53 protein-coding genes, 7 tRNA genes and 1 pseudogene (1 of these 61 cut by a window edge) are annotated in these 56188 nt (G+C 71.6%); 44 read left to right on the top strand and 17 right to left on the bottom strand.

Features of this window, described 5'->3' with window-relative positions; translation table 11 throughout:
* From argH to AB0958_RS16985, 4 genes are all read left to right on the top strand, one after another.
* Nucleotides 1-635: the end of an argininosuccinate lyase gene (argH, locus tag AB0958_RS17000; RefSeq protein WP_366891208.1), read on the top strand. 799 nt of this gene lie to the left of the window's left edge; 635 of the gene's 1434 nt are visible here — the last part of the coding sequence; the start codon falls outside the window, past its left edge; its stop codon occupies nucleotides 633-635.
* Nucleotides 636-822: 187 nt separating this feature from the next.
* Nucleotides 823-1794: an aldo/keto reductase gene (locus AB0958_RS16995; protein WP_366891207.1), complete on the top strand. Its 972-nt coding sequence runs from the start codon at nucleotides 823-825 to the stop codon at nucleotides 1792-1794.
* Between the two features lie 107 nt (nucleotides 1795-1901).
* Nucleotides 1902-2453, top strand: coding sequence for a helix-turn-helix domain-containing protein (locus AB0958_RS16990; protein ID WP_366891206.1), 552 nt, complete (start codon nucleotides 1902-1904; stop codon nucleotides 2451-2453).
* Nucleotides 2450-3973 (top strand): MFS transporter, encoded by a 1524-nt coding sequence (locus tag AB0958_RS16985; RefSeq protein ID WP_366891205.1) that lies wholly within the window; start codon nucleotides 2450-2452, stop codon nucleotides 3971-3973. The genes AB0958_RS16990 and AB0958_RS16985 overlap by 4 nt, the downstream gene beginning before the upstream one ends.
* A 15-nt stretch (nucleotides 3974-3988) precedes the next feature.
* On the opposite strand, the gene AB0958_RS16980 is transcribed toward AB0958_RS16985, so the two are convergent.
* Nucleotides 3989-5647: a multicopper oxidase family protein gene (locus AB0958_RS16980; protein WP_366891204.1), complete on the bottom strand. Its 1659-nt coding sequence runs from the start codon at nucleotides 5645-5647 to the stop codon at nucleotides 3989-3991.
* Between the two features lie 191 nt (nucleotides 5648-5838).
* On the bottom strand, nucleotides 5839-6510 hold the full coding sequence (locus tag AB0958_RS16975) for a lysophospholipid acyltransferase family protein (RefSeq protein WP_366891203.1): 672 nt from the start codon (nucleotides 6508-6510) through the stop codon (nucleotides 5839-5841).
* 321 nt (nucleotides 6511-6831) lie between these two features.
* On the opposite strand from AB0958_RS16975, the gene AB0958_RS16970 reads away from it, so the two are divergent.
* The 3 genes from AB0958_RS16970 to AB0958_RS16960 all read left to right on the top strand — a co-directional run bounded on the left by AB0958_RS16970 (nucleotide 6832) and on the right by AB0958_RS16960 (nucleotide 9137).
* Nucleotides 6832-8013, top strand: a complete 1182-nt coding sequence (locus tag AB0958_RS16970) for a glycerophosphodiester phosphodiesterase (protein ID WP_366891202.1) — start codon at nucleotides 6832-6834, stop codon at nucleotides 8011-8013.
* Between the two features lie 75 nt (nucleotides 8014-8088).
* On the top strand, nucleotides 8089-8595 hold the full coding sequence (locus AB0958_RS16965; RefSeq protein WP_366891201.1) for a sigma-70 family RNA polymerase sigma factor: 507 nt from the start codon (nucleotides 8089-8091) through the stop codon (nucleotides 8593-8595).
* Between the two features lie 44 nt (nucleotides 8596-8639).
* A complete protein-coding gene (locus AB0958_RS16960) occupies nucleotides 8640-9137 on the top strand; it encodes a GNAT family N-acetyltransferase (RefSeq protein WP_366891248.1) in 498 nt (165 codons plus the stop codon).
* A 116-nt stretch (nucleotides 9138-9253) separates the two neighbouring features.
* On the opposite strand, the gene AB0958_RS16955 is transcribed toward AB0958_RS16960, so the two are convergent.
* Nucleotides 9254-9673: a hypothetical protein gene (locus AB0958_RS16955; protein ID WP_366891200.1), complete on the bottom strand. Its 420-nt coding sequence runs from the start codon at nucleotides 9671-9673 to the stop codon at nucleotides 9254-9256.
* Nucleotide 9674: 1 nt separating this feature from the next.
* Complete coding sequence (locus AB0958_RS16950; RefSeq protein WP_132889216.1) at nucleotides 9675-10034, bottom strand: hypothetical protein; 360 nt, start codon at nucleotides 10032-10034, stop codon at nucleotides 9675-9677.
* A 69-nt stretch (nucleotides 10035-10103) separates the two neighbouring features.
* On the opposite strand from AB0958_RS16950, the gene AB0958_RS16945 reads away from it, so the two are divergent.
* From AB0958_RS16945 to AB0958_RS16905, 9 genes are all read left to right on the top strand, one after another.
* Complete coding sequence (locus AB0958_RS16945; protein WP_366891199.1) at nucleotides 10104-10751, top strand: HAD family hydrolase; 648 nt, start codon at nucleotides 10104-10106, stop codon at nucleotides 10749-10751.
* 377 nt (nucleotides 10752-11128) lie between these two features.
* Nucleotides 11129-12163: an ATP-binding cassette domain-containing protein gene (locus tag AB0958_RS16940; protein WP_358978181.1), complete on the top strand. Its 1035-nt coding sequence runs from the start codon at nucleotides 11129-11131 to the stop codon at nucleotides 12161-12163.
* A complete protein-coding gene (locus AB0958_RS16935; protein WP_366891198.1) occupies nucleotides 12160-12885 on the top strand; it encodes a methionine ABC transporter permease in 726 nt (241 codons plus the stop codon). The genes AB0958_RS16940 and AB0958_RS16935 overlap by 4 nt, the downstream gene beginning before the upstream one ends.
* A 68-nt stretch (nucleotides 12886-12953) precedes the next feature.
* Entirely contained in the window at nucleotides 12954-13784 is an 831-nt protein-coding gene (locus AB0958_RS16930) for a MetQ/NlpA family ABC transporter substrate-binding protein (RefSeq protein WP_366891197.1), read from the top strand.
* 178 nt (nucleotides 13785-13962) lie between these two features.
* Nucleotides 13963-14592 carry a GNAT family N-acetyltransferase gene (locus AB0958_RS16925; RefSeq protein WP_366891196.1) on the top strand — a complete coding sequence of 210 codons (630 nt, stop codon included), beginning with the start codon at nucleotides 13963-13965 and terminating at the stop codon, nucleotides 14590-14592.
* Between the two features lie 113 nt (nucleotides 14593-14705).
* Nucleotides 14706-15932: a precorrin-6y C5,15-methyltransferase (decarboxylating) subunit CbiE gene (gene cbiE, locus AB0958_RS16920; RefSeq protein WP_366891195.1), complete on the top strand. Its 1227-nt coding sequence runs from the start codon at nucleotides 14706-14708 to the stop codon at nucleotides 15930-15932.
* A 345-nt stretch (nucleotides 15933-16277) separates the two neighbouring features.
* Nucleotides 16278-20234 (top strand): nicotinate-nucleotide--dimethylbenzimidazole phosphoribosyltransferase, encoded by a 3957-nt coding sequence (cobT, locus tag AB0958_RS16915; RefSeq protein WP_366891194.1) that lies wholly within the window; start codon nucleotides 16278-16280, stop codon nucleotides 20232-20234.
* A 213-nt stretch (nucleotides 20235-20447) separates the two neighbouring features.
* A complete protein-coding gene (gene cobA / locus AB0958_RS16910) occupies nucleotides 20448-21680 on the top strand; it encodes a uroporphyrinogen-III C-methyltransferase (protein WP_366891193.1) in 1233 nt (410 codons plus the stop codon).
* Nucleotides 21681-21760: 80 nt separating this feature from the next.
* Nucleotides 21761-22579, top strand: coding sequence for an RNA methyltransferase (locus AB0958_RS16905; RefSeq protein WP_132889225.1), 819 nt, complete (start codon nucleotides 21761-21763; stop codon nucleotides 22577-22579).
* A 10-nt stretch (nucleotides 22580-22589) separates the two neighbouring features.
* Here AB0958_RS16905 and AB0958_RS16900 read toward each other — a convergent pair whose 3' ends face one another.
* Complete coding sequence (locus tag AB0958_RS16900; protein ID WP_366891247.1) at nucleotides 22590-23903, bottom strand: protein kinase; 1314 nt, start codon at nucleotides 23901-23903, stop codon at nucleotides 22590-22592.
* A 196-nt stretch (nucleotides 23904-24099) separates the two neighbouring features.
* On the opposite strand from AB0958_RS16900, the gene AB0958_RS16895 reads away from it, so the two are divergent.
* The 4 genes from AB0958_RS16895 to AB0958_RS16880 all read left to right on the top strand — a co-directional run bounded on the left by AB0958_RS16895 (nucleotide 24100) and on the right by AB0958_RS16880 (nucleotide 26579).
* Nucleotides 24100-24375 (top strand): hypothetical protein, encoded by a 276-nt coding sequence (locus tag AB0958_RS16895; RefSeq protein WP_366891192.1) that lies wholly within the window; start codon nucleotides 24100-24102, stop codon nucleotides 24373-24375.
* A 208-nt stretch (nucleotides 24376-24583) separates the two neighbouring features.
* Nucleotides 24584-24760, top strand: coding sequence for a hypothetical protein (locus AB0958_RS16890; protein WP_046726640.1), 177 nt, complete (start codon nucleotides 24584-24586; stop codon nucleotides 24758-24760).
* Between the two features lie 452 nt (nucleotides 24761-25212).
* The gene (locus tag AB0958_RS16885; RefSeq protein WP_366891191.1) at nucleotides 25213-26133 is read left to right on the top strand and encodes an aminoglycoside phosphotransferase family protein; all 921 of its coding nucleotides are present in this window, start codon (nucleotides 25213-25215) and stop codon (nucleotides 26131-26133) included.
* A gap of 143 nt (nucleotides 26134-26276) precedes the next feature.
* Nucleotides 26277-26579, top strand: coding sequence for a zf-TFIIB domain-containing protein (locus AB0958_RS16880; protein WP_366891190.1), 303 nt, complete (start codon nucleotides 26277-26279; stop codon nucleotides 26577-26579).
* Nucleotides 26580-26628: 49 nt separating this feature from the next.
* Here the strand turns inward: AB0958_RS16880 and AB0958_RS16875 are convergent.
* The 5 genes from AB0958_RS16875 to AB0958_RS16855 form a co-directional block, all read right to left on the bottom strand.
* Nucleotides 26629-26700 (bottom strand) — tRNA-Val (locus AB0958_RS16875).
* 34 nt (nucleotides 26701-26734) lie between these two features.
* Nucleotides 26735-26806 (bottom strand) — tRNA-Val (locus AB0958_RS16870).
* A 24-nt stretch (nucleotides 26807-26830) separates the two neighbouring features.
* A tRNA-Val gene (locus tag AB0958_RS16865) sits at nucleotides 26831-26902 on the bottom strand.
* A 1-nt stretch (nucleotide 26903) separates the two neighbouring features.
* A tRNA-Cys gene (locus AB0958_RS16860) sits at nucleotides 26904-26977 on the bottom strand.
* Nucleotides 26978-27015: 38 nt separating this feature from the next.
* Nucleotides 27016-27088: transfer RNA gene (locus AB0958_RS16855), tRNA-Gly, on the bottom strand.
* 178 nt (nucleotides 27089-27266) lie between these two features.
* Between AB0958_RS16855 and AB0958_RS16850 the strand changes: the two genes are divergently transcribed.
* Genes AB0958_RS16850 through AB0958_RS16840 form a run of 3 tightly spaced genes read left to right on the top strand, consistent with a single transcriptional unit; the run spans nucleotide 27267 to nucleotide 30006 of the window.
* A complete protein-coding gene (locus tag AB0958_RS16850) occupies nucleotides 27267-28310 on the top strand; it encodes a chorismate-binding protein (RefSeq protein WP_366891189.1) in 1044 nt (347 codons plus the stop codon).
* On the top strand, nucleotides 28307-29128 hold the full coding sequence (locus tag AB0958_RS16845; protein WP_366891188.1) for an aminodeoxychorismate lyase: 822 nt from the start codon (nucleotides 28307-28309) through the stop codon (nucleotides 29126-29128). The genes AB0958_RS16850 and AB0958_RS16845 overlap by 4 nt, the downstream gene beginning before the upstream one ends.
* Nucleotides 29129-29181: 53 nt before the next feature.
* Entirely contained in the window at nucleotides 29182-30006 is an 825-nt protein-coding gene (locus AB0958_RS16840; RefSeq protein ID WP_366891187.1) for a GNAT family N-acetyltransferase, read from the top strand.
* A 6-nt stretch (nucleotides 30007-30012) separates the two neighbouring features.
* Here AB0958_RS16840 and AB0958_RS16835 read toward each other — a convergent pair whose 3' ends face one another.
* Nucleotides 30013-30531, bottom strand: a complete 519-nt coding sequence (locus tag AB0958_RS16835) for a DsbA family protein (RefSeq protein ID WP_366891186.1) — start codon at nucleotides 30529-30531, stop codon at nucleotides 30013-30015.
* A gap of 283 nt (nucleotides 30532-30814) precedes the next feature.
* Here AB0958_RS16835 and AB0958_RS16830 point away from each other — a divergent pair, with 283 nt between their 5' ends.
* Both AB0958_RS16830 and AB0958_RS16825 read left to right on the top strand, forming a co-directional pair.
* A complete protein-coding gene (locus AB0958_RS16830; protein WP_366891185.1) occupies nucleotides 30815-31261 on the top strand; it encodes a hypothetical protein in 447 nt (148 codons plus the stop codon).
* 223 nt (nucleotides 31262-31484) lie between these two features.
* Nucleotides 31485-31637, top strand: coding sequence for a hypothetical protein (locus AB0958_RS16825; protein ID WP_165939380.1), 153 nt, complete (start codon nucleotides 31485-31487; stop codon nucleotides 31635-31637).
* Nucleotides 31638-31705: 68 nt separating this feature from the next.
* On the opposite strand, the gene AB0958_RS16820 is transcribed toward AB0958_RS16825, so the two are convergent.
* A complete protein-coding gene (locus AB0958_RS16820) occupies nucleotides 31706-32266 on the bottom strand; it encodes a CGNR zinc finger domain-containing protein (RefSeq protein ID WP_366891184.1) in 561 nt (186 codons plus the stop codon).
* Nucleotides 32267-32549: 283 nt separating this feature from the next.
* Nucleotides 32550-32963: an SsgA family sporulation/cell division regulator gene (locus AB0958_RS16815; RefSeq protein WP_366891183.1), complete on the bottom strand. Its 414-nt coding sequence runs from the start codon at nucleotides 32961-32963 to the stop codon at nucleotides 32550-32552.
* Nucleotides 32964-33154: 191 nt separating this feature from the next.
* On the opposite strand from AB0958_RS16815, the gene AB0958_RS16810 reads away from it, so the two are divergent.
* From AB0958_RS16810 to AB0958_RS16765, 10 genes are all read left to right on the top strand, one after another.
* The gene (locus AB0958_RS16810; protein ID WP_366891182.1) at nucleotides 33155-33616 is read left to right on the top strand and encodes a TIGR02611 family protein; all 462 of its coding nucleotides are present in this window, start codon (nucleotides 33155-33157) and stop codon (nucleotides 33614-33616) included.
* A 76-nt stretch (nucleotides 33617-33692) separates the two neighbouring features.
* Nucleotides 33693-33764, top strand: a tRNA-Val gene (locus AB0958_RS16805).
* 510 nt (nucleotides 33765-34274) lie between these two features.
* Entirely contained in the window at nucleotides 34275-34454 is a 180-nt protein-coding gene (locus AB0958_RS16800; RefSeq protein WP_366891181.1) for a hypothetical protein, read from the top strand.
* A gap of 418 nt (nucleotides 34455-34872) precedes the next feature.
* Nucleotides 34873-36159, top strand: a complete 1287-nt coding sequence (locus tag AB0958_RS16795) for an extracellular solute-binding protein (protein ID WP_366891180.1) — start codon at nucleotides 34873-34875, stop codon at nucleotides 36157-36159.
* Between the two features lie 11 nt (nucleotides 36160-36170).
* Complete coding sequence (locus AB0958_RS16790) at nucleotides 36171-37133, top strand: sugar ABC transporter permease (RefSeq protein ID WP_366891179.1); 963 nt, start codon at nucleotides 36171-36173, stop codon at nucleotides 37131-37133.
* The gene (locus AB0958_RS16785) at nucleotides 37130-38005 is read left to right on the top strand and encodes a carbohydrate ABC transporter permease (RefSeq protein ID WP_366891178.1); all 876 of its coding nucleotides are present in this window, start codon (nucleotides 37130-37132) and stop codon (nucleotides 38003-38005) included. Before AB0958_RS16790 ends, AB0958_RS16785 begins: the two co-directional genes overlap by 4 nt.
* A gap of 4 nt (nucleotides 38006-38009) precedes the next feature.
* On the top strand, nucleotides 38010-38597 hold the full coding sequence (locus AB0958_RS16780; RefSeq protein ID WP_366891177.1) for a hypothetical protein: 588 nt from the start codon (nucleotides 38010-38012) through the stop codon (nucleotides 38595-38597).
* Nucleotides 38598-38691: 94 nt separating this feature from the next.
* Nucleotides 38692-41430 carry a Tat pathway signal sequence domain protein gene (locus AB0958_RS16775; protein ID WP_366891176.1) on the top strand — a complete coding sequence of 913 codons (2739 nt, stop codon included), beginning with the start codon at nucleotides 38692-38694 and terminating at the stop codon, nucleotides 41428-41430.
* A 121-nt stretch (nucleotides 41431-41551) separates the two neighbouring features.
* Nucleotides 41552-42007, top strand: a complete 456-nt coding sequence (locus AB0958_RS16770) for an SRPBCC family protein (RefSeq protein WP_366891175.1) — start codon at nucleotides 41552-41554, stop codon at nucleotides 42005-42007.
* A 39-nt stretch (nucleotides 42008-42046) separates the two neighbouring features.
* Nucleotides 42047-42121, top strand: a tRNA-Val gene (locus AB0958_RS16765).
* A 49-nt stretch (nucleotides 42122-42170) separates the two neighbouring features.
* Here AB0958_RS16765 and AB0958_RS16760 read toward each other — a convergent pair.
* Nucleotides 42171-42896, bottom strand: a complete 726-nt coding sequence (locus AB0958_RS16760) for a 3'-5' exonuclease (RefSeq protein ID WP_366891174.1) — start codon at nucleotides 42894-42896, stop codon at nucleotides 42171-42173.
* 168 nt (nucleotides 42897-43064) lie between these two features.
* Here AB0958_RS16760 and AB0958_RS16755 point away from each other — a divergent pair, with 168 nt between their 5' ends.
* The 3 genes from AB0958_RS16755 to thrS all read left to right on the top strand — a co-directional run bounded on the left by AB0958_RS16755 (nucleotide 43065) and on the right by thrS (nucleotide 46986).
* Nucleotides 43065-43631 (top strand): DUF4365 domain-containing protein, encoded by a 567-nt coding sequence (locus tag AB0958_RS16755; RefSeq protein ID WP_366891173.1) that lies wholly within the window; start codon nucleotides 43065-43067, stop codon nucleotides 43629-43631.
* On the top strand, nucleotides 43628-44863 hold the full coding sequence (locus tag AB0958_RS16750) for a hypothetical protein (RefSeq protein ID WP_366891172.1): 1236 nt from the start codon (nucleotides 43628-43630) through the stop codon (nucleotides 44861-44863). The genes AB0958_RS16755 and AB0958_RS16750 overlap by 4 nt, the downstream gene beginning before the upstream one ends.
* A 146-nt stretch (nucleotides 44864-45009) precedes the next feature.
* Nucleotides 45010-46986 (top strand): threonine--tRNA ligase, encoded by a 1977-nt coding sequence (gene thrS / locus AB0958_RS16745; protein ID WP_366891171.1) that lies wholly within the window; start codon nucleotides 45010-45012, stop codon nucleotides 46984-46986.
* 29 nt (nucleotides 46987-47015) lie between these two features.
* Here thrS and AB0958_RS16740 read toward each other — a convergent pair whose 3' ends face one another.
* A complete protein-coding gene (locus AB0958_RS16740) occupies nucleotides 47016-47675 on the bottom strand; it encodes a potassium channel family protein (protein WP_366891170.1) in 660 nt (219 codons plus the stop codon).
* Nucleotides 47676-47742: 67 nt separating this feature from the next.
* On the opposite strand from AB0958_RS16740, the gene AB0958_RS16735 reads away from it, so the two are divergent.
* Nucleotides 47743-48303: an HIT domain-containing protein gene (locus AB0958_RS16735; protein WP_132889249.1), complete on the top strand. Its 561-nt coding sequence runs from the start codon at nucleotides 47743-47745 to the stop codon at nucleotides 48301-48303.
* A gap of 21 nt (nucleotides 48304-48324) precedes the next feature.
* Here AB0958_RS16735 and AB0958_RS16730 read toward each other — a convergent pair whose 3' ends face one another.
* Complete coding sequence (locus tag AB0958_RS16730; RefSeq protein WP_366891169.1) at nucleotides 48325-49968, bottom strand: hypothetical protein; 1644 nt, start codon at nucleotides 49966-49968, stop codon at nucleotides 48325-48327.
* 161 nt (nucleotides 49969-50129) lie between these two features.
* Nucleotides 50130-52328, bottom strand: a complete 2199-nt coding sequence (locus tag AB0958_RS16725; protein WP_366891168.1) for an elongation factor G-like protein EF-G2 — start codon at nucleotides 52326-52328, stop codon at nucleotides 50130-50132.
* Between the two features lie 277 nt (nucleotides 52329-52605).
* Between AB0958_RS16725 and pgsA the strand changes: the two genes are divergently transcribed.
* From pgsA to AB0958_RS16700, 5 genes and pseudogenes are all read left to right on the top strand, one after another.
* Entirely contained in the window at nucleotides 52606-53283 is a 678-nt protein-coding gene (pgsA, locus tag AB0958_RS16720; RefSeq protein ID WP_366891167.1) for a phosphatidylinositol phosphate synthase, read from the top strand.
* Nucleotides 53280-54188: a phosphatidylinositol mannoside acyltransferase gene (locus AB0958_RS16715; protein ID WP_366891166.1), complete on the top strand. Its 909-nt coding sequence runs from the start codon at nucleotides 53280-53282 to the stop codon at nucleotides 54186-54188. Before pgsA ends, AB0958_RS16715 begins: the two co-directional genes overlap by 4 nt.
* Nucleotides 54185-55390 carry a glycosyltransferase family 4 protein gene (locus tag AB0958_RS16710; RefSeq protein ID WP_366891165.1) on the top strand — a complete coding sequence of 402 codons (1206 nt, stop codon included), beginning with the start codon at nucleotides 54185-54187 and terminating at the stop codon, nucleotides 55388-55390. Before AB0958_RS16715 ends, AB0958_RS16710 begins: the two co-directional genes overlap by 4 nt.
* 122 nt (nucleotides 55391-55512) lie before the next feature.
* A complete protein-coding gene (locus AB0958_RS16705; protein ID WP_366891164.1) occupies nucleotides 55513-56064 on the top strand; it encodes a hypothetical protein in 552 nt (183 codons plus the stop codon).
* 48 nt (nucleotides 56065-56112) lie between these two features.
* Nucleotides 56113-56188, top strand: a pseudogene (locus AB0958_RS16700) (D-tyrosyl-tRNA(Tyr) deacylase); the annotation flags it as partial.

Below are 56188 nucleotides of genomic sequence, written 5' to 3'. Positions count from 1 at the left end.
GGAACACGAAGGAGTTCTCCTTCGTGACCTTGCACGACGCCTTCTCCACCGGCTCGTCGATCATGCCCCAGAAGAAGAACCCGGACATCGCGGAGCTGGCGCGCGGCAAGTCGGGCCGCCTGATCGGCAACCTCACCGGCCTCCTGGCGACCCTGAAGGCGCTGCCCCTCGCCTACAACCGCGACCTCCAGGAGGACAAGGAGCCGGTCTTCGACTCCTGCGACCAGCTGGAGGTTCTGCTCCCCGCCTTCACCGGCATGATGACCACCCTCACCGTCCACCGCGAGCGCATGGAGGAACTGGCCCCGGCCGGCTTCTCCCTCGCCACCGACATCGCCGAGTGGCTGGTCAAGCGGGGTGTGCCGTTCCGGGTGGCCCACGAGGTCGCCGGCGAGTGCGTGAAGGCCGCGGAGGCCGAGGACAAGGAACTGGACGAACTGACGGACGACCAGTTCGCGAAGATCTCCGCCCACCTGACCCCCGAGGTGCGCACGGTCCTCAACGTCCCCGGCGCCCTCGCCTCCCGCAACGGCCGCGGCGGCACGGCCCCGAGCGCCGTGGCCGTCCAGCTGGCCGAGGTCAAGGCGAACGTGGCGACCCAACACCAGTGGGCGGCGGCCAAGAAGCAGGCGTAAGGCAAGCGCCCCGTCAGGGGCGCTGGGGGTACCCCCGGCCGAAGGCTGGGGGAGGAACTGCGCGACCAACCACAGCGCACCCTTGTCCGCAAACGCGCCGAACCTCCGAGCTGAACGGCGAACCAAAGGTCGTCGCGGGTTACGTTGGTCGAAGTCCTGTCCGAGGCCGACCGAAACGGAACCCGCGATGCCCTTCGCCCGACTGGCAACAGCGACCACTCCCACCTGCCACCTCGGCCTGGGCCTCGCCGCGGTCGGCCGCCCCGGCTACATCAATCTCGGCCGCGAGGCGGACCTCGGCGGGAACCGCAGTGTGGAAGCCCTCCGCGTCCGCACCCACGAACTCCTCGACGCCGCCTACGCCCAGGGCGTCCGCTACGTCGACGTCGCCCGCTCCTACGGCCGCAGCGAGGAGTTCCTCGCCGACTGGCTCAAGGCCCGACCGGACCTCACCGACGTGGTCGTCGGCAGCAAGTGGGGCTACACCTACACCGCCGACTGGACCACGGACGCCGAGAAGCACGAGGTCAAGGACCACAGCGTCGAGACCTATGACCGTCAGCGCGCCGAGACCGCGGAACTCCTCGGTGACCGGCTCGACCTCTACCAGATCCACTCGGTGACCCCGGACAGTCCCGCCCTCACCGACAAGGACCTCCACGCCCGCCTCGCCGAAGCGGCGGCCGGCGGCCTCACCGTCGGCTTCTCCACGAGCGGCCCGGCCCAGGCCGACGCCATCCGGGCCGCCCTCGCCGTCACGGTCGAGGGCGAGCCCCTCTTCCGTACGGTCCAGTCGACGTTCAACGTCCTGGAGACCTCGGCGGCCGCCGCCCTGGCCGAGGCGCACGAGGCCGGACTGACGGTGATCGTGAAGGAGGGCATGGCCAACGGCCGGCTCGCCGCCCCGCACGCCCCCGACGCGGTACGCGCCGTGGCCGAGGAGACCGGCCTCGGCTGTGACGCCGTGGCGCTCGCGTTCGTGCTGCGCCGGCCCTGGGCCGGAGTCGTCCTGTCCGGCGCGGCGACACTCGCCCAGCTGGCCTCCAACCTGCACGCGGCCGTGGTCGACCTGGACGAGAACCAGCTGACCCGCCTCGCCGCCCTCGCCGAGGACCCCCGGGCCTACTGGGAGCACCGCGGCAGCCTGCCCTGGCACTGAGCCGCAGAGGTCCCGGACACCCCCCCGCGAGCCCTCCTGCCTACCACCCATGAGTCACGCATGCCCGTCGTGAGACAAATCTGTCTCATCTGCGCTACTCTCGTCTCATGCCCCTCGATCGTGACCACGTCCTCCGCAGCGCCGCCGCCCTGCTGACCCGCAAGTCCACGGCGACCATGGACGAGGTCGCCAAGGCCGCCGGGATCAGCCGGGCCACGCTGCACCGGCACTTCGCGGGCCGGGACGCGCTGGTCCGCGCGCTGGAGGCGCTCGGTATCGCGGAGTGCGAGGCGGCCCTGGACGCGGCCCGCCTCGACGAGGGGCCGGCGGCCGACGCCGTGCGCCGCCTGGTCCGCGAGATCGAACCGGCCGCCGGCCTGCTGGCCTTCCTCTACACCGAGAACCAGCTGTTCGAAGGCGACGGGCAGAACGCGGGCTGGACCCGGATCGACGACCGCATCGCGGCCCTCTTCCGGCGCGGGCAGCGCGGCGGCGAGTTCCGCATCGACCTCACGCCTGCCTGGCTCACCGAGGCGCTGTACGGCCTGCTGGCCTCCGCGGCCTGGGCGGTCTCCGAGGGGCGTGTCGCTCCCAAGGACTTCACCCACATGATCGTCGAGCTGCTGCTCGGCGGCGCACGAAGAAGAGAGGAACCATGACCAGCGCCCTGCAGCCGGCGGTCGCCACGGAGACGGAGAAGCGCCCGGGCCGGTGGCTCGCGCTCTGCGTGCTCGTGCTCGCCGTGCTGCTGGTGGCCGTCGACGCCACCGTCCTCGGCCTCGCGACCCCCTACATCAGCGAAGACCTCGACCCGTCCGGCACCCAGCTGCTGTGGATCGGTGACGTCTACTCGTTCGTCATCGCCGGTCTGCTGGTCTCCATGGGAAGTCTCGGCGACCGCATCGGCCGCAAGCGGATCCTGCTCTGCGGCGCGACGGCGTTCGGCGCGGTGTCCGTACTGAACGCCTACGCGACCACACCCGGGATGATGATCGCCGCCCGCGCCCTGCTGGGTGTCGCGGGCGCGACCCTGATGCCGGCGACCCTCGCCCTGATCCGCAACCTCTTCCACGACCCGCGCGAGCGCAGCCTCGCCGTCGGCGTCTGGGGCGCGGCGGCCTCGGCCGGTACCGCCGTCGGCCCGATCGTGGGCGGTTTCCTGCTCGAACACTTCTGGTGGGGCTCGGTCTTCCTGATCAACCTGCCGGTGATGGTCGTCCTGGTCCTCGTCGGCATCCGCACGCTCCCCGAGTCCCGCAACCCCGACCCCGGGCCCTGGGACCTGATCAGCGTCGTCCTGTCGCTCGTCGGCATGATCGCCCTCGTCTACGCGGTGAAGGAGGCGGCGGCCCACGGCCTGACCGCGGTCACCGGCGCGGCCGCCGTGCTCGGCGCCGCCGCTCTCCACGGCTTCGTCCGCCGTCAGCTCACCATGCCCAGGCCCCTGCTGGACATGCGGTTGTTCCGCAGCCGCGGCTTCAGCGGCGCCGTGCTCGCCGACCTGCTGACCGTGCTCGGCATGTCGGGCCTGGTGTTCTTCCTCTCCCAGTACCTGCAACTGGTGCAGGGCAGGCCGCCGTTCGAGGCCGGCCTGGCCGAACTTCCGGCCGCCGTCGGTGCGGTGGGGGCGGGCCTGGTGGCCGGCCGCGCGGCCCGCCGCCACTCGGTACGGCTGGTGGTCTCCGGCGGTCTGGCGGCCGTGGGCGTGGCGCTGGCCGCGCTGACGACCCTGTCGCGGTCCACCGGTTACCCGGTTCTCGGCGCCGCCCTCCTGGTGGTGGGCGTCGGCGCGGGCTTCTCCTTCACGGTCACGGCGGACGTGATCCTCTCCAGCGTCCCCAAGAACCAGGCGGGTGCCGCCTCCGCGGTCTCCGAGACGGCGTACGAACTGGGCGCGGCGCTGGGCATCGCCCTGCTCGGTTCCATCGTGATGGGCGTCTACCGCGGTTTCCCGGGCCCCACGGGCACCCCGGCCGCCGCCCACGAGTCCCTCGGAGCGGCGGTGGAGGCGGCGAGGACCATGCCCTCGCCGGCGGCCACCGACATGCTGACGGCGGCCCGCGACTCCTTCGTGCACGGCCTCCACCTGGCGTCAGGAGCAGGAGCGGCAGTCCTCCTGGCGACGGCGGCGGCAGCGTGGTTCCTGCTCAAGGGACAGCGACTGGAAGGCGCCGCGTAGGGAACCACCGGCACCTCACCTCTGGTACCCCAGCACCGTCATCATCCCGCTCTCCGAGTGGTACTGGTTGTGACAGTGCAGCATCCACAAGCCGGGGTTGTCGGCGTCGAAGTCCAGCACGAGCTTGCGGTGCGGCAGCACGATCGTGGTGTCCTTGCGCGCCCCGGCCGAGCTGATCCCGTTGACCGAGAAGGTGTGCCCGTGCAGGTGCATCGGATGCCACATGTCGGTCGCGTTGAGGAGCGTCAGCCGCACCCGCTCACCGGCCCGCACCGCATGCCGTTCCCGCACGTCGTACGGCTTGTGGTCGAACCCCCAGTCGTAACGCTGCATCGTGCCGGTGATCCTGATCCGCAGATCACGGTCGGGAACCCGGTCGTCCATGGCGACGGAGTCGGCGGGCAGCAGCCGGCGCGCCGGCACGATCTCGCGGTCGAGTTCGTCCGGACGGGCGTCCGGCGCCGGAAGGTTTCTTCCCTTGTCGGTCCGCAGGATCGCCACCCCCTTGCCCTTCTTGCCCTCGGCGAGCGCGACCAGGGGGAAGACCCCGTCCTTGGCGGTGACCAGCACGTCGTACCGCTCGGCCATGCCGATGAGCAGCGCGTCGGTCCGCTTGTGCTGCACGGGGTAGCCGTCGGTGTGGGTGATCGTCATGGGGTGGTCACCGAGCGCCACCCGGAACGCCGTCTCGGAGCCCGCGTTGATGATCCGGATCCGGATGCGGTCGCCGGGGCGGCAGCGGAAGACGGAGGGGTCGGTGCGCAGCCGTCCGTTGATCAGGTAGTGGGGGTAGGCGACGTTGCCGCCCTCACCGTGGAGCAGGCGGCTGTGGGAGTCACGCAGCACCCGGTCCGGACCCGTCGCGCGCCTGGCCCCGGACGACGCCGCCGACGGCGACCCGGACCGCGACGCGGAAGCACTCGCCGATCCGTGCGGGCCGGCGCTGTGACCGGCCGGGCCCATCCCCATGCCCGTCCCCATCTTCATGCCACCGCCCGGCTTGAGCTGTTCGAGCACCTGTTCGGGGTTGGAGCCCTCGACGCCGTCGAGCCAGTCGTCCAGGACGACGATCCATTCCTTGTCGTACTTGAGCGGTTCCCTCGGGTCGTCGACGATGAACGGCGCGTACAGGGCGCGGTCGGGCTGCATGCCGACGTGCGAGTGGAGCAGGTACGTCCCCGGGTGGGCGGCGGTGAAGCGGTAGACGAAGTCCGTGCCCGGCGCGATGGGGGCCTGGGTCAGGTCCGGGGCGCCGTCCATGTCGCAGCGCAGCCGCACCCCGTGGGCGTGCAGAGTGGTCTTCTCGACCAGCCGGTTGCCGAGGGTCAGGCTCAGGACGTCACCGGCGGTGACCCGCACCAGCGGCCCCGGCACCGACTCGTTGTACGCCCAGCTGTGCACGGACCGTCCGCCCAGGTCCAGCATGCTCTCGGCGGCCGTCAACCTGACCATGCGCACCGGCCCGGAGCCGCGCTTGCGCTCGGCCGCGAGCACCTCCGGGTCCGACGGGTTGACATACCCCTTGGGTCCCTGGGGGACGAACGCTGCGGTGCCGGCCGGGTGCCGCGGGCCGGAGCGGGGTTCGGAGCCGGAGTCGGAACATGACGCCAGGAGCCCCGCGCCTGCGGCAGCGAACGGAGCACGGAGCAGGGTACGCCGAGAAGGTTTCTGCATATCTGAATAAGACATGCTGTGTGCTCATATGCCAGGTAAATGCGAGGGAATGACCGAAGTGTCGGGCCAGATTCCACCGGCAGGCGGACGCCGGACAACCCCGGGCAGATGTCAGGCGGATGGCAGACAAAAGGGCACGGACCCACGGTCCGTGCCCATCCCCCGAAAGAGTGTCAGACGCTCACCCGTGCTCAGGCGGCCTTCGCCTTCGTGGCGTACATGTCCACGTACTCCTGACCGGACAGCCGCATGACCTCGGCCATCACGGAGTCGGTCACGGCCCGCAGCACGTAGCGGTCCCGGTCCATCCCCTCGTACCGGGAGAACTCCATCGCCTCGCCGAACCGCACGGTCACCTTGCCGGGCCGCGGGATGCCCTTGCCGCCGGGCTGGAGCTTGTCCGTGCCGATCATCGCGAACGGCACCACGGGCGCGCCGGTCATCAGCGTCAGCCGCGCGATGCCGGTACGGCCCCGGTACAGCCGGCCGTCGGGGGAGCGGGTGCCCTCCGGGTAGATACCGAAGATCTTGCCCTCGTCCAGGACCCGCTTGCCGGTCATCAGCGCGGCGACCCCGCCGCTCGCACCGTCCCGGTCCACCGGGATCATGCCGACACCGGTGAAGAACCAGGCCATCAGCCGGCCCTTGAGGCCCTTCCCGGTGACGTACTCGTCCTTGCCGATGAAGAACACCTGCCGCTTGCTGACCAGCGGCAGGATCATCGAGTCGATGAAGGTCAGGTGGTTGCCGGCGAGGATGACCGGACCGTCCCCCGGGATGTGCTCCACGCCCTCCGCCCGGAGGCGGAACATCAGGCGCATGATCGGTCCGAGCACTGCCTTGATGAGCGCGAAGCGGGACAACGGGTCCTCCGATGTCGAGTGGCGGTATGAGTCTGTGCAGGTGAGGACATTACTCGCGGCTCCGTGGGAAGCGCACATCGGGTGCGGCCGGTTCACCGAGGTCTTACGTAGTGTTGACGCTGGTTTACCTGCGGTGGCGTCCCGGCGGCACGCCTCCACCGGGCGGCGGCCATGTGACGGAAATCGCCGACGGTCCGGCATGCCCGCCGTCCAGCGGCCATACGGCGTCACCCGGCCGTTGGGCCGGCGGTCTCCCTTCGGCCACGTCCGCACCCCTACGATCGGCCCGCATTCGAAAGGGCGGACGGCAGGAGAGCGCTCATGGACAACAACGACTCGAACGAGCGGACCCAGACGACCGGCGCGACCGGGCGGCGGGCGCTGCTCGGCGCCGCGGTGCTCGGCGCCGGCGGAGCGGTCCTCGGACTCTCGGGCACGGCCAGAGCGGCCGAGGCCAGGCAGGCCGGACACGGCGGCGGCCTCAAGAGCCTCCCGAAGCCGACGATCATCGGTCACCGGGGTTCCAGCGGCTATCGCCCGGAGCACACCTTCGGCTCCTACGACCTGGCCCTCGACCTCGGCGCCGACGTCGTGGAGGCCGGCGACCTGGTCCCCACCAGGGACGGCCACCTGGTCTGCCGTCACGAGCCCGAGATCGGCGGCACCACGGACGTCGCCGACCACAAGGAGTTCGCCGACCGCAGGACCACCAAGTCGCTGGACGGCGTCCCCACGACCGGCTGGTTCACCGAGGACTTCACGCTCGCCGAGCTGAAGAGGCTGCGGGCGGTCGAGCGCATCCCCGCCAACCGCCCGCACAACACGCTCTACAACGGCCGCTGGGAGATCCCCACCTTCGAGGAAGTCCTCACGTGGCAGGACGAGCAGACCCGCAGGCGTGGCAAGCAGGTCTGGATCTACCCCGAGACCAAGCACCCCACCTACTTCCGCGGGCTCGGCCTCGGTCTGGAGGAGCGGGTCGCCAAGCTGCTGCGCAAGTACGGCAAGGACAAGCGGAACTCGCCGGTCATCCTGCAGTCCTTCGAGCCGACCAGCATCCAGCGCCTGAACACGCTGGTCGACAACCCGCTGGTCGTGCTGCTGTCCGCCGCGAACACCCGGCCCTACGACTTCGTGGCCACCGGTGACCCGCGCACGGTCGCCGACCTGATCACGCCGAAGGGCCTGCGGGAGATCGCCGGTTACGCGCAGGGCATCGGCCCGACCCTCGACCTGATCATCCCGAAGGACGCGGGCGGCAATCTCACCGAGCCGAGCACGCTGGTCGCGGACGCGCACAAGGTCGGTCTGGTCCTGCACCCCTACACCATGCGCAACGAGAACCCGTTCCTGCCGCCGGCCTTCCGCAAGGGCAGCGCCGCGGACGCCTACGGTGACGTCTTCCCCGTGTTCCAGGCCTACTTCGCGACGGGCATCGACGGTGTCTTCACCGACAACGCCGACACCGCCCTGCTGGCCCGCGCCGACTTCGTCAACGGCTGAGCCACCGCCCCCCCGTTCGGGGTGTCTCCCGGCCGTCCCGGCAACCTGCCCCGGGGCGGCCTCGTCGTTCCGCGTATGACGCACGACCTGGTCGCCGCCCTGCGCCCGCTGCTCACCGCCGAGGCCCGCGCCGAGGCACATGCCTCGGGGAGCGACCCCGGCGACCTGGAACAGACCGTCTGGCTCCGCCTCCTGGAGCGCCTGGCGGCCCACGGCCCACCCCGCGCCCCCGAGGACTGGCTGCGCCGGGCCGTCCGCGCGGAGTCCCGCCGCATCCGCCGCAGAGCACGCCATGAACGGCCCTACGGCACCGAACCGGCCGACCTCACCGCGGCCGGCCCGGAGCAACTCGCCCTCGCGGCCGCCCACCACCGCGCCCTGCGCGCCGCGGTCGTCCGTCTGCCCGGCCGCTGCCCCCGCCTTCTCCAGGCCCTGTTCTCCCCACGGGACCTGACATACCGGGAGGTCGCGGGGGAGTTGGGTATCTCACAGGGCAACCTTGGACCGGAACGTTCCAGATGTCTGGGATGTCTGCGTCGATTGTTGACGCCGGAGGTTGCGGCCCGCGAAGTGCGGGGATAGGAGTGGGAACGACAGGTGATCAGGTGAGCGGGAGGCGTGCGCACATGGGCATGAGCGTGACCATCTCGGTGGCGACCGAGCATGACGCGGAGCAGATCTTCAGGCTCCAGTACCTGTGCTTCCAGAGCGAGGCGGCGCTGTACGGCAACTACCGCATCGACCCGCTCGTGCAGAGTCTGGACTCGGTCCGCCAGGAGGTCGCCACCGACTGCGTCTTCGTGGCCCGCCTCGGCGAGGAGGTCGTCGGCTCGGTCCGCGGCAAGGTCACCGAGGACGGCGCCGCGGCCATCGGGAAGCTCTGTGTCCACCCCCGCCTCCAGGGCCACGGCATCGGCGCGAGGCTGCTGCGCGCGGCCGAGTCGGCGCTGGTCGAGGAGCGCGGCGCCAAGAAGTTCCGCCTCTTCACCGGCCACCGCAGCGAGGGCAACCTCAGGCTGTACAGGAGGGTCGGCTACGAGACGGTGGGCACGTCCAAGGGCGCGGACGGCGTCCCGATGATCGTCCTGGAAAAGCCGGCCACCACGTACGCGACAACGGCGTGACTTATCAGCCCCGTTGGCTGAAGCGCCCCTCCAGGGGCGCTGGGGGTACCCCCGGCCGAAGGCTGGGGGAGGAACTGCGCGACCAGCCACAACGCACTGTCAGTCGCGCACGTTCCTCAACCGGCTGCCCCCTTGGCGCCCTTCCGCAACCAGTACAGAGCGGAAACCGGCAACAGCACCGGAATGAACACGTACCCCATCCCGTAGTCCGACCACACGGTCGCGTCCGGGAACGCGGAACCGTCGACGACGGTCCACGTCCCCACGATCAACACCCCCGCGAGCTCGGCGGCGCAGCACACCTGCGCCACCCTGCGGGCCGTCTCCCCGCCCCGCACCAGCGTGTACGTGATGAACGCGTACACCACCCCCGCCACCGCCGACAGCGAGTACGCGAGCGGCGCCCGGTCGAACTCGGTGCTGATCTGGTACGCGGACCGCGACACCGCCCCGACCACCATCACCCCGTAGAACCACACGAGCAGCGTGCCCGGCCCACTGGTGAGCCGCTTCGGCTTCTCGTCCACGGCCGTCATCTCAGCCTCCCCAGATGTCATAGAGCCGCACCTCCAGCACCGCCAGCACCACACCGCCGGCGGCGACCGTCACCGACCCCCACCGGGTCCGCTCGGCGAGCGACATGAACCCCGCGGCCGGCACGCACGCGAACGCCCCCAGCAGATAGGCCACGAAGATCGTCGTCCCCTGGTCCGGCTTCCCGCCCCGCGCCAGCAGCACGATCCCGGCCACCAGCTGGACCAGGGCCAGCACCGTCACCACGGCCATTCCGATGAAGTGCCAGTCCTTCGTCGGCTGGTCCCGGTACGCCGCCCACCCGCACCACACGGCGAGCAGCAGCGCGGCGACACCGGTCGCCAGCAGCAGGGCATTGAGCATGCGGTGACCCTATTACGGCCGAAAGGGCGCGATGCCGTCGCCCCTGCCGTACGCCGTAGGGTCGGCAGCATGACGATCCACGCACAAGCCCTGCTCTTCGACAACGACGGCACCCTCGTCTCCACCCTCGCCTCGGTCGACCGCTGCTGGACCCGGTGGGCCGTCGAGTACGGGATCACCCCCGAGGAGTTCGCCCGCGTCGCGCTGCACGGCCGCCCCGCCGCCGAGATCGTCGCCGACCTGCTGCCGTCGGTCCGTGTGCCGGAGGCCGTCGCCCGGGTCGAACAGCTGGAGGTGGACGACGTCCCGGGCGGCGTCCACCTGCTCCCCGGCACCGCCGCCCTGCTCGACTCCCTCCCCGCGGACCGCTGGGCCGTCGTCACCTCCGCCACCCGCCGGCTGGCCGAGGCCCGGCTGGACGCCGTGGGGATACGGCCGAAGACGCTCGTCTGCGCCGACGACATCACCCGCGGCAAGCCCGACCCCGAGCCCTACCTCCTCGCCGCCCGGCAGCTGGGTGTCGATCCGGCCGACTGCGTCGTCTTCGAGGACGCCCCGGCCGGCCTCCAGGCCGGCCGCGCCGCCGGGATGACCACCGTGGCGTTGACCACAACCCACCAGCCGCACGAGCTGGTCGCGGACCTCGTGGTGAAGGACCTCTCGGCCTTGTCGGCGCTGGTCACCGACCGGGGCGTGGAGATCGCCGCACGCATGTGACGGGTGTCCGCCGCTGTCCAGGATGTGGACAGCGGCGGCCTGTCAGGACCGTAGGTCTGGTTTACTGATCGCATGACCACGACGAGCGACCGCACCCCGGTGACCGAGGCGACCATGACGCCCGGTGCTCGTTGTATGTGTCGAATGTGCGCCTTCTAGAGGGCCCCCGCACCACCCCAGAGCTCGCGCCCCTAAGCGAGACAGGTGGCATGTCCGTACGACGCCCCGACGCGCGTATGTGACCCAAGCCGCCCCCGCGCACATGTTCTCCCCGGTTCAGCGCCTCAGCGAGAACCGTGCCGCGTCCCCGCACGAACGCATCCGTGCGCCCGGGCACATCACCCGCGCCCGCGCACTCGACAGTGACGGAAACCCACGTGATCACCACAACGGGCCTGACCAAGGTCTATCGCTCGCGCGGCCGCGAGGTCACCGCCCTCGACGGCGTCGATCTGCACGTCCGCGAGGGCGAGGTGTACGGCGTCATCGGCCAGTCCGGCGCCGGCAAGTCCTCGCTCATCCGCTGCGTCAACCTCCTGGAGCGCCCCACCGCCGGGACGGTCACCGTCGCCGGCCAGGACCTCACCGCCCTCGCCGGGCGCGGTCCCCGGGCGGGCAGGGAGCTGCGGCAGGCGCGCAGCCGTATCGGCATGGTCTTCCAGCACTTCAACCTGCTGTCCTCGCGGACCGTCCAGGACAACGTCGAACTGCCGCTGGAGATCCTGGGCAGGTCGGGGAAGGAACGTTCCCGCAAGGCGCTGGAACTGCTCGACCTCGTCGGGCTCGCCGACAAGGCGAAGTCCTACCCGGCCCAGCTCTCCGGCGGCCAGAAGCAGCGCGTCGGCATCGCCCGCGCACTGGCCGGCGACCCCAAGGTGCTGCTCTCCGACGAGGCCACCAGCGCCCTCGACCCGGAGACCACCCGCTCCATCCTCCAGCTGCTGCGCGACCTGAACCGGCAGCTGGGCCTGACCGTCCTGCTCATCACGCACGAGATGGACGTCGTGAAGACGATCTGCGACTCCGCCGCCCTCATGGAGAAGGGGCGCATCGTCGAGTCCGGAACCGTCAGCGAACTGCTCGGCACCCCCGGCTCCGAGCTGGCCGGCGCGCTCTTCCCGCTCGGCGGCGAGGCATCCGGCGACGACCGCACCGTCCTCGACGTCACCTTCCACGGCGAAGCGGCCACCCAGCCGGTCATCTCCCAGCTCTCCCGCACCTACAACATCGACATATCGATCCTCGGCGCGGCCATCGACACCGTCGGCGGCCTCCAGATCGGCCGGATGCGCATCGAACTGCCCGGCCGCTACGAGGACAACGTGGTGCCCATCGGCTTCCTGCGCGAGCAGGGCCTGGGGATCGACGTCCTGGGCCACGAGCCCGCGCTGGTGAAGGAAGGTGCCAAGTGACCTGGTCCGAGATGCAGCCGCTGCTGTCCCAGGCGTGTTGGGACACCCTCTACATGGTCGGCTGGTCCACGCTGATCGCCGTCGTCGCCGGCCTCCCGCTGGGCGTCCTGCTCGTCCTCACCGATCGGGGCGGCCTGCTCCAGAACGTGCTGGCCAACAAGGTCATCGGGCAGATCGTGAACATCGCCCGCTCGATGCCGTTCATCATCCTGATGGTCGCCCTGATGACCTTCACCCGCTGGATCACCGGCACCACCATCGGCCGCGAGGCCGCCATCGTGCCCCTCGCCATCGGGGCCATCCCGTTCTTCGCGCGCCTGGTCGAGACGGCTGTCCGCGAAGTGGACGGCGGACTCGTGGAGGCCGTGCAGTCGATGGGCGGCAACACCTGGACCGTCGTACGCAAGGTCCTCGTACCGGAGTCGCTGCCCTCGCTCATCTCCTCCACCACGACCACGATCGTCGCCCTCATCGGCTACTCCGCCATGGCCGGCACGGTCGGCGCCGGCGGTCTCGGCGACATCGCCATCCGCTACGGCTACCAGCGCTTCGAGACCGAGCTGATGTGGATCACCGTCGCGATCCTCGCCGTCGTCATCTCGGTCATCCAGTTCGCCGGCGACTACGCGGCCCGCTCGCTGCACCGCCGCGGCGGCCAGTCCGGCCCGGCCCCGAGGCTGCGCCTGCTGAAGGCGTCGGCCGCCGCAGGCAAGACCGCCTGAGCCCACCCCCTGTTTTCCCCGCACCACCCTCCGCGGGGTCGCTCCACCCTTAAGGAAAGGCACTTTTCGTGCGTAACACCGCCAAGCTCACCACCGCCGTCCTCGCCGCCGGAGCCCTCACCTTCGGCCTCACCGCCTGCGGCTCGGACAAGGACTCCGCCTCCTCCGACTACAGCGGACCGCTGGTCGTCGCCGCGAGCCCGACCCCGCACGCCGAGATCCTGGACTACGTCAAGGACCACCTCGCGAAGAAGGCCGGACTCGACCTCCAGGTCAAGGAGTTCACCGACTACATCACGCCGAACACGGCGACCGAGGACGGCTCGGTGGACGCCAACTACTTCCAGAACCAGCCGTACCTCGACGACTTCAACGCGAAGCGCGGCACCCACATCGTGCCCGTCGTCACGGTGCACCTGGAGCCGCTCGGCCTCTACTCCCACAAGGTCAAGAGCGCCGACGCGCTGAAGAGCGGTGCGACGATCGCCGTCCCCAACGACGCCGTGAACGAGGCGCGTGCCCTCAAGCTGCTCGCCGCCAACGACCTCATCACCCTCAAGGACGGCGTCGGCAACGAGGCGACCCCGCAGGACATCGCCAAGAACCCGAAGAACCTCAAGTTCAAGGAGGTCGAGGCGGCCCAGACCGCACGCTCCCTGGACGACGTGGACGCCGCGGTGATCAACGGCAACTACGCCATCTCGGCCGGGATCAAGCCCGCCAAGGACGCCCTCGTCCTGGAGTCCGCGAAGAACAGCCCGTACGGCAACTTCCTGGCGGTGAAGAAGGGCAACGAGAAGGACCCGCGCGTCAAGAAGCTCGCCAAGCTCCTCACCTCGCCCGAGGTCAAGAAGTTCATCGAGGACAAGTACCAGGGTTCGGTCGTCCCGTCCTTCTGATCGTTCTCCCGGTCGTCCTCGGCGGCACGTATACGGCGTATCGCCACGCACGGGGTCCACTCGCTCACCAGGGGTGGGCCCCGTCGTGCGGTTCGGTGGTTTCATGCTGCATGCTGGGCAGTTCGCGGGCCCCGAAGGTCTGGGCCCGGAAGTATTTCCGAAGGTTACGGAGCGGCGCATGACGAGCACCTTCCCCAACATCTCCATCAGCACGGAGCGGTTGGTGCTGCGTCCCCTCGACGAGGACGATGTGCCCGCCCTGGCGGAGATGATGAACGACGAGCAGGTGGCCGCCTGGACCGACGTCCCCCAGCCGTTCACCGAGGCCGGCGCCCGGCACTGGATCACCGCGTACGCCCCCGCGGAGCGCACCTCGGGCCGGGGCCTGGACCTCGCGGTCACCGAGTTCCTGACCCAGCGCCTGGTCGGCGTCATCCAGCTGACCAAGACCGACTGGCACATCCGGGCCACCGAGTTGTCGTACGTCATCGCCCCCTGGGCCCGCGGCGAGGGCTACGCCTCCGAGGCCGCGCTCGCCACCGCCCAGTGGCTCTTCGGCGACCAGAAGTTCGAGCGCATCGAGTTGCGCACGGCCGCCGACAACACCGCCTCCCAGCAGGTGGCCCAGAAGATCGGCTGTATCAGTGAGGGCGTACTGCGCAACGCCTGCATAGCCCACGTCCGCACCGAGGACGGCACCTGGGCGGACATGCGCACCGACTTCATCGTGTGGAGCCTCCTCCCGGAGGACCTGGAGGGCGCCGGCGAGGAACTCGCCGGAAGCGAAGGCTTCACTTCCTGGAACTGACGCGGGCGCTCTCGCCCCGTCGCACGCGCTCCACCTCCACCAGGTACTCTCACGGAGCCCGCCCACGGGCACCGGACCCTGACAGACCTGCGACATTCTGGAGACTGACGACGATGGCCGACCGGGTCACGGTGATCGGCTGGGACGGCTCGCCACTGACCGCCGCGGCACGCGGAGCGCTCGGCGCCGCCACGCTCGTCGCGGGCGCGGCCCACCATCTGGACCTCCCCGAGGTGCCGCAGGCCGCGGAGCGCATCCGCCTCGGCAGCGTCGCCCTCGCCGCCCGCCGGATCACCGGCCACCGCGGCACCGCCGTGGTCCTCGCCGACGGCGACCCCGGCTTCTTCGGCGTCGTACGGACCCTGCGCGCCCCCGAGTTCGGCCTCGAGGTCGAGGTCGTCCCGGCCGTCTCCTCGGTGGCCGCAGCCTTCGCGCGCGCCGGCATGCCCTGGGACGACGCCGAGGTGGTCGTCGCACACCGGCGCACCCTGCGACGCGCGGTGAACGTGTGCCGCGCCCACACCAAGGTCGCCGTCCTCACCTCGCCCGGCGCCGGCCCCGCCGAACTCGGCCTCCTCCTGGAGGGCGTCCACCGCACCTTCGTCATCTGCGAGGAACTCGGCACCGAACGCGAGCAGGTCCACGTCGTCACCTCCGACAAGGCCGCCGACCACGCCTGGCGCGACCCCAACGTCGTCATCGTCATCGGTGGTACGACCCAACCGGTGCCCGTACCCGAGGGCGGCGGCTGGATCGCCGGCCGGGACCCGGCCGCCGGCCCGCGGGGCTGGGTGCAGCCCGACGCGCGGTACGGCGACGGAGCCCCGCTCGGCGAAGGGGAGACGGATCTGCTCAGGGCCGCCCAACTGGCCCGCCTCGGGCCCAGGATCGGCGACCTCGTCTGGGACATCGGCTGCGGCAGCGGCGCGTTCGCCACCGAGGCCGCGCGCGCCGGAGCCGCCGTCATCGCCGTCGACCGGGACCTCGCGGCCTGTGTGCGCAGCGAGACGGCCGCCCGGACGTTCGGCGTCCAGCTCCAGATCGTGCACGGCGCCGCGCCCCACGTACTGGAGAACCTGCCCGAACCGGACGTCGTCCGGGTCGGCGGCGGGGGAGTCGCCGTGGTCGGCGCGGTCGCCGACCGCCGCCCGCAGCGCATCGTCACCCACGCCGCCACCCGCGACGCGGCCGAACTCATCGGCCGCGACCTGACCGAGCACGGATACCAGGTCGAATGCGCCCTCCTGCAGTCCGTCGAACTGGACACCAGGGACTGGACGGAGACCGAACGGAACGTCGCGTTCCTGCTCAGCGGCGTACTGCCCGAACGCGCCCCGTGATCCTGTTGTCATACTGCGCGCGGTAGGCTGGCCGATCGCTGCACCGCACCGGTGGCCCGGAAATTCGTTCGTCAATATCCGGAAAACGCGCTCCTTTTGGGGCGGGTGTGGTACGGCAGAACCGGGGGACGCGCAACGTGGCGCAGTCCACAGCGGGCTGTCACGGATCATGCTGTCGCGACGGTCGAACGGCCGGGACAATGCCACTGAATGGCTTTGTCGCCTTTTCCGGCGGGTCGTTCGTGCCGCTGGGCACGCACGCTCGTTCTTGACAGTGGGGCGGTCGGTGCGCCGCCCCGGGCGAGCTGGTCGTAGAAGGCACTAACCGATGGGCGAGGGGTACGCATGACGGACACCGGCCAGGTCCCGGGCGAGGGACTGCCGGAGAGCGCAGGCATGGTGGAACAGCCGGGCGTTCCCGCGCACGGCGCGTACACCTACCTCTCCGAGTCGCCCGCCGAGGACGAAGAGCTGCTGCTGCCCGGCGCCCAGGGGGCCTGGGGGAACGAGGTTCCGCCGCCGACCCCGGAGCCGGTCGTCGAGGCCGTCCACGAACCCGGCCCGCACGAGACGGGCGGCCGGGACAGCGGGTCGGTGGACCTGACCGCCGTCCGGCTGCCCAGCTCGGTACCGGCGTCCCCGATCCTGTCGGTGCCGCACGACCCCGCGGCCACTCCGGCCCCGCGCCGCCCGCTGCACCTCGGTCCGCCGATCCCCGACGCCTCCGCCAGCCCGGTCCGCTCCCTCGCCGACCGCGGCCCCGCGGGTGCGCCGGTACGGCAGTCAGGGCCGCCGTCGGGCGCTCCGGAGTACCTCGACGCCCAGCCGCTGCGCGAGGCCGCACCTCAGCCCGCCGCGCCCTGGGGCGCGCCGGGCGCCGTCCCCCAAGCCGTCCCGCAGGCCGCTCCGGTGGCACAGGTCGCCGCGCAGGCCCCGGCCGCCGAAACGGTTGTTCCCCTCCCGGAACCCCTGCCGGAACCCGTATCGGCCCAGCCGGCGACCGAACAGCCCGCCGTCCAGCAGGCAGTGGTGCCGACTCCTGCGCCGTCCGGCGCCGCCCCGGTCACCACGGGGGCCGTGGCCGCGAGCGCGGCCACGGAGCAGCAGGTGCCGGCGGTCGCAGGTGCGCAGTCCGTGCCCGCGTACGGTCCGCAGGGCATGGCCCAGCCGGTCGGCGGGGGGGTCCCCGTCGCGGCGGCGGAGCCGGTGGCCGCGCAGGTCGCGCAGGCTCCGGAAGCTGCTCAGGGCGCGGTGCCGGGAGCCCGGCCGGCGCCCGGGCCCGCTCCGGAGGCACCGCAGCCGCCGCAGCAGCCGCACGTGCCGCCCGTTCAGGGTGCGGCGCCCGAGGCCCCGCAGGCGCCCGAGGCCGGTAGCGCTCCGGGCGAGCCCGTCGTGGCGGCGGAGACCGCCGACGCCGGGGACCGGCTCGCGGAGGCCGCGGTTCCGGCGCAGGCTCCGGAGGGCACGGCTGCCGAGGAGGCCGTTGCGGAGGATGTCGCTCCGCAGGTGGCGTCGTCGGAGGAGGTTGTTCCGGAGTCGGTGGGTCCGGAGGCAGTGGGTCCGGAGTCGGTGGGTCCGGAGTCGGTGGGTCCGGAGTCGGTGGGTCCGGACGCGGTGCATCCCGAGGTGGCGGCTGACGCCGTGGTCGCCGAGCAGGGGCAGCCGGTGCCGTCGGCCGGCGGTCCGGTCGTGCCGGAGGCGCGGGCCGTTGAGCCGGTCGCGGCCCACCAGTCCGACCCCGAGGGGCTCGTACCGGAGCAGGCCGTGGCCGAGGGGGTCGTACCCCAGCAGGTGATGCCTGAGCAGACCGTCGCTGAGCCCGCCGTGGCCGGGCAGGCTGTCGGTCAGGCCGTCGCCGAGCCCGCCGTGGCCGGGCAGGCTGTCGGACAGGCCGTCGCCGAGCCCGCCGCTGCCGAGCCCGTCGGGGCGGCGGAAGCCGTCGTACCCGAACCGGAGCCCGCTCCCGCGTCGGAGGCCGGGGTGCCCGAGGCCGTTCCGGCTCCGGAAGCCGAGGCGGCCGAGCCGGCGCAGCCGCAGGTCGTCGACCCGGCCGCACCGGCCCGGGCGCCGCAGCCCGCGGAAGGTGCCGCCCCCGTCGACGAGGCCCCCGAGGCGCACCCGGCACCCGCCCCGGAGGCCGAGGAGCCCGCGCCCGGCGCCCCGGTGGACGAGGCCGCCGCGGCGCCCTCCGTACCGCAGGCCGAGGCCGTCACGCCAGAGACCGTCGCCGTCGCCGAAGCTCCCGCGTCCCCCCAGGCGCAGGGAACCGCCCCCCCGGCATCCCCGGACGCCCAGGAGCCCCTCGGGGAGTTCGTCGCCGTCGACGGCCAGGTGCCGACCACCCCGCACCTCGCCCCGACCCCGCCGCACCCGCTGGTCCTCCCCACCCAGGACCAGGGCGAGCCGGCCCCCGAACCGGCCCCGACCGTCCCCGCACCCCGCGAGGCCGAGCCCGGCGCCGTGACGGAGCCCCACCCCGATGTCGTACAGCAGGCGGAGGACCTGGAGACCAGGGCCGCCGATCAGGAAGAGAGCACGGCCCCCGTGGCAGAAGCACGACAGTCCACCGGTCCGGCCGCGCCCGCCTACGACGACGCCGAGCGCGAGGCCGTCCTGAAGGTCATGCGTGAACGCCGGGACATCCGCAACGGCTTCCGCAGTGACCCCATCCCGCACGAGGTGCTGCTGCGCGTCCTGGAGGCCGCCCACACGGCGCCCTCGGTGGGTCACTCCCAGCCCTGGGACTTCGTGGTCATCCGCTCGGCCGACACCCGCCGCACCATGCACGAACTGGCGATGCGCCAGCGCGACGCGTACGCCAAGTCCCTCCCCAAGGGCCGTGCGAAGCAGTTCAAGGAACTGAAGATCGAGGCCATCCTCGACACCCCGGTGAACATCGTCGTCACCGCCGACCCCACCCGCGGCGGCCGCCACACCCTCGGCCGGCACACCCAGCCGCAGATGGCGCCCTACTCCGCCGCGCTCGCCGTCGAGAACCTCTGGCTCGCCGCCCGTGCCGAGGGCCTGGGCGTCGGCTGGGTCAGCTTCTTCGACGAGCGTGAGATGGTCCGCGCGCTGGGGCTGCCCGAGCACCTCGAGGTCATCGCCTACCTGTGCGTGGGCTACGTCGACGAGTTCCCGGAAGAGCCCGAGCTGATGCAGGCCGGCTGGTCCAAGCGCCGCCCGCTGTCGTGGGTCGTCCACGAGGAGACGTACGGCCGCCGCGCGCTGCCCGGCGAGGACCCGCACGACCTGCTCGCCGAGACCGTCGCCAGTGTCCGCCCGCTGGACGCCAAGGCGCTCGGCGAGGCCTGGGAGCGGCAGAAGCGGATGACCAAGCCGGCCGGCGCGCTCGGCATGCTGGAGATCATCTCCGCCCAGCTGTCCGGTCTGTCCCGGCAGTGCCCGCCGCCGATCCCGGAGCCCGCGGCCGTCGCCATCTTCGCCGGCGACCACGGGGTGCACGCCCAGGGCGTCACGCCCTGGCCGCAGGAGGTCACCGCCCAGATGGTGGCCAACTTCCTCGGCGGCGGAGCGGTCTGCAACGCGTTCGCCGGCCAGGTGGGCGCCGAGGTCTGCGTGGTGGACGTCGGCGTGGCCTCCGAGCTGCCGGCCACCCCCGGTCTGCTGCCCCGCAAGGTGCGCGCGGGCACCTCCGACATGACGACCGGTCCCGCGATGACCCGCGAGGAGGCCAAGCAGGCCATCGAGGTCGGCATCGAGACCGCCCGCGACCTGGTGGCGGCCGGCAACAAGGCACTTCTCACCGGCGAGATGGGCATCGCGAACACCACCGCGTCCGCCGCCCTGATCTCGGTCTTCACCGGTGCCGACCCCGCCGAGGTCACCGGCCGGGGCACCGGCATCAACGACGAGACGCTCGCCCGCAAGACCGAGGTCGTCCGGCGTGCCCTGGAACTCCACCAGCCGGACCCGGCCGACCCGATCGGCGTCCTCGCGGCGGTCGGCGGCTTCGAACACGCGGCGATGGTCGGCCTGTTGCTCGGCGGCGCGTCCCTGCGCACGCCCGTCATCCTGGACGGCGTGAGCGCGGGCGCGGCCGCCCTGGTGGCCCGCGCCATCGCCCCCGAGGTCCTGGCCGCCTGCATCGCGGGTCACCGCAGCGCGGAACCGGGTCACGTGGCAGCCCTCAACAAGCTGGGCCTGCGCCCCCTGGTCGACCTGGACCTGCGCCTGGGCGAGGGCACCGGCGCCCTGCTGGCGCTTCCCCTGGTCCAGAGCACGGCACGGGCGATGCACGAGGTGGCCACGTTCGACTCGGCGGGCGTGACGGAGAAATAGCGGAGACACCGGGGGACCGCGGCCGAGCGCGCCCTTCGGCCGGCCGGTCGTCGTGCCCGCTCGCGCCGCCCTGCGGCACGGGCGGGCCCGGCCACCCGCAGCCATGCACCGGCGACGACGCCCAGCCACTGGACACCCTGCGCCGCCCCCACCCCCGCCCCGTAAAATCTGCACGTCAGGGCTACAGCAACGCCTAGGAGGAGCCGCCACCTCATGGCCGAACACCCCGCCTACCCCGTAGGCCTCCGCCTCACCGGCCGCAAGGTGGTCGTCCTCGGCGGCGGCCAGGTCGCCCAGCGCCGCCTCCCCGCCCTCATCGCGGCGGGCGCCGAGATCACCCTCGTGTCCCCGGAGGCGACCCCCTCGGTCGAGGCGATGGCGGACACCGGAGAGATCTCCTGGGCCAGGCGCCCCTACCAGGACGGCGACCTCGCGGACGCCTGGTACGCCCTGATCGCCACCAGCGACCCCGCCGCCAACGCCGCCGCCTCCGCCGAAGCGGAGCGCCACCGCGTGTGGTGCGTGCGTTCCGACGACGCCGACCAGGCCACCGCCTGGACCCCGGCCACCGGCCACAGCGAGGGTGTCACGGTCGCCGTCCTCACCACCGACGCGCGCGGCCGTGACCCCCGGCACACCGCCGCCATCCGGGACGCGGTCGTCGAGGGCCTGCGCGACGGCACCCTCGTCGCGCCGCACCACCGCACCCGCACCCCCGGCGTCGCCCTCGTCGGCGGCGGCCCCGGCGACCCCGACCTGATCACGGTGCGCGGCCGCCGCCTGCTGGCCGAGGCCGACGTGGTGATCGCCGACCGCCTCGGTCCCCGCGACCTGCTCGCCGAACTCCCCCCGCACGTCGAGGTGATCGACGCGGCGAAGATCCCGTACGGCAGGTACATGGCCCAGGAGGCCATCAACAACGCCCTCATCGAGCACGCCAAGCAGGGCAAGTCGGTCGTACGGCTGAAGGGCGGCGACCCCTACGTCTTCGGCCGGGGCATGGAGGAGGTCCAGGCGCTCGCCGAGGCCGGTGTCCCCTGCACGGTCGTCCCCGGCATCTCCAGCTCGATCTCCGTACCGGGCGCGGCCGGCATCCCGGTCACCCACCGGGGCGTCGCCCACGAGTTCACCGTGGTCAGCGGCCATGTCGCGCCCGACGACGAGCGTTCGCTGGCCGACTGGCCGGCGCTCGCGAAGCTCACCGGCACGCTCGTCGTCCTCATGGGCGTCGACAAGATCGGGAAGATCGCCGAGACGCTCGTCGCCCACGGCAGGTCCCCGGCGACCCCCGTCGCCCTCGTCCAGGAGGGCACGACGGCCGCCCAACGCCGGGTGGACGCGACCCTGGCCACCGTGGCGGACGTGGTCCGCACGCACGAGGTGAAGCCGCCGGCGGTCATCGTCATCGGCGAGGTCGTGAACGTCGGGCCGCCCGCGTCGGCCTGAGCAGGCCCTGGCGTAACCCCGGGTAACACAACCCGTCCCAGACCATTGGCACCCCACCCAGGACAAGGCAGTATCACCCTGTGGCCGATCTCATCACCGTTGAGGATCCCGACGACCCGCGCCTCCGCGACTACACGGGCCTGACCGACGTCGAGTTGCGCCGCAAGCGCGAACCGGCCGAGGGCCTGTTCATCGCCGAGGGCGAGAAGGTCATCCGAAGGGCGAAGGACGCGGGCTACGAGATGCGTTCGATGCTGCTGTCCGCCAAGTGGGTCGACGTCATGCGCGACGTCATCGACGAGCTGCCGGCCCCCGTCTACGCGGTCAGCCCGGAACTCGCCGAGAAGGTCACCGGCTACCACGTGCACCGCGGCGCCCTCGCCTCCATGCAGCGCAAGCCGCTGCCCACGGCGACCGAACTGCTGCGCACCACCCGCCGGGTCGTCGTCATGGAGTCGGTCAACGACCACACCAACATCGGCGCGATCTTCCGCTCGGCGGCGGCTCTCGGCATGGACGCGGTGCTGCTGTCCCCCGACTGCGCCGACCCTCTCTACCGGCGCAGCGTGAAGGTGTCGATGGGCGCGGTCTTCTCGGTGCCGTACGCCCGTCTCGACACCTGGCCCAAGGGGCTCGACTCGGTCCGCGAGGCCGGGTTCACGCTGCTCGCCCTCACCCCGGACGAGAAGGCGCGCAGCCTCGACGAGGCCGCCCCGCACCGGATGGACAGGGTCGCGCTGATGCTCGGTGCGGAGGGTGACGGCCTCTCCACCCAGGCGCTGGTCGCCGCCGACGAATGGGTGCGCATCCCGATGTCCCACGGCGTCGACTCCCTGAACGTCGGCGCGGCGGCCGCGGTCGCCTTCTACGCGGTGACCACCGGCCGCCCCCAGGCGTGACCCGCGGGGGCTACTCCCGAAGCGGCAGCGTCTTCGCCGGAACCCCGCCGCCGGGCACGCCCATCCCGTGCGCCGGGCCCGAACAGCCCTGGGCGAGCGCGATGCCCAGGGCCACCAGCAGGGTGACCACGACGAACACGAACAGCCGCTGACGCAGCAGCCGAGGATTGGCCGGCCGCCGTCCGGTGCCCGTCGGACGCGGCGTGGGGCGTCCGGTACCGCTGCGCGGCGCGGGCCGGCCGCCGGTTCCGGGGCGGGTGCCGTTGCCGCGGGGGGCGGGGGTGGGGCGGGCGCCGTTCGGCCGTGACGGCACCCCGCCGCCGGACCGCGGACCGCTGCCGCCGCGCGAGGGCGCGTTGCCGCGTACGGGCGCGCCCGGTGCGGACTGCGGCCGCCGCTGGGCCCGCTGCGGTTCCGGGTAGGTCTCGGCGAGCCGCCCGGTGGGCCGGTCGGCCTCCGCGGCCCGTGGTGACGGCGGCCGTACGTCGGCCATCCCGTGCGCCTCGCGCGCGGCGATCTCCTTCAGCCGGAGCGACAGCTGGAGCGTGCTCGGCCGGTCCTCCGGATCCTTCGCCAGACAGGCCCGCACCAGGGGGGCCAGCGCGTCCGGCACACCGTGCAGCGCCGGCTCCTCGTGCACGACCCGGTAGAGCATCACCTCGGAACTGCCGTGCCCGAACGGCGAGTCACCGGTCGAGGCGTACGCGAGGGTCGCGCCGAGCGAGAACACGTCCGTGGCCGGGGTGACGGCCGCCCCGCGCACCTGCTCGGGCGCGAGGAAACCGGGGGAGCCCACCGCCGTACCGACGTGGGTGAGCGTCGACGCCCCGGTGGCCCAGGCGATGCCGAAGTCGATGATCCGCGGCCCCTTCGGGGACAGCAGGATGTTGGACGGCTTCAGGTCCCGGTGGACGACCCCGGCCTCGTGCACCGCGACCAGGCCCTCGGACAGGGCCGCCCCGACCGCCGCGGCCTCCGCCGCGTGCAGCGGGCCCTCGTCGGCGACCTTGTCGTGCAGCGAGGGCCCGGGTACGTACTGGGTGGCGAACCACGGCCGCTCGGCCTCCAGGTCCGCCGCGACCAGCCGTGCCGTGCAACCGCCCCTGATCCGCCGGGCCGCCGAGACCTCACGGGCGAAGCGCGACCGGAACTCCTGGTCCTCGGCCAGATCCGGCCGGATCACCTTCAGCGCGACCCGCTGCCCCTTCTTGTCGGAGCCCAGGTAGACCACGCCCATCCCGCCGGCGCCGAGCCTTCTGTGAAGCCTGAACGAGCCGACGACGCGCGGGTCCTCGCGCCTCAGGCGCATCATCGCCATGTTCATCCCCGCTGCCCGGTCCGTCTGACGTGGCACAGCTTACGTTTACCGGGCCGCCCGTGCGCAGAGGCCGCGCCCTCTCGGTCCGATGGATTGTCAGTGCCGGGTGCGAGACTTGAGGAGTGGTCAGGAAGGCGCCCCTATCGGCGCCTTTGAGCACCCGGCTGCTCCAACAAGCCGTCACAGAAGGGGGATTGAAGCTGTGAAGGGTGACCGGGTGGAGATAGTCGTCGACGCCGGCGACACGACACGCACCTACGAGGTGGTGGCGAGCAGAGCGGGCCGCCGGGTGGAGACGGCGGTACGACGGGGGGTGGTCGAAGTGAGCGAAGTCACGAGAAACGGGAGCGTCGTCCGGACCGCCCGCTTCATGGCCAACCGGGTCCTGGCCCTCGTCGAGCAGCCGGTGCCCCGCGAGGACAGCTCGGAAAAACCGGGAAGGACCGGGCACCCCCTCAGGGAAGACCCGGAGACGTAGGTGGAGACGCAGGACGTCGTCTCCACCCAGAGGAGTACTCAGCAGGTCACGGCTCATCCTCTCGGAGGCCCGCGATTCGGTACGAGGGCATGACGCCCGCCGGGAGCCGCGCGCCTAGATTTGAGGTCAAGCGGCGGGTGCAGCACTCGTCCCCCGAGGTCAGACACCCGCCGCTGCCAACGACAACTGAACGGTCAGGAGAGGGACCATGGCTCTTACGGCACAGCGGACACACACCACCCGTCCCCGCCGACAGGGCCGCCGCCACCCGCTGGTGGCGACGCTGATGGCCCTTCCCCTGGCGGCCCTGCTCCTGCTCGTCTTCGACGGCTGGGAGACGGTGGCCACACAGGCGTCGTCCGTGGGAGTGATGCTGGGGCGCTGAGCGGCGACCCCAGGCCCGGAAGAGCGGTCCGGGCGGGGACATCCACCCATGAAACCCCGTGGGGACGGGGGTGCGACGGACGGCACAAATGCCGGCGCAGCTGGGGAGCTGCGCCGGCATTGCTTTTGGCCGCGGGCACGCGTGCCGCTGGGGCGGCGCGGGCGGCCGCGGCGGCACCCCGCAAGCGCGGGCGGGCCACATCCCGGTGACCCCGGCCTCCACCCGGCCTGCTGGGCCCCGGGGGTCGGCGAAGCCCCGTACGCCGGTCTCCGCCCCGGCCTGCTGGGCCCCGGGGGTCGGCGAAGCCCCGTACGCCGGTCTCCGCCCCGGCCTGCTGGGCCCCGGGGGTCGGCGAAGCCCACGACGCCGGTCTCCGCCCGGCCTGCTGGGCCCCGGGGGTCGGCGAAGCCCCGTACCCTCACCGCAGCGCAGCCGCACCTCCCGGGGGATCCGTGACCACAGACGTACTGGCCCAGCTGACCGCCGAGATCAGAGCCGCCGCCCACCCCGACGCCGCCCCCTGCGCCTGCGCGACCACCACCGTCGCCCACCGTCCCGACGCCACGGTCCTGCGCCACGCGGACACCGTCGCCAAGGTGCACGCCCCCGGCACCGACCCCAACGCCCTCGCCCTCCGCCTGGCCACCGCCGCCCGCCTGCCCGACGTCTTCCTCCCGCCCCTCGCCCCGGCCGCCGCCCGCGTCGAGGGCCGCCCGGTGACCCTCTGGCCGTACGGCGCCCCCGTGGACCCCGAGGCCCCGGACACTGCCCCCTGGGAGGGCGCCGCCGCCCTCCTCGCCCGGCTCCACCGCACCCCGCCCACCCCGGCCACACCCCCGATGCGCGGCCCCTCGAAGGTCGCTCTCGCGATGACCCGCCTGCGCGCCACGCTGGCGGCCTCGCCCCCGCACCCCGCCGCCCCGCCCCTCCTGCGCGCCTGGGCCGCCCTGCCGGCGTGGGCCCGCGCCGAGGCACCCGCGCCCGGCCACCACCCCCGCACCCTCTGCCACGGTGACCTGCACCTCGGCCAGCTGGTCCGGCATCCGGCGCCGGACGGCCCGTGGCGGCTCATCGACGTCGACGACCTCGGCGTCGGGGTGCCGGCCTGGGACCTCGCCCGCCCCGCGTCCTGGTTCGCCTGCGGCCTCCTCCCGCCCGACGTGTGGACCCGCTTCCTCGCCGCCTATCGCGCGGCCGGCGGGCCGGCCGTGCCGGAGGGCGGCGACCCCTGGGCCGCCCTGGACGTCCCGGCCCGTGCCCTGACCGTCCAGACCGGCGCCCGGTACCTCGCGAAGGCCGTCGCGGCGGACCGTCCGCTGGACGAGGTCGAGCAGTCCCTGATCGACGCGTGTGCCCGAATGGTCCGGGAATGACACCTGTGCGGCCCTGGAAACGCTCTCCTCCCGGTCCGGTTGGCGCACGATTTCCCGAAGTACGCTGCAACCGCCCGGGGTCGGACGGAGTCTGTCCCGGAAGAACGTGAAGCAGTCTTGACCGGCGAGGAGTTGAGCCGACCATGCAGTGTCCGAAGTGTCATGCGCCGATGCACACCTACAACCGCAGCGGCGTCCAGATCGAGCAGTGCAGCGGCTGCCGGGGCATCTTCCTCGACTACGGCGAGCTGGAGGCGCTGACCCAGCTGGAGACCCAGTGGGCGAAGCCGGTCCCGCCCGCACCGCAGCCGTACCCGGCGGCCCCGCCCGCCCCGGCCTGGGGCGCCCCGCACGGCGGCGGGCACGGCCATGGTCACTACGGCGGCCACGGCCACCACGGCGGCCACCACGACAAGAGCTGGGCCCACATGCTCTTCTCCAGCTGAGCCCACGAAGAAACCCCGGCCGCTCTGGGCGGCCGGGGCTCCGTGGGTGTGGACGATACTGGGATTGAACCAGTGACCTCTTCCGTGTCAGGGAAGCGCTCTCCCGCTGAGCTAATCGTCCTCGGGACCGGGATCCGAGGATCACGGGCGGTGCGTGCGCGATACTGGGATTGAACCAGTGACCTCTTCCGTGTCAGGGAAGCGCTCTCCCGCTGAGCTAATCGCGCGGGTCGAACCCGGTGGGGTTCCAGTGGACGATACTGGGATTGAACCAGTGACCTCTTCCGTGTCAGGGAAGCGCTCTCCCGCTGAGCTAATCGTCCTTGGAGGTGGAGACGGGATTTGAACCCGTGTAGACGGCTTTGCAGGCCGTTGCCTCGCCTCTCGGCCACTCCACCAGGAGTGTAGGGGATCGGGAAGACCCCTCTTTCCTTCGAGCGGACGACGAGGCTCGAACTCGCGACCTCAACCTTGGCAAGGTTGCGCTCTACCAACTGAGCTACGTCCGCCAGTCGTTTCGGTCCGCTCTCGCGTCCCGGCGACGTGTTGAACTCTAGCGGATTCCCGGGCCAGCACAAAAACGCGTTTACGCAGCGTGCTGCGCTGCGCCCGACGGACCGCGTGGTCAGGGGCCCCTCGGCGACACGCCCGGGTCACCCCGGGGACACCCGCCATAGACTCGACGACGTGCTCCATCACCCTCCTCTCGCCCGGTTCGGCGGCCGGGTCGCCACCGGTCTCGTCGACGTCACCAGCGATCCCGAAGCCCTCGACTCGACCGGTTTCTGGGCCGTCTGCGCGGACTTCGAAGGCGGGCTGACCTGCGCTCGCTTCCGTGACGTGCGCGAGGAGCCGGTGCCCGCGCCGGTACCGGGGGCCTGGCGGGGGCCGGCCGCCGGTGACTGGTCGTCCTCCCTCGACCGCCACGCGTACACGGCGGCGGTGGCGCGGATCCGCTCACGCATCGCGGCCGGCGAGGTCTACCAGGCCAACCTGTGCCGTGTGCTGTCCGCGCCGGTCCACCCCGGTGCCGACGTGGACGCGCTGACCGCGCTGCTGGCCCGCGGCAACCCGGCGCCCTACGCCGGAACGATTCGGCTGCCCGCGCACGGCGTCGAGACCGCCACCGCCTCGCCCGAGCTGTTCCTGCGTCGCACGGACCGGACCGTGGAGAGCGGGCCCATCAAGGGCACCGGCCGTACCGAGGAAGACCTCCTGGAGAAGGACTACGCCGAGAACGTGATGATCGTGGACCTGGTCCGCAACGACATCGGGCGGGTCTGCGCCACCGGCAGCGTGACCGTCCCCGACCTGTGCGCCGTGGAGAAGCATCCCGGGCTGGTCCACCTCGTCTCCACGGTCCGCGGCGAGCTGCGCGCGGACACCGGTTGGTCCGGGCTGCTCGCCGCGGCCTTCCCGCCGGGCTCGGTCACCGGCGCGCCGAAGTCGAGCGCGCTGCGGATCATCGCGGAACTGGAGACCGCCCCGCGCGGCCCGTACTGCGGTGGCATCGGCTGGGTGGACGCGGACCGCGGCGTCGGCGAGCTGGCCGTGGGGATCCGCACCTTCTGGATCGACCGCGCCGAGGGCATGCTGCGGTTCGGCACCGGAGCCGGGATCACCTGGGGTTCCGACCCCGAGGGCGAATGGCGGGAGACCGAGCTGAAGGCCGCCCGGCTGCTCGCGATAGCGTCGGGCACGTACGACATGACCGAAGGAGGTCTCGGGTGAGCATCTGGCTGGACGGCCGACTGCAGGACGTCGACACCGCGCGTGTCTCCGTCTTCGACCACGGGCTGACCGTGGGCGACGGCGTCTTCGAGACGGTCAGGGCGACCGACGGCAGGCCTTTCGCCCTCACCCGCCACCTCGACCGGCTGACCCGTTCGGCCCGGGGCCTCGGCCTGCCCGACCCCGACCACGACGAGGTCCGCGCGGCCTGCGCCGCGGTCCTGGCGGCCGACCCGATGCCGCTGGGCCGGCTGCGCATCACCTACACCGGCGGCCACGGCCCCCTCGGCTCCGACCGCGGCGCCCAGGGACCCACCCTGATCGTCGCTCTCGGCGAGACCACTCGCCGGCCGGACTCCACGGCCGTCGTCACGGTCCCCTGGACCCGCAACGAGCGCGGCGCGCTCACCGGCCTGAAGACCACCTCGTACGCCGAGAACGTCGTGGCGCTGGCCCGCGCCCAGCAACACGACGCCACCGAGGCGCTGTTCGCCAACACGGTCGGGCAGCTCTGCGAGGGCACCGGCTCCAACGTCTTCGTCGTCCTGGACGGCGAGATCCACACCCCGCCGGTCGCCTCCGGCTGTCTGGCGGGCATCACCCGCGCCCTGACCGTCGAATGGACGGGAGCCAGGGAGACCGACCTGCCCATGGACGTCCTGGCGCGGGCGGACGAGATCTTCCTCACCTCCACCCTGCGCGACGTCCAGGCCGTGCACCGGGTCGACGACCGCGAACTTCCGGGCGCGCCCGGACCGGTGACCGCCAAGGCGATGCGGATCTTCGACGAGCGGTCGGGGGAGGACCTGGATCCGTAGGGGCCGGATTTTATTCGGCTGACGTGGGCGTCCCCAGTGGGTAGAACACCCTGATGACCACGACCCTGCGGCCGACCGAGCCGCTCCAGCGCAGCACCGACGGGGTGCTGTCGCGCCGCTTCCAGGTGTGTGTGAACAGCCGGCCCGTCGGCACCCTCCACCTCGGCTCCTCGCGGAGCTTCGGCGTCCTCAGCGCCCGCGTCACCGACCTGCGCATCGAGGAGCCCGACCGCCGCCGGGGCCGGGGCACGGTGGCCGCGCTCGCGGCGGAGGAGGTCGCGCGCGGCTGGGGCTGCCGCCAGATCGAGGTGGAAGTGCCCGCCGATGCGGAGCCGGCCCTGCACCTCGTGCGGTCGCTCGGGTACGTGCTGCGCAACCGGGGCATGGCGAAGCGGCTCGGCGACACTCCGCCCGCACTGCCCGCGGGCAGCCGAAGCCGTGAGCTGACCGGAGCCGAGTACGAGGAGTGGCTCGCCCACGCCTCGGCGGCGTACGCGCGCGTGTGGCACGAGCGGGGCGTGCCCGAGGCCGAGGCTTGGGAGAGGTCGCGACGCGACCACGCACGGCTGCTGCCGCAGGGCCTGGCCACGGAGGGCGTGCGGCTCAGCGTCCTGGAACACGATGGGACGCGCGTCGGCGTCCTGTGGCTGGCCCTGCGGGCGGAGGACGCCTGGGTGTACCGGGTGGAGACCGAGGCCGCCCACCGCGGTCAGGGGCACGGCCGCACGCTCATGCTGCTGGCCGAGGCCCAGGCGGTCGCGGCCGGTAGGAAGGTCCTGGCCCTGAACGTGTTCGCCGGCAACACCCCGGCCGAGCGACTCTACGAGTCGCTGGGGTACGTCACCGTCTCGTACTCCTTCTACAAGGACCTGATCTGAGGGGTCTCACCCCTGTCCGGCCAGCAGCCGGTCCACGATCTCCGCCACGCGCTCGCGCAGGCCCTCCTGGCTCTTGCCGCCGTCGAGGCGTTCCCCGTCGATGACGTAGGTCGGGGTGCCGGTCACGCCTATGGCCTTGCCCTCGGCCTGGTCGGCGTCGACGATCAGGATGTGCCGCCCGTCGACCAGCGCCGTGTCGAACTCCTCGGCGTCCAGGCCCAGTTCCCGGGCCACCTCGACCAGGAACGGCTCGCCCGCGCGGTCCAGTTCCTCGACCCGGCCGAGGACCGCCTCGACGTACTCCCAGCCCTTCCCCTGCTCCACGGCTTCCTCGGCGGCCTGGGCGGCGGCGAAGGCGTGCTTGTGCTTCTCCAGCGGGAAGTGCCGCAGCCGCAGCTCCAGCCGGTCGCCGTACCGGGCCCGCAGGGCACGGAGGTCGTCCAGCGCGCTGCGGCAGTCGGGGCACTGCAGTTCGCACCAGACGTCGAGGACGGGGGTGCCGGAGGCGGGGGAGGCGTCGTTCATGAACTCCAGTCTTCCAGGCCGGGCTGCCCGGACCCAATCGGAACGCCGGGCGGACGCCCGCGGAGGGCGGCGGTCCCGTGGGCCGGGCCGCGGCGCCCCGTCGGCGGTCCCGGCTGCCGTGTCTCGTACCAGGGGTGGAGAGAACCCGGACCGGACCCCGAGATGCCCCTGATTGTCGGACCTGGGCATGGATCGCACGGGTCGGGCGGTGCACGATGGAGGGGGCGAAGCGCGGCGCGTGCCTGTCGCCCGCCCGACCGACCGAGGCCGCCAGGAGGACCGGATGATCGCCGAGACAGTCTGTTCCGCCGTGTCCGTGGCGGGCCTGGGCATCGCCGTGGTCACCGCCTATCGCAAGCGGTACCTGGCGGCGGCCCGGATCGCCGCCTACTCGCTGGTGCCCGTGGGTCTGGTGATGACGGGGGTGGTCGGCTGGCTGGCCGACACCGCGTTCAGCCCCACCGCCTGGGCGGGCTTCGGAGTGCTCGGCGTGGCGTGGGCGCTGTTCGCCACCACCCGTGCCGTGGAGCGCAGACGCGGCGGCACCCGTGCCGAGCGGAAGGCGGCGGCCCGGGCCGGACAGCAGGGTGCGGTCGCCCCCACCGCGTCCGCGCCGTCACTCGGTCCCGGCACCCGTCAGGCCGCCCGGCCCACCGCGGCGCCCCGCACGGCGGGCTCCGGCGACGACTTCAGCGACATCGAGGCCATCCTCAAGAAGCACGGAATATGACCCTCCGCGGCGACGGATTCCCGGCGGGGGGAGGCAACGCGTGGCCTTGCGCATATGACAGTCACATGAGGCATTGAAACGACACAGTGCGTCCGCGGCGCGCACAGAACCGTTCAAGGGATGAGCGGAGGCGAAACGGACATCGTGGATTTCGGCGAACTACCGCCCATTCCGGGCGTGTTGATCGCGTAGAGGGTGTCCGCTGGGTCATCATCGCCGCGAGATGCTGGACACGAAACAGAGCGAGGCCGCGCTGCCGGAGGACGAGCCGCGCGGGTGCCTCTTCGCCCTTTCCCAGCCACCGCTGATGATCTTCCTTGCGGTGATCGGGTGTCTACTCCTCATGGCCGCGCTGCACGACCTGCTGTGGCTGTGAGCCGTACCCGCCCGTCCCGGCGCCACCCGCCGGGACCGGCGTCGGCATCGACGCTCCCGCCCCGGCGATCACCCGGCGGCCTCCTTGCGGCGCGCCCGGTACGCGGCGACATGCAGACGGTTGCCGCAGGTCCGGCTGTCGCAGTAGCGACGTGAGCGGTTGCGGGAGAGATCGACGAAGGCGCGCCGGCAGTCCGGGGCCTCGCAGCGGCGCAGCCGCTCCTGCTCCCCGGCGACGACGAAGAAGGCGAGCGCCATCCCGCAGTCGGCGGCGAGGTGGTCGGCCACCGAGGCGCCGGGGGCGAAGTAGTGCACGTGCCAGTCGTAGCCGTCGTGGTCCGTGAGCCGGGGGGTGGTGCCGGCGGCCGCGACCAGCTCGTTGATCATCCCCGCCGCCGTCCGGGCGTCCGGGGCGGCGAAGATCGCGGCGAACCGCCCGCGGACCTTGCGCACGGCCGACAGGTCGAACTCCGACAGCACGCCGACATCGCTCATGTCGTGGCTTCGTACGAAATCCTGGAGGGCCGGGACGTCGGGCAGCCCGTCCACCGCCGAGCCGTCCTCCGGCGCGGTGTTCACCAGATCCACCACGGCGTCGAGGGAACACCGGGTGTCGTGGGTGATCAGCACGTTTCGCTCCCTGGCCTGAGGGTCGGGCGGGCGCCCGCCAATGGTGGCCGATGGTAGCGACATACGCGGGCCCCGCACCGTGCCCTGTCCCACTCGGGCTGTCCGTGGAACGGTCACCACCCGGCGGAGGTTCCCGCGGAAGGGCGCGCGGACGGGCGCGTGGGCACAGCGGTGCCGCCCCGTGACCGATCACGGTGGCGGCGCCGGTGCTGCCGTATGCGGTTGTCCACGCCCGAGCCGTCTCCCCGAGTGGACGGCGCCGGGCGGCTTTGGGGGACTCGCCCTAGCTCTCCGCCAAGATGTGCGAGAGCTCCTGATCGAGGTCGAAGTGCCGGTGTTCCGTGCCGGGCGGCACGGCGGCGTCTGTTCGCTTCAGGAAGGACTCCAGGGCCCGCGCCGGGGCTTCGAGCAGGGCTTCCCCCTCGGGGGAGCTCAGGGCGATGCAGACGACGCCCTGACCGTGACTGCGGGACGGCCAGACGCGGACGTCGCCGGTGCCGGTGGGGCGGTGCAGCCCCTCGGTGAGGAGGTCGCGGGCGAACACCCACTCGACGGTTTCCTCGGCTCCGGTGTGGAAGGTGGCGTGCACGGCGTAGGGGTCGGCCGTGTCGTACCGCAGGCCTGCGGGGACAGGCAGGGAGGACTCGCTCGACACAACGAGGCGCAGGTGCAGCTCGCAGCTGACCGTGGTGTTCATAAGCGCCAGGGCCTTTCGCTCAGTGTGCGCTCGGGGATTCGCACGTCGGCGAAATCGACATGCCACCTACGGTGCCGTTGTAAACCCCTCTGAGTGTTTTGCGTGTGTTTACGTAACTCTTCCGGCCGAGAAGGCGAGCATGATCTACGGCCATTCCGGTGACCCGAATCACTCAGGTAGGGTTTGGTCGTATGAATACGGGGAGTAACGAACCGGGTGAGGCCGCCGTGGTCTCGGACGGGAGCGAGGTGGACGGGACGCCGGACGGGGCGGGCGGTGAGCGGGGGCTCGGATCGCGGGCGCCCGAGTTCGTCAAGGCGCGCCGGATGCTGCACCTGAGCTGGCAGGTCGGGGTCTTCGCGGTCGGCCTCGCGGTGGTGGCCGCGGGCATCGTCATGCTGCCGCTGCCCGGACCGGGCTGGGTGGTCATCTTCGGCGGCATGGCGATCTGGGCGACCGAGTTCGTCTGGGCCCAGCTGGTGCTCCGCTGGACGAAACGCAAGGTCACGGAGGCGGCACAGAAGGCTCTCGACCCCAAGGTGCGCCGCCGCAACATCACGCTGACGACGATCGGCCTGGTGATCGTGGCAGGCGGAGTCGGGGTCTACCTCTCCAGGTTCGGCGTGGTGGTGCCGTGGAAGATCGAGGAGTGATCCGGCCGTAGGCCGCGCACCCCCGGCGACTGGTCGGGGGCACCCCCTGACATGGGGTAATGTTCTTCCTGCGCCCGGGCGATTAGCTCAGTGGGAGAGCGCTTCGTTCACACCGAAGAGGTCACTGGTTCGAACCCAGTATCGCCCACCCGGAACTGCGGCCCACCTGCGAATGAGCAGGTGGGCCGCAGTCTTGCGCCCGGGACGCCCCGCGGCCGGCGTCGTCCCTCGGGCGAGACGCACACTCGGTTCGCGCGGCGACGGCCGGCCGGCTGATGCGGCGGACGGCCCTCTCGTGCGGCGGACGGTCGACTTCCCGCGGCGGCGGGACGGCCGGCGCGTGTGCCAACCGGGTGACTCGTGCGGCGGACGGCATGCTCGGGCGGCGTACGGCAATCTCATGCGGGGGACGGTGCCTCCTGGCGACGGTCCGCACTGCTCATGCGGTTGAGGGGGTCCGTTCGTGTGCCGGGCGGCGGGCTCGTGCGGGCGGCTGGCTCCTGCCGTCATGGGCGACCCTCTCGTGCGGCTGGTGGCCGGCTCCTGCGGCGCGTCCAGGCCGATGCGGCGTGACGAGTGACGTGCGGGGGCCGGGTGTGCGTCAGGCGCGCGGGAGGGGCCCTGCTCGAAGGCGAAGGCGAAGGCGAAGGCGCCGACGGTGGCGCCGGCGCCGGCGCCGGCGGTGGCGGTGGCGGTGGCGGTGGCGGTGGCGATGGCGATGGCGGTGGCGATGGCGATGGCGATGGCCACGCACGGTGTCCGGCTCCCCGGCATCCCGGGGGGTGTCCGGTGGGGCGGCGGAGACGGCAGGCGGTCTTATTCGTCGGACGTGTGGTGAGCGAGGTCGCCGGCCCGGAGGGGCGCCCGCACCTTTCGTCGGCGGCTGCGTCGCACCTGCGAAGGGCTGGCGGTCCCTCGCTGCTCCTCACCCGCCCGCGCACCCCGAGCGTCGCCGAGCCCGCCTCGGACGACCCCCGCACCCCACCCGGACCATCCGCCGAGGCCAAGCCGTAACCCTGATGCCGATCGGGCCACTTGACGTTCGATCAGTCGACCGCGCGCTCCCCACCTGCGGCATCCCGGGCTCTGTGGGCGTCGCCCGGCTGGGGCGTCGGCCCTCCCGGTCGCTGCGGTCGCAAGAAATTCCTGTGCGAATCATTGACGCCTCACCGGCCCCTCCGTAACTTGTGCCAGCAAGCGCTTACTTGAAACGATTCATGCAAGCGGCGGCGACCGCTGCGGGGAGGGGCCCGACTGTGGGAACCAGCAGGAATGTGGAGAGGCGGACCATCCTGAAGGCGGCCGGCGCCTCGGCGGCCGCGCTGGGGCTCGCCGCGACCACCGGGTGCGGGGGCGGCAGCGGTTCCGGGGACGGGACGGTGACGATCCGTTACTCCTGGTGGGGTGCCGAGGAGCGCGCCAAGAAGATCAACCAGACCATCGCGCTCTTCGAGAAGAAGTACCCGAAGATCAAGGTCAAGACCGATTTCCAGACGTACGCGTCGTTCTGGGAGAAGTTCCAGACCCAGGCCGCGGGCGGAAATCCCCCGGACGTTTTCCAAAACGCCGTCACCTTTCTCCGGAAGTACGACAAGCGAGGAATTCTGCTCGATCTGAAGTCCCAGGTTCAGGCCGGCAATCTGAGCCTGGATCACTTCCGGGCCGGTGTGACGAAGGTCGGCGAGGTCGACGGCAAGCAGGTCGGGATCCCCGTCGGTTCGAACACCATGGCGCTGGTCATCGACAAGAAGGTCTGGGCGAAGGCCGGTGTCGAGCCGCACCCGGGCTGGACCTGGGACGACTACTTCAAGGCCCTGAAGACCATCCACGACAGGACCGAGGTCGCGGGGGACACCGGCTACTTCGCGATCATGTACCTCTACGACCTCTACCTCCGTCAGAACGGCAAGGCCTTCTACACCTCGGACGGACTCGGCTTCGACAAGGCCGACCTGACCGAGTGGTGGACGGACGGCTACAACCGCGTCAAGGCAGGCATCGTCACCGACCCGAAGGTCGTCGCGCAGGACATGCCCAAGTCCTCCCTCTCCGCGGGTCACGGCGCCTCGGAGTTCACCTGGGACAACTTCACCGTCCGCTACTCGGCGGAGGGCGGCAGCACCTACGGCCTGGCTCCGATCCCGACCACGGACGGCAAGCACACCGGGCAGTACCTCGCCTCTCTGATGCTCAGTGCCTCGGCCCGCACCGCGCACCCGAAGGAAGCCGCCCAGTTCATCGACTTCATGGTCCACGACCCCGAGGCCGGCAAGATCATGGGCTACGACCGGGGCATCCTCGCGAGCACCGAGCAGTACGCGGCCTACCGGCCGACGGACCCGGTGAACAAGGAGATCGCGCAGTACGAGGACGACACCGCCAAGGCGGGCGTGCTCGGCACGATCACCCCGCACCCCTCCGGTGCCGACACCATCGAGGCCGCCTTCCTGCGCATCGGCGGCGACCTCGGACAGGGCAAGACCAAGGTCGCGGACGCGGTGAAGCAGTTCTTCACCGAGTCCGAGGCCGCCTTCCAGGCCTGATGGGACCTGCCGTGACGCTCGTCAAGGACTCCCTCCCCGCGGCTCGCGGGACGCGTTCGGCCGCCGCCGCCCCCACCGGGCGGCGGCCGGCCCGCCGCCGCGAGAACCTCGCCGGTTACCTGTTCATGTCCCCGTGGATCGCGGGCTTCCTGCTGCTGACCGCGGGCCCGATGATCGCCTCCCTGTACTTCGCGTTCACCGACTACAACCTCTTCAACACCCCGAAGTGGGTCGGGTTCGACAACTTCACCCGGATGTTCGACGACCCACGCTGGCAGAAGTCGGTGGAGGTGACCGCGAAGTACGTGGTCATCGGCACCCCGCTGAAACTGCTGCTGGCGCTCGGGGTGGCGATGCTGCTCGCCCAGAGCCGGCGCGGCCAGGCCTTCTACCGGGCCGCGTTCTACGCCCCCTCGCTGATCGGCGCGAGCGTCTCGGTCGGCTTCGTCTGGCGGTCGCTGTTCTCCGACGGCGCGGTGGTGGACCGTACCCAGTCCTTCTTCGGCTGGCACGTCGGCGGCTGGGTCGGCAACGCCGACTGGGTGCTGTACTCGCTGGTCGCGCTGACGGTGTGGCAGTTCGGCGCCCCCATGGTCATCTTCCTGGCCGGTCTGAAGCAGGTGCCCAGGGAGCTGTACGAGGCGGCCGCGATGGACGGCGCCGGACCGCTGCGCAGGTTCTGGAGCATCACCCTGCCGATGATCTCGCCGGTGCTGTTCTTCAACGTGCTCCTGGAGACCATCCACTCCTTCCAGATCTTCGGCTCGGCGTACGTCGTCTCCAACACCCAGTGCGGCCCGGCCGACGCCACGCTCGTCTACACCTGCTACCTCTACGAGCAGGGCTTCAAGAACGCCCAGATGGGCTTCGCCGCCGCGATGGCCTGGATGCTGCTGCTCGCCGTCGCCCTGGTGACGGCCGTCCTCTTCTGGTCCCAGAAGAAGTGGGTGCACTACGAGGAGGACGCCCGGTGAGCCCGATCACGACCAAGGTCACGGACGCGGCCGGCCGCAAGCGGACCGGCTCCCTCGCCTGGCACATCGGCGCCCTGCTGATCCTGGCGGTCATCCTCTACCCGGTGGTCTGGGTGATCGGGGCGTCCTTCAAGCCGAGCAAGGACATCATCAACAGCCTCCAGCTGCTCCCGTCCCATCCGATCCTGTCCAACTTCAAGGGTCTCGCCGACGGCATAGCGGACATCAGCATCTGGACGTTCTTCCAGAACTCCCTGTTCTACGCCGGGGGCGCCGTCGTAGGGGTGCTCGTCTCCTGCTCGCTCACCGCCTACGCGTTCGCCCGTATCCGGTTCGCGGGCCGCAACCTGCTCTTCTCCCTGATGATCGGCACCCTGCTGCTGCCGTACCACGTGCTGCTGATCCCGCAGTACGTGATGTTCCAGAAGCTGGGCTGGATCAACACCTACGCACCGCTGCTGATCGGCAAGTACCTCGCCACCGAGGCCTTCTTCGTCTTCCTGATGGTGCAGTTCATGCGGAACCTGCCGCGGGAGCTCGACGAGGCGGCCCGGCTCGACGGCTGCGGGCACCTGCGCATCTACTGGTCCATCGTGCTGCCGCTGTGCCGGCCCGCCCTCATCACCAGCGCGATCTTCACCTTCATCAACGCCTGGAACGACTTCATGGGCCCGCTGATCTACCTCAACGAGCCCGGCAAGTACACGGTCTCGCTGGGTCTGATGATGTTCCGCGACTCCGACGGCGTGGCCGCCAACTACGGCGGCATGATCGCCATGTCCCTGGTCGCGCTGCTTCCCGTGCTGCTGTTCTTCCTCGCCTTCCAGCGCTACCTGATCGACGGAATGGCGACCTCCGGACTGAAGGGCTGAGACCGTGGCCGACGACGTACGCGTGAAGCCCGCACTCCTGTCGGAACGGTTCGGTGTCTTCGCCGAGTGCCTGCTCACCGGCGTGTGGATCGCCGTCGCCTCGCTGGGCGTCGTCACCTGGCCGGCCGCCTTCGCCGCCGGTGCCCGGCATCTGCGCCGCCGCACCGGGCAGGTCGGGGGCGGCTGGCGGGAGTTCGTGAGCGACTTCCGGGCCGCGCTGCCCGGCGGCTCGCTGGTCGGACTGGCCGGCTGGGCGGTGCTCGCCGTCGCCTGGGTGGACGTGCGGGCCGTGCGCGCCGGGCTGCCCGGCGGGCCGCTCGTCGGGGCCGTCGGGCTGTTCGCGGTGATCGGCCTGGCGGTCGCGGGGCTGCGCGCGGCAGCCGTCTGGACGCCCGGCGACCGCTGGCGCGGCCTGCTCGCGGCGGCCGGGCGCCGTACCGTCCTCGACCCCGGCGGATCCTTCCTGCTCGTCGGGGGAGTGGCCCTCCTGGTCTGTTCCGCCCTGCTCGTCGCTCCGCTGGCGGTCCCCGTACTGGGTGCCGTCGCCGCGGCGGCCGTCGCCGTGGAGGAGCGCCACCGGCGCCGCCGCTGACCGGCCCCCCACCAGGGGGGCGCCCGACCGGCGTCGCACTCTCTCTGTCATGCCCCTGACCACCTTGCATGCGCACGGAAAGGAAAGGCGGACTATGTCGCCCATCCCTCGCAGGTCCCTCCTCAAGGCGGCCGCCGTCGCCGGCGCCGCCGCCCAGTTCAGCTGGGCGCTGGGAACGAAGCAGGCGCAGGCCGCGCCCGGAGCCGAGGCCGCCGACGCGGACCCGGTGACCCTCGACTGGCTGGAGGACGGCGGCCTCGGGGCCGCGCCCGGCTCGACCGTCGGCGTGCCCTGGCCGATGGGCGCGTTCCGGCAGGACCAGGCCTTCGCGGTCACGGACGAGGACGGCAAGGACGTGCCGGTCCAGTCCTGGCCCCTCGCCCACTGGCCGGACGGCTCCCTCAAGTGGACCGCCCACGCGGTCGGTTCGGGCAACGGCAAGCTCACCCTCGCGGCGGGCGACCCGGCCGCGCCCGACAGGAAGGTCACCGTCGACAAGGCCGGCGGCACCGTCGACGTGTCCACCGGCGTGATCACCGTGAAGATCGGCAAGAACGGTGCCACCCTGATCAAGTCGGTCATCCGGGGGTCGACGGAGACCGCCAGGAACGGCAGGCTCGTGCTCATCCGTCAGCCCGAGGTCGAGGACGAGGACCAGGGGACGGTGAAGACCGAGCGCTTCGACGGCGCGATCGACTCCGTCACCGTCGAACAGGACGGGCCGGTCCGCGCGGTGGTCCGCATCGACGGCAAGCACCGCAAGGGCAACCGGAGTTGGCTGCCGTTCTCGATCCGGCTCTACTTCTACGCGGGCGCCGACTCCTTCCGCATGGTCCACACGATCACCTACGACGGCACCCAGGAGCCGGGCAGGGCGAGCGGCGACTTCATCCGCGGACTCGGGGTGCGCTTCAGCGTGCCGATGCGCGACGAGGCGTACGACCGGCACATCCGGATCGGCGGCGAGGGAACCGGCCTGCTGCGGGAGGCCGTCCAGGGCGTCACCGGACTGCGCCGTGACCCGGGTGCGGCCGTGCAGGCGGCCCAGTACGCGGGCCAGAAGCTCCCCGACCCGGCCACCTGGGACCAGCGCGTCACCACCCGCCTCCAGTACATCCCGCACTGGGGCGACTACACCCTCTCCCAGCTCTCCGCCGACGGCTTCACCCTGCGCAAGCGCACGAAGAAGGGGTACGGCTGGATCGCGGCCGGCGGCGGCAGGCGGGCCTCCGGGTTCGGTTACGTCGGCGGCGCGAGCGGCGGGCTCTCCTTCGGCCTCAGGGACTTCTGGGAGAAGTTCCCGGCCCAGCTCGACATCCGTGACGCCCACACCGACGAGGCCGAGGTCACCCTCTGGCTCTGGTCGCCCGAGGCCCAGCCGATGGACCTGCGCTTCTACCACGACGGCATGGGCCAGGACACCTACGCGAAGCAGCTCGAAGGCCTCAACATCACCTACGAGGACTACGAGCCGGAGTTCGGCACCCCCTACGGCATCGCCCGCACCTCGGAGCTGCTGTTCTGGGCCAACGAGACCACACCGACACCGCAGGCGCTGGCCGACCAGGTCGAGGCCGTCCGGGTGCTCCCCCAGCTCACGGCCCCGCCACAGCAGTTGATCAAGGCCAAGGTCTTCGGCCCCGGCCTCTACTCCGAACCCGACCGCTCCACCGCCGCCAAGGCGAAGATCGAGGACCACCTCGACTTCCTCTTCGGCTACTACAAGGACCAGGTGGAGCAGCGCCGTTGGTACGGCTTCTGGGACTACGGCGACTTCATGCACACCTACGACACCGTGCGCCACCAGTGGCGGTACGACGTCGGCGGCTACGCCTGGGACAACTCCGAGCTCTCACCCGACCTGTGGCTCTGGTACGCGTACCTGAGGAGCGGGCGCTCGGACATCTTCCGGTTCGCCGAGGCGCTCACCCGGCACACCGGTGAGGTCGACGTCTACCACATCGGCCAGTGGGCGGGACTGGGCACCCGGCACGGTGTGCAGCACTTCGCGGACAGCGCCAAGCAGCAGCGCATCGCCAACACCACCTACCGGCGCTTCTACTACTTCCTCACCGCGGACGAACGCGTCGGCGACCTCATGGCCGCCAACGTCGACTCCGACGAGACCTTCCTCGTCCTGGACCCGCAGCGCAAGGTCCGCACCGACCCCTACACCCCCGACCGGCACGCCCTGTCCATCGGCTTCGGCACCGACTGGAGCGGCCTGGTGTCGGCCTGGCTGACCGAGTGGGAACGCAGGGGCCCCAAGTGGGAGAAGGCCAGGGCACGCGTCCTGTCGACCATGGAGGGCATCGCCGCCCAGCCCAACGGCTTCGTGCAGGGCAGCGGTCTGTACGACCTCGACACCGGCAGGTTCGCCACGGCCGCCACCCCGGTCGTCTCCGTCTCCCACCTCTCCGCGGTCTTCGGCCTGAACGAACTCTGCGCCGAACTCATCCACCTGGTCGACATGCCGAAGTTCAAGGAGGCGTACCTCGACTACTGCCGCTACTTCAACGCCACCAAGGCCGAACAGGCGGCACGCTACGGTTCCAACTTCGGCACGCTGCTGCTCTTCCAGGGCCACTCCCGGCTCGACGCGTACGCGGCCGTGCAGACCGGCGACGACGCCCTCGCCCAGCGCGCCTGGACGAAGTTCTACAGCTCCGACGGGTACACGGAGTCCTCGCCGTGGAAGACCGAGCCGCTCTCCGGCCCGGTCACCCTCGTCGCGGGCAGCGAGGCGAGCTGGGTGTCCTCCAACGACACCGCGCTGTACGGGCTCGCGGCCATCGAGAACCTGGCCCTGCTCGGCGACAGGATGCCGTCGTAGGGAGGGGTGGGGGAGCGCCGTCGCACGGGCGGCGGCGCTCGCGCCCCCGAGTGTGGTACAGGTCACTTTCCCAGGGCATGAGCACGCGTACTCATGCCCGGCACACGGGCAGACTCCGCCCATGGACCGCAACCACTACCGCTTCCTCAGCCGTTGGCCGCTGCCCTTCGGGACCGCGGCCGTCTACCGGGCACTCGAACAGGTCGAGGACTACCCGCACTGGTGGCCCCAGGTGCGCTCGGTCACCCGCCTGAACGACACCACGGGCGTCCTCACCATCCGTTCCGTCCTGCCGTACGACATCACGTTCACCGCGCGCGAGACCCGGCGCGATCCGCAGGCGGGCGTGCTGGAGACCGGTATGACCGGCGACATCGAGGGCTGGGCCCGCTGGACGGTCGTCGCCGACGGCGCCGACGGCGCCGGCGCGCTGGCCCGCTACGAGCAGGTCGTGGACGTCAACAAGGCACTGCTGCGGCGGCTGGCCGTCCCCGGGCGGCCGCTCTTCCGTGCCAACCACCGGTTGATGATGCGGTCGGGACGGCGCGGCCTGCTCGGCCACCTGCAAGCGGTTTGAACGAAACCCACGGCTCCCTGTATCGTTCACTGCGTTCCCGGGCGATTAGCTCAGTGGGAGAGCGCTTCGTTCACACCGAAGAGGTCACTGGTTCGAACCCAGTATCGCCCACCACCGGGAAGGCCGGTCCGCCTGTGCGGACCGGCCTTTTTCGCGTCGGCCCTCAGGCCGCCGCCGGCAGTTCCGGCCGGAGCGGCCAGTCCTGGTTCACCGTCTCCGGTGTGCCGCTGCGGGTGAACCAGGCCTGGAGACCACGGGCCTGCGCCGCGTGCCAGGTGGTCTGGAGCGTGTGCAGCTCGGCCGGGGTCAGCCGCTCCAGGCGGGTCGCGAAACGGCGGCCCAGCGCCCGTACCACCTCCAGGGCGGCGAGCGCGTCCGCGCCGGCGTCGTGCGCGCCCTCCAGAGTCACCTCGTAGTGCGCGCACAGATCGGTCAGGGTGCGGCGGCCCTTGCGGTAACGGTCCAGATGCTTGTCCAGGACCCGGGGGTCGAGGACCAGCAGGGGGCTCTCCTCGAACCAGCGGTCCAGCGAGGACGCCCGATGGCGGCGCAGCTCGCGGTCCAGGAGGGTCAGATCGAACGGCGCGTTCATCACCACCAGCGGGCGGTGCATCGCCGCGTGCTCGGCCAGTTCCTCGGCTATCTCGTGCATCACCGGCGCCGGCCAGCGGCCGTTGCGCTGCAGGTGTTCGTCGGTCAGCCCGTGCACCGCCGTCGCCGCTTCCGGCACCGGCACGCCCGGGTTCACCAGCCAGCGGACCGCCCTCGGCCGGGTGCCCGGGGCGTCCTGGACGACGACGGCGGCCGACACGATCCGGTCGGTCTCGACGTCGACGCCCGTGGTCTCCGTGTCGAAGGCCGCCAGGGGCCCCTCGTACCAGCACGTCATGCCTACACAACTCCTCGTTCACCCACGGCAGCTGACGTTCCGTCTTCTGCCTGTTTGGTGATACCCGGGCCGTTTGCGACGTACGCCGGAAGGACACAACAGGAGTGCGGGTCTTTGCAGTTCAGCGGCCCGCCACGGGGAACTCCTTGGCTGGGAAGGCTGTTGGTCATGGCGATAGCGCAGCCCGAACGGGGCGGGCTGCTGCCCGAACGTACGGGCCCCCTTCGCGGCACACTCGCCACCACCGCCTGCATGGAGACACTGCAGGTGGGATATCTGCACGCCGTCGCGGCGGCGGCCGGCTGCTCGCTGTCGCAGCCGTTCCCGGACAACGGCATCGACTGGCACGTCAGCCACGGCTCGCCCGGTCACACCGTCGACGACGAGGTGACCATCAAGGTGCAGCTCAAGTGCACGTACCAGATCGCCCCCCATCCGCCGGGACGTTTCTTCTCCTTCACGCTCGACAACGACCACCTGCGCAAGCTCGCCCGCACACCGGTGTCGGTGCACAAGATCCTCGTGGTGATGCTGGTGCCGCGGTCCCAGGACGACTGGCTGCGCGCCAGCCACGACCGGCTCGACCTGCGGCACTGCTGCTACTGGGTCAACCTGGCGGGACACCCGGTCACCGGCCGGCACCGGACCACCGTGCGGGTCCCGACCTCGCACATCTTCGACGACCGGGCGCTCTGCGAGATCATGACGCGGGTCGGGACGGGAGGCAGACCATGAGGCACCGTCCGTACGAGGAGCCGCTGCGGGAGGTCAGGCCGCATCCCGACGATCTCCACCGGCCCCACTGGGACCGTCCCCCCGAGCCCGCCGAGGTCGACCCCGCGGTGCTCGGCGCCCTGCTGCGCCGGCACGGCTGGGTACGGCGCGGGGGAGCGCCGGGGCGCTACGGCCGCTGGACCCCACCCGGGCCGGGCGGCACCGGCACCAGCCTGCTGGTCCCCGAGAGCCGCGCCTTCCCGGACAGCGACGACCTGCTCGGCGAGGCGCTCACCGCGCTGGTGCGCAGCGGGACGCCCGCGGCCCGCGAGGTACTGGTCGGGCTCGCCGTGCCCAGCGACGAGATCCGCTGGTGGCGGGACGTGCCGAACGGCCCCGCGGACGCCGCGTCCTGGACCGCCGAGGAGCAGCTGCGCACCGCCGCCCGGGGGATCCTGCTGGCCGGCGCGCTCGCCACCCGCGCGCGTGCCGGTTACTACGGCGCCCGGCACAAGCGGGCCGCCGCGGCCATACTGGAGTCCGTGCTGGTCGGTTCGGCGGAGGGCGGCCGCGGCCTGACCGCGTTCGTGCCCGTGGGTACCGGCCGCCCGCTCGCCGTACGCCTCCACCAGGCCCTGTACGCCGCCCGCGAGGCCATCGACTACCAACGGGCCACCGGCGGCATGGACGCCTTCGACGGCGCCGTCGAGGCCGGTGTCAGCCGTGAACTCACCGACGCCCTCGTCACGCTCGTGCGCGGCACCGAAGGCGCCCGCGTCTCGGTGGACTGGGCGCCGGGCGCCGGAGTCCCCGAGGACTGCGCGTCGGCCCTGGACCCCGTGGAGTTCTCACCCGGCGACCTGCCCGTGCTCCGTGAGGCCGGCGCCCGCTACCTGCGCGACGAACCCTCCGTCGCGGTCCGGGTCACCGGAACCGTGGTCCGGATGCGCCGCTCGGAGCCGCGCGGCGAGGGCGCGGTACGGCTGCGGGTGATCGCCGGCGCCGAGGTGCCGTACGTGCGGGTCACCCTCGACGAGGAGGACTACCGGATCGCCGGCCAGGCCCACCTCGTCGGACTCCCGGTGCGCGTGCACGGCCGGCTGGAGAGCCGGGGCGGCTTCCGGCGGCTGTCCCGGGCCTCGGGGGTCGTGCCCGTACAGGTGGACGACGAGGAGCGGGACAGCCTGATGAAGTCGCTTCAGGAGAATCTGGACTTCTTCGAGGAGGCCTGCACCGGGGACGACTGCGACTGACGGACGACTGCGACTGACGGCGCACTGTCGGTAATCGTTGCACGGTCGGTAATCGTTTTTCGGTCGGCGGGGCCGGGTCGGTACGATCCGGTATTGCGCGCGCTCCTGGTACGGCGCCCGCATCCGCCTTCAGTCAGGAGAGACCGGTGTCAGACGTCCGTGTGATCATCCAACGCGATTCCGAGCGGGAAGAGCGCGTGGTGACGACGGGCACTACGGCCGCCGAGCTCTTCGCCGGCGAGCGTGCGGTCATCGCCGCCCGGGTGGCCGGGGAGCTCAAGGACCTCGCGTACGCGCCCGCCGAGGGCGAGGTCGTGGAGCCGGTGGAGATCTCCTCCGAGGACGGTCTCAACATCCTGCGGCACTCCACCGCGCACGTCATGGCGCAGGCCGTCCAGGAGATCTTCCCGGAGGCCAAGCTGGGCATCGGCCCGCCGGTCAAGGACGGCTTCTACTACGACTTCGACGTCGAGAAGCCGTTCACGCCCGAGGATCTCAAGGCCATCGAGAAGAAGATGCAGGAGATCCAGAAGCGCGGCCAGCGCTTCTCGCGCCGCGTGGTGACCGACGAGGCGGCCCGCGAGGAGCTGGCGGACGAGCCGTACAAGCTCGAACTGATCGGCCTGAAGGGCTCGGCCTCCTCGGACGACGGCGCGGACGTCGAGGTCGGCGCCGGTGAGCTGACGATCTACGACAACCTGGACGCCAAGACCGGCGAGCTGTGCTGGAAGGACCTCTGCCGCGGTCCCCACCTGCCCTCCACCCGCCTGATCCCGGCGTTCAAGCTGATGCGCAACGCGGCGGCCTACTGGCGCGGCAGCGAGAAGAACCCCATGCTCCAGCGCATCTACGGCACCGCCTGGCCGTCCAAGGACGAGCTGAAGGCGTACCTGGACTTCCTCGCCGAGGCCGAGAAGCGCGACCACCGCAAGCTGGGCAACGAACTCGACCTGTTCTCCATCCCGGAGCAGATCGGCTCCGGCCTCGCCGTCTTCCACCCCAAGGGCGGCATCGTCCGCCGCGTGATGGAGGACTACTCGCGCCGCCGGCACGAGGAGGAGGGCTACGAGTTCGTCTACACCCCGCACGCCACCAAGGGGAAGCTCTTCGAGACCTCCGGGCACCTGGACTGGTACGCCGACGGCATGTACCCGCCCATGCAGCTCGACGAGGGCGTGGACTACTACCTCAAGCCCATGAACTGCCCGATGCACAACCTGATCTTCGACGCGCGCGGCCGCTCCTACCGTGAACTGCCGCTGCGCCTCTTCGAGTTCGGGACCGTGTACCGGTACGAGAAGTCCGGTGTCGTGCACGGCCTGACCCGGGCCCGCGGCTTCACCCAGGACGACGCGCACATCTACTGCACCAAGGAGCAGATGGCGGAGGAGCTCGACAAGACGCTCACCTTCGTCCTGAACCTGCTGCGCGACTACGGCCTCACCGACTTCTACCTGGAGCTGTCCACCAAGGACCCGGAGAAGTTCGTCGGCTCCGACGAGGTCTGGGAGGAGGCCACCGAGACGCTCCGCGCGGTCGCCGAGAAGCAGGGCCTCCCGCTCGTCCCCGACCCGGGCGGCGCCGCCTTCTACGGCCCGAAGATCTCCGTGCAGGCCAAGGACGCCATCGGCCGCACCTGGCAGATGTCGACCGTCCAGCTGGACTTCAACCTGCCCGAGCGCTTCGACCTGGAGTACACCTCCGCCGACGGCTCCAAGCAGCGCCCGGTGATGATCCACCGCGCCCTGTTCGGCTCCATCGAGCGGTTCTTCGCGGTCCTCCTGGAGCACTACGCGGGCGCCTTCCCGGCCTGGCTCGCGCCGGTCCAGGCGGTGGGCATCCCGATCGGGGACGCGCACGTCGACTACCTGCACAAGTTCGCCGCCGAGGCGAAGAAGAAGGGCCTGCGGGTCGAGGTCGACGCCTCCTCGGACCGGATGCAGAAGAAGATCCGCAACGCCCAGAAGCAGAAGGTGCCCTTCATGGTCATCGCGGGCGACGAGGACATGGCGGCCGGTTCGGTCTCCTTCCGCTACCGCGACGGCTCGCAGGAGAACGGCATCCCGTTCGACGAGGCCATCGCCAAGATCGTGAAGGTCGTCGAGGAGCGGACCCAGGTCTGATCCCGGCCGGTCGCGCGGGCCCCCGGGGATCAGCTCTCCGGGGGCCTGTCGTCCTCCTCGCCCAGCGAGAACCGCTGGAGCATCCAGGACGAGAACGAGCCCGTGACCGTACCCAGCAGCGCCAGGCCGCAGGCCATCAGCCCCACGGCGATGAACCGCCCCAGGGTGGTGACCGGGACGTAGTCGCCGTAACCGACGGTGGAGAGGGTCGAACAGGTCCACCAGAGGGAGTCGCCGAAGGTGCGGATCGTGGCGTTCGGGGCCGCGCGTTCGGCCTGGTAGACGGCGAGCGCGCCGGAGAACCCCAGCAGCGAGATCGACAACGCCGAATAGGCCGCCACGCGCGCGTGCAGCGCCAGCCGGGGCTCACCGCGCCGACGCTGGATCGACTCGTAGGTCCGTACGACCTGCACCGGGCGCAACAGGGGCAGCGCCACGACGACGGTGTCCAGCCAGTGCCGCCGTACGAACCCCGGTCCCTCGCCACTGAGCCGCCAGCGCACCGCGTAGTCGACGGCGAACACCGCCCAGGCCGCGTACATCAACGACAGGAAGAAGGCATGCGCGGCCCCGGGGAGCCCCGGCAGCAGGACGTGCACCGCGTACGCGCCCAGGAAGACCAGCGACGCGATGACGAGCGGCAGATCGGTCCGCCGTTCCCAGTCCGCCAGCCGGCTGTCGTCGTCCATCCGCCCAGCTTCGCCGCCGAACGCCTCGGCCCGGCCCCGGCGACACGCCGCGAACGGGCGAAGCCATATGCTGCCTAGCATGACGAGTGAGCCGGAACAGCAGATCGGAGTGGGGACGCAGGACGCGTTCCAGCGCCTGTGGACGCCCCACCGGATGGCCTACATCCAGGGTGAGAACAAGCCGACCGGCCCAGGCGCCGACGACGGCTGCCCCTTCTGCTCGATCCCGGCCAAGTCGGACGAGGACGGACTGATCGTCCGGCGCGGTGAGCACGTCTACGCGGTGCTCAACCTCTACCCGTACAACGGCGGACACCTGATGACGGTCCCGTACCGCCATGTCGCCGACTACACGGACCTGACCGGGCCGGAGACCGTGGAGCTCGCCGAGCTGACCAAGCAGGCCATGACCGCGCTGCGCACCGCGTCCGGCGCCCACGGCTTCAACATCGGCATGAACCAGGGCACGGTGGCGGGCGCGGGCATCGCCGCCCACCTGCACCAGCACATCGTCCCGCGCTGGGGCGGCGACACGAACTTCATGCCGGTGGTGGGCCACACCCGGGTGCTCCCGCAGTTGCTGGCGGACACCCGCACGATGCTGGCGGAGGCATGGCCGGCGAGCTGACCCCTGCCCCCGCCCCGCTCGCTACGCGTCGTACGTGTCCGCCTTCTTCGGCGCGGCGTCCTGCACCGACCCGCTGAGCACCGACGCGCGGCTGCTGAACTTGTCGATGTCGACGTCGTGCTCCTTGAGCACCCGCAGCGCCGCCCGGTGCACGGCCCGCAGTATCGGCGTGGCCGCGCGCAACGCGTCGTCGGCCATGAAGCGGTGCTTCCAGGGCTGGTCGGCCCACGCGTGCCGCAGACCGAACGGCTCGGGCAGACCTATCGATCCGCCGAGCCACTTCAGCAGCGGCGGATACCAGCTGACGGTGGCCCGCGCGCTCAGCCGGACCACCTCGTCCGGGGTGACCAGCGGCAGCTTGACGGTCCGCGTCTCCCAGAACCGCACGGTCTTGGCGACCGTCTTCGTGGGCGCCTCGGGCTTGACGCTGAACAGGCCGTTGACCGGACCGAGGGCGTGTCCGGTCACGTCGATCCGCAGGGTCTCCTTGAGCACGGTCACGGTGGCCATCATCGTGATGATCAGTTCGCCGTTCCACAGGTGCGGCCACTGCACGCCCAGGTAGTGCCGGTCGCCCTTGTCGAAGTGGTTGTTGTTGCAGATGTCCTCGACGTCCTTGGGTCCCACCTTGTAGTCGGTGCCCTCGGGCCGGGACACCTCCTTGGCGCCCTCCCCGACATGGGTGACGATCCAGTGTCTGACCTGGGGTTCCGGGAAACCGCCGGTCTTCAGGTGCTGCCGGTGCAGCACGCTCAGTTCCTTCTCGATCTCCCGGACGACCGTCCAGGCCCGGAACTCGTGGACGCCCTTGACCGGGTCGAGCGGGACCAGTTCCTCCGCGAGGTGCCAGGAGCCCCAGCGGGTGCCCATGCCGAGTATGCCCTTGGGGCCGGCGTAGAAGACCGAGTTGGACTGCTGCTCGGCGCTGAGCCTGGCCAGCGACTGCCGCAGTTGCTCGGCGGCGGCCTGGTCGGGGCTGGTCGGCACGGCCTCGGGCACCTTCGCGCCGACGCTGCCCCCGGACAGCAGCCCGCCCCAGGCGGCGCGCAGGTCCTGCGCGGTCCGCTCGCACAGCCGTTTGGCCAGGTACCAGCCGACGACGGGGAGCACCACGCAGCCGCGCGCGTACCACCCCCAGAAGCCGCCGAAGGGCACCTTGATCAGGAACAGCACCGCGAGGACGCCGACGGCGGCCAGCAGCGCGCTGCCGAGCCCGGAGACCCGCTTGTCGTCCGCCTTGAGCATGGTCGCCCGGAGCTGGAAGACGAGCAGGAAGAGCAGCAGCCCGGGCAGGAACAGCACACCGCACACGAACATGACGGCGGTCAGCCGCTGGTCGCGCTCCTTGCGGATGCGGTTGGCGGCGAGGCAGTGCTCGACGACCACCTGGGGTTCGCTGCCGAAGGACTGGATGAGCGGCTTGCGGCCGACGCCCAGCATGCGGTCGATGATCGCCTGCGAGTACGCCTCACCGAAGTTCGGCCGGAAGATCTTCGCCCACTTGCGGCCGGCGTTGACGGTGGACCTGTGCCATTCGTTGTCGGCCTTCTTGATCTCCTCCATGGGTGTGTCCCGGTAGGCCGCCGACGCCAGGGCATAGGTCGGGGCCTGCGCCTCGCCGCCCGGCCTCGGCACCTGTGGCCCGAAGAAGTCCTCGAAGCTCATTCCCGCCCCCACTTGCCGCCGTCCCGCTCCTGCGGCCTTCCCGACTTCCGTACTCCGCACACCTGTTGATCAAGTACTCAGAGTATCCCCAGCCACCGACGGCCGTCGGCGGACGGCCGAAACCGCCCGCCGAACACCCTGTTGTCGATCGTGCGGCCGATTTACGAGGCCGCCTTCACCTGTTCGCGGATCTTCTCGGCGACCTGCGGCGGCATCGCCTCGTGCCGCGCGTAGGAGCGGCTGAAGCGGGCCGTGCCGTGCGAGAGGGAGCGCAGGTCGACCGCGTACCGGCCGATCTCGAACTCGGGCACCTCGGCCTTGACGAGGGTGCGCCCGCCGCCGGTCTGCTCGGTGCCCAGCACCCGGCCGCGCCGCCCGGACAGGTCGCTCATCACCGCGCCCACGTAGTCGTCGGCGACCAGCACGGACACCTCGGCCACCGGTTCCAGCAGATGGATCCTGGCGTCCGCGGCCGCCTCCCGCAGCGCCAGCGCGCCGGCCGTCTGGAAGGCGGCGTCGGAGGAGTCCACCGAGTGCGCCTTGCCGTCGAGCAGGGTCACCCGTACGTCGACCAACGGGTAGCCGGCGGCGACGCCCTTGGCGGCCTGCGCCCTGATGCCCTTCTCCACCGACGGGATGAACTGCCGGGGCACCGCGCCGCCGACCACCTTGTCGACGAACTCGATGCCCGAGCCGCCGGGCAGTGGTTCCACCTCGATCTCGCAGATCGCGAACTGCCCGTGCCCGCCCGACTGTTTGACGTGCCGGCCGCGTCCGGCGGACTTGCCGGCGAAGGTCTCCCGGAGCGACACCTTGTGCGGTACGACGTCGACCTGGACGCCGTAGCGGCTGCGCAGCCGCTCCAGGGCGACGTCCGCGTGCGCCTCGCCGAGGCACCACAGCACCACCTGGTGGGTGTCCTGGTTCTGTTCCAGCCGCATGGTCGGGTCCTCGGCGACCAGCCGGGCGAGTCCCTGCGAGAGCTTGTCCTCGTCGGCCTTGCTGTGCGCCTCGATGGCGAGCGGCAGCAGCGGGTCGGGCATCTCCCACGGCTCCATGAGCAGCGGGTCGTCCTTGGCCGAGAGGGTGTCGCCGGTCTCCGCGCGGCCGAGCTTGGCGACGCAGGCCAGGTCACCGGCGATGACGTGGGTGACCGGCCGCTGCTGTTTGCCGAACGGGGTGGACAGGGCGCCGATCTTCTCGTCGACGTCGTGGTCCTCATGGCCGCGGTCGGCCAGCCCGTGCCCGGAGACGTGCACCGTCTCGTCGGGGCGCAGGGTGCCGGAGAAGACCCGCACCAGCGAGACCCGGCCGACGTAGGGGTCGGAGGCGGTCTTCACCACCTCGGCGACCAGCGGACCGGCGGTGTCGCACGGCTTGATCTCGCGCGGCTCGCCGTCGACCGTGGTGACCCCCGGTGTGGGGTGCTCGAACGGCGTCGGGAAGCCGCCTGTGACCAGTTCCAGCAGTTCCACCGTGCCGAGCCCCTGGCGGGCGCCCTCGGCCGCGGGGGCGGCGGCCAGGACGGGGAAGAAGGTGCCGCGGGCGACGGCCCGCTCCAGATCCTCGATCAGCGTCTTGAGGTCGATCTGCTCGCCGCCCAGATAGCGGTCCATGAGCGTCTCGTCCTCGCTCTCCGCGATGATCCCCTCGATGAGCCGGTTGCGGGCCTCGTCGATGTCCGGGAGCCGGTCGGGCCCGGGCTCGGACTCCTTGCGCTCCCCGGAGGAGTAGTCGAACAGCTTCTGCGTGAGCAGCCCGACCAGACCGGTCACCGGCGCGTGCCCGTCCGGGCCCTGCGGCCCGTGCAGCGGCAGGTACAGCGGGAGCACGGCGTCGGGGTCGTCGCCGCCGAAGGCCTCGGCGCACACCCGGGTCATCTCCTCGAAGTCCGCGCGGGCGGCCTCCAGGTGCGTGACGACGATCGCCCGCGGCATCCCGACGGCCGCGCACTCCTCCCACACCATCCGGGTCGAGCCGTCCACCCCGTCGGAGGCGGAGACGACGAAGAGGGCCGCGTCCGCCGCGCGCAGACCGGCCCTCAGCTCGCCGACGAAGTCGGCGTACCCCGGGGTGTCCAGGATGTTGATCTTGATTCCGTTCCAGTCGACCGGCACCAGCGACAGCTGTACGGAGCGTTGCTGCCGGTGCTCGATGTCGTCGTAGTCCGAGACGGTGCCGCCGTCCTCCACGCGGCCCGCCCGGTTCACCGCTCCCGCGGTCAGCGCGAGAGCCTCCACCAATGTCGTCTTGCCCGCTCCGGAGTGGCCGACCAGCACCACATTCCGTACGGACGCGGGGTGGTCGGCCGCCGTAGCCCTGCCGGCGGCTCCGGGGTGTTCCTTGACCTTGTCGCCCATGGTTTTGCCTCCCGTGCACGGTGAGGTCTCTGTGGGCGCGGGCAGGCCGGGCCGCGTGCGGTGGCGGCTCCGATGACGCCCGCGGTTATTCGAGCTTTCCACTCCCGTCACGGTGCGTCCATACGAAGGACGCGATCGTGCCCGCACGGCCCCCGCGGTCCTGACCGCCGGGGCCGTCCGAGAGTGCCCGCCCGTCGCACTCACGCGCGCGTGGCTACGATGGGCCAGCCGGGGTGGCCAGCAGGGGCCGCACGGCGCAACGACCGTCGGGAAGGCCATGCTGAACAAGTACGCGCGTGCATTCTTCACGCGTGTCCTCACACCGTTCGCCGCGTTTCTCATCCGTCGGGGCGTGAGCCCGGACACGGTCACGCTCCTCGGCACGGCCGGAGTGGTCGCGGGCGCACTGGTCTTCTTCCCCCGGGGCGAGTTCTTCTGGGGCACGATCGTGATCACGCTGTTCGTGTTCTCGGACCTGGTCGACGGCAACATGGCCCGCCAGCTGGGCCGCACCAGCCGCTGGGGCGCCTTCCTCGACTCCACCCTGGACCGGGTCGCCGACGGCGCGATCTTCGGCGGCTTCGCCCTCTGGTACGCGGGCAACGGCGACAACGACGTCCTGTGCGCGGTCTCGATCTTCTGCCTGGCCAGCGGGCAGGTGGTGTCGTACACCAAGGCGCGCGGCGAGTCCATCGGACTGCCGGTCGCGGTCAACGGGCTCGTGGAGCGCGCCGAGCGGCTGGTCATCTCGCTGGTGGCGGCCGGTCTGGCCGGATTCCACAAGTTCGGCGTCCCGGGCATCCAGATCCTGCTCCCGATCGCCCTGTGGATCGTCGCCGTGGGCAGCCTGGTCACCCTGGTGCAGCGGGTCGTCACTGTGCGTCGCGAGTCCGCCGAGGCGGAGGCGGCGGCCGAGGGCGAGCGGGCCTCGCACGGCACGGAGGCCACCCAGTGACCGCCGCGGAGCGGCTCACCGACGCCCTGTACGGAATGGGCTGGGGCACCGTCAAGAAGCTGCCCGAGCCCGTCGCGGTACGCCTCGGCGACTCCCTCGCGGACCTCGCCTGGAAGCGGCGCGGCAAGGGCGTGCGACGGCTCGAATCGAACTACGCGCGCGTGCTGCACGACGCGGGCCCGGAGCGGCTGCGCGAACTCTCCCGGGCGGGCATGCGGTCGTACCTGCGCTACTGGATGGAGTCCTTCCGGCTCCCGGCCTGGAGCGAGCAGCGCGTCCGGACCGGGTTCGCGCCCAAGGACCTCCACCACCTCACCGACGGCCTCGCCTCCGGCCGGGGCGTGATCATCGCGCTGCCGCATCTCGCCAACTGGGACCTTGCGGGCGCCTGGGTCACCACCGAGCTGAAGACCCCGTTCACCACGGTCGCCGAACGACTCAAGCCGGAGACCCTCTACGACCGGTTCGTCGCCTACCGCGAGGGCCTCGGCATGGAGGTCCTCCCGCACAGCGGCGGCTCCGCCTTCGGCACCCTGGCCCGCAGGCTCCGCGACGGCGGCCTGGTCTGCCTGGTCGCCGACCGCGACCTGTCCGAGTCCGGCGTCGAGGTCGACTTCTTCGGTGCCACCGCCAGGATGCCCGCGGGCCCGGCCCTGCTCGCCCAGCAGACCGGCGCCCACCTGCTCCCCGTGACGCTCTGGTACGACGACACCCCCGTCATGAAGGGGCGCGTCCACGCCCCGATCGAGGTGCCCGAGTCAGGTGACCGGACCGCGAAGACGTCTGTCATGACACAGGCGCTGGCCGACGCCTTCGCCACCGGGATCGCCGACCATCCGGAGGACTGGCACATGCTCCAGCGGCTGTGGCTCGCCGACCTCGACCCCGCGAAGGGACCGTCGTGAGGATCGGCATCGTCTGCCCGTACTCCTGGGACGTCCCCGGTGGCGTCCAGTTCCACATCCGTGACCTGGCCGAGTACTTCATCCGCCTCGGCCACGACGTCTCCGTGCTGGCCCCCGCCGACGACGACACCCCGCTGCCGCCCTACGTCGTCTCGGCGGGCCGTGCGGTCCCGGTGCCCTACAACGGCTCGGTGGCCCGGCTCAACTTCGGCCTGCTGTCCGCCACGCGGGTGCGCCGCTGGCTGCACGAGGGCGCGTTCGACGTGGTCCACATCCACGAGCCGACCTCGCCCTCCCTCGGCCTGCTGACCTGCTGGGCGGCGCAGGGCCCGATGGTGGCGACCTTCCACACCTCCAATCCGCGTTCCCGCGCGATGATCGCCGCGTACTCGATCCTCCAGGCCGCCCTGGAGAAGATCAGCGCCCGGATCGCGGTCAGCGAGTACGCCCGCCGCACCCTCGTCGAGCACCTGGGCGGCGACGCGGTCGTCATCCCCAACGGCGTCGACGTCGACTTCTTCGCCAGGGCCGAGCCGCGCCCCGAGTGGCAATCGGGAGGGGCGCGAAGCGCGGTCGAGGGTGGTGGGGGACGGGAGGGCGGCACCATCGGCTTCATCGGCCGCATCGACGAGCCCCGCAAGGGTCTGCCGGTGCTGATGAAGGCCCTCCCCGCGATCCTCGCCGCCCGCCCGGGGACCAGGCTCCTGGTGGCCGGCCGCGGCGACCAGGAGGCCGCGGTGGAGTCCCTGCCCGCCGAGCTGCGCTCCCGCGTCGAGTTCCTCGGCATGATCAGCGACGAGGACAAGGCCCGCTTCCTGCGCAGCCTCGACCTGTACGTCGCGCCCAACACCGGCGGCGAGAGCTTCGGCATCATCCTGGTGGAGGCCCTCTCCGCGGGCGCCCCCGTCCTCGCCTCCGACCTCGACGCCTTCGCCCAGGTCCTGGACCAGGGAGCGGCCGGCGAGCTCTTCGCCAACGAGGACGCCGACGCGCTGGCCCAGGCGGCGGTACGGCTGCTGGAGAACCCGGAGCGCCGGGCGGAGCTGCGCGAGCGCGGCAGCGCCCACGTGCGCCGGTTCGACTGGTCGACGGTCGGCGCGGACATCCTCTCCGTCTACGAGACGGTGACCGCGGGAGCGGCGGCGGTGGCGGCGGACGAACGCCCGGGGCTGCGGGCACGGTTCGGGCTGGCGCGGGACTGAGTGCCACGCCGGGAGGGGCGCGATGTGCCGTCTGACAGCTGCGGCGCCGTCGTGGCTGGTCGCGCAGTTCCTCGCGCCCCTTTCGGGGCGCTTCGGCGGGCGCTTCCTATAGCGTTCCGCTCGTGAGCGCTTCCCTCGTCTGGACCCTCTGTGTTATCGCCGCCCTCGTTGTGGTCGGCCTCTATCTGAGCTGGACCGCGGGCCGGCTCGACCGGCTGCACTCGCGGATCGACGCCGCGCGTGCCGCCCTGGACGCCCAGCTGCTGCGGCGCGCCTCCGTCGCCCAGGAGCTGGCCACCTCGGGGGTGCTGGACCCGGCCGCCTCGATCGTGCTCTACGAGGCCGCGCACGCCGCCCGGCAGGCCGAGGAGGAGCAGCGGGAGGTCGCCGAGAGCGAGCTGAGCCAGGCGTTGCGCGCGGTCTTCGAGGAGCCGCAGCAGGTGGAGGCGGTCCGCGAGGCGCCCGGCGGTGAGGCGGCGGCGACCGAACTGGGGGAGGCCGTGCGCCGGGTGCCGATGGCCCGCCGGTTCCACAACGACGCCGTCGGCGCGGCCCGCAGGCTGCGCGAACACCGCAAGGTCCGCTGGTTCCGGCTGGCCGGACACGCACCGTTCCCCATGGCCTTCGAGATGGACGACGAGCCGCCCGCGGCCCTGGCAGAGCGCGCGGTCTAGGGCCCTTCTGATGGATCTCCGTGGGAGAAGGACGGTGCCAGTGTCGTCGTGGACGGCGAGACGGTGGGCGCGATCGAGGGCGAGGGGCTGTGCGTGCTGGTGGGGGTGACCCACACGGACACGA

It is taken from the genome of Streptomyces sp. NPDC006655, assembly GCF_040703965.1.
Taxonomy (GTDB): Bacteria; Actinomycetota; Actinomycetes; order Streptomycetales; family Streptomycetaceae; genus Streptomyces.
This window is presented reverse-complemented; position numbering and strand designations above follow the sequence as displayed.

Excerpts from the sequence above, each read along its gene's own strand:
- AB0958_RS16740 (WP_366891170.1), bottom strand. The coding sequence starts at position 47,675 with ATGGACGACGACAGCCGGCTGGCGGACTGGGAACGGCGGACCGATCTG.
- AB0958_RS16810 (WP_366891182.1), top strand. The coding sequence starts at position 33,155 with ATGAATACGGGGAGTAACGAACCGGGTGAGGCCGCCGTGGTCTCGGAC.
- AB0958_RS16725 (WP_366891168.1), bottom strand. The coding sequence starts at position 52,328 with ATGGGCGACAAGGTCAAGGAACACCCCGGAGCCGCCGGCAGGGCTACG.
- AB0958_RS16950 (WP_132889216.1), bottom strand. The coding sequence starts at position 10,034 with ATGCTCAATGCCCTGCTGCTGGCGACCGGTGTCGCCGCGCTGCTGCTC.
- AB0958_RS16890 (WP_046726640.1), top strand. The coding sequence starts at position 24,584 with ATGGCTCTTACGGCACAGCGGACACACACCACCCGTCCCCGCCGACAG.
- AB0958_RS16760 (WP_366891174.1), bottom strand. The coding sequence starts at position 42,896 with ATGACGTGCTGGTACGAGGGGCCCCTGGCGGCCTTCGACACGGAGACC.
- AB0958_RS16770 (WP_366891175.1), top strand. The coding sequence starts at position 41,552 with ATGGACCGCAACCACTACCGCTTCCTCAGCCGTTGGCCGCTGCCCTTC.
- AB0958_RS16980 (WP_366891204.1), bottom strand. The coding sequence starts at position 5,647 with ATGCAGAAACCTTCTCGGCGTACCCTGCTCCGTGCTCCGTTCGCTGCC.
- AB0958_RS16925 (WP_366891196.1), top strand. The coding sequence starts at position 13,963 with ATGACGAGCACCTTCCCCAACATCTCCATCAGCACGGAGCGGTTGGTG.
- AB0958_RS16825 (WP_165939380.1), top strand. The coding sequence starts at position 31,485 with ATGCTGGACACGAAACAGAGCGAGGCCGCGCTGCCGGAGGACGAGCCG.
- AB0958_RS16750 (WP_366891172.1), top strand. The coding sequence starts at position 43,628 with ATGAGGCACCGTCCGTACGAGGAGCCGCTGCGGGAGGTCAGGCCGCAT.
- AB0958_RS16955 (WP_366891200.1), bottom strand. The coding sequence starts at position 9,673 with ATGACGGCCGTGGACGAGAAGCCGAAGCGGCTCACCAGTGGGCCGGGC.
- AB0958_RS16965 (WP_366891201.1), top strand. The coding sequence starts at position 8,089 with ATGACGCACGACCTGGTCGCCGCCCTGCGCCCGCTGCTCACCGCCGAG.
- AB0958_RS16900 (WP_366891247.1), bottom strand. The coding sequence starts at position 23,903 with ATGAACATGGCGATGATGCGCCTGAGGCGCGAGGACCCGCGCGTCGTC.
- cbiE (WP_366891195.1), top strand. The coding sequence starts at position 14,706 with ATGGCCGACCGGGTCACGGTGATCGGCTGGGACGGCTCGCCACTGACC.
- AB0958_RS16815 (WP_366891183.1), bottom strand. The coding sequence starts at position 32,963 with ATGAACACCACGGTCAGCTGCGAGCTGCACCTGCGCCTCGTTGTGTCG.
- AB0958_RS16835 (WP_366891186.1), bottom strand. The coding sequence starts at position 30,531 with ATGAACGACGCCTCCCCCGCCTCCGGCACCCCCGTCCTCGACGTCTGG.
- AB0958_RS16735 (WP_132889249.1), top strand. The coding sequence starts at position 47,743 with ATGCTGCCTAGCATGACGAGTGAGCCGGAACAGCAGATCGGAGTGGGG.
- AB0958_RS16840 (WP_366891187.1), top strand. The coding sequence starts at position 29,182 with ATGACCACGACCCTGCGGCCGACCGAGCCGCTCCAGCGCAGCACCGAC.
- AB0958_RS16970 (WP_366891202.1), top strand. The coding sequence starts at position 6,832 with ATGGACAACAACGACTCGAACGAGCGGACCCAGACGACCGGCGCGACC.
- AB0958_RS16985 (WP_366891205.1), top strand. The coding sequence starts at position 2,450 with ATGACCAGCGCCCTGCAGCCGGCGGTCGCCACGGAGACGGAGAAGCGC.
- AB0958_RS16755 (WP_366891173.1), top strand. The coding sequence starts at position 43,065 with ATGGCGATAGCGCAGCCCGAACGGGGCGGGCTGCTGCCCGAACGTACG.
- AB0958_RS16730 (WP_366891169.1), bottom strand. The coding sequence starts at position 49,968 with ATGAGCTTCGAGGACTTCTTCGGGCCACAGGTGCCGAGGCCGGGCGGC.
- AB0958_RS16830 (WP_366891185.1), top strand. The coding sequence starts at position 30,815 with ATGATCGCCGAGACAGTCTGTTCCGCCGTGTCCGTGGCGGGCCTGGGC.
- AB0958_RS16990 (WP_366891206.1), top strand. The coding sequence starts at position 1,902 with ATGCCCCTCGATCGTGACCACGTCCTCCGCAGCGCCGCCGCCCTGCTG.
- AB0958_RS16880 (WP_366891190.1), top strand. The coding sequence starts at position 26,277 with ATGCAGTGTCCGAAGTGTCATGCGCCGATGCACACCTACAACCGCAGC.
- cobA (WP_366891193.1), top strand. The coding sequence starts at position 20,448 with ATGGCCGAACACCCCGCCTACCCCGTAGGCCTCCGCCTCACCGGCCGC.
- AB0958_RS16960 (WP_366891248.1), top strand. The coding sequence starts at position 8,640 with ATGGGCATGAGCGTGACCATCTCGGTGGCGACCGAGCATGACGCGGAG.
- cobT (WP_366891194.1), top strand. The coding sequence starts at position 16,278 with ATGACGGACACCGGCCAGGTCCCGGGCGAGGGACTGCCGGAGAGCGCA.
- AB0958_RS16945 (WP_366891199.1), top strand. The coding sequence starts at position 10,104 with ATGACGATCCACGCACAAGCCCTGCTCTTCGACAACGACGGCACCCTC.
- AB0958_RS16995 (WP_366891207.1), top strand. The coding sequence starts at position 823 with ATGCCCTTCGCCCGACTGGCAACAGCGACCACTCCCACCTGCCACCTC.
- AB0958_RS16775 (WP_366891176.1), top strand. The coding sequence starts at position 38,692 with ATGTCGCCCATCCCTCGCAGGTCCCTCCTCAAGGCGGCCGCCGTCGCC.
- pgsA (WP_366891167.1), top strand. The coding sequence starts at position 52,606 with ATGCTGAACAAGTACGCGCGTGCATTCTTCACGCGTGTCCTCACACCG.